We start from the raw sequence: 47,132 nt of genomic DNA, 5'->3' as shown, positions 1-47,132 counted from the left end.
GCGTCACTCAGCCAGAAGAGATCAGACATGTCACCGCTCCGTTTTCGGTGCCGTGAATCACGCTGCCCATCTGAAATCAATGGGTCCAGAGCCTAGTTTCCGGAAGTGATGTTGAAAAAAATCGGAAAAACCAAATCCGGACAGTGGTTTATTCGGTCTGAGTGTAGGGCCTGTTTCCGATTTTTCGGAGTGTCTTCCTACTCCACGGTGACGGATTTCGCGAGGTTGCGCGGCTGATCGACATCGGTGCCCTTGGCGATGGCGGTGTGATAGGCCAGCAATTGCGCCGGCAGCGCGTAAAGGATCGGTGCCAGCACCGGATCGACGTCGGGCAGGGTTATGGTGCGCCATGTCTCCGTGCCGGCCCGCTCGACACCTTTCGCGTCCGAGATGAGCAGGATCTGCCCGCCGCGTGCCATGACTTCCTGCATGTTCGACACGGTCTTGTCGAAAAGCGCGTCGCAGGGCGCCATGACGATCACCGGAAGGTTTTCGTCGATTAGCGCGATCGGGCCGTGCTTGAGTTCGCCCGAGGCGTAGCCCTCGGCGTGGATATAGCTGATTTCCTTGAGTTTCAGCGCCCCTTCGAGGGCCAGCGGATACATCAGCCCGCGCCCCAGGAACAGCGCGCTTTGCGCCGTCGACAGGTCGCGCGCGGCGGCTCGGATGTCTCGGTCGATCTCCATCGCGGTGTTGAAGGTGGCCGGCAGGCTGCGCAGGCGCGACAACATGTCGGCGAGGCCCTCGTCATCGATGCGGCCGCGGGCATGGGCCGCCTTGAGCGCGAGCAGCAGCAGCACCGTCAATTGACAGGTGAAGGCCTTGGTCGAGGCCACGCCGATTTCCGCGCCAGCGAGGATCGGCAGGGCAAGGTCGCTTTCGCGCGCGATCGAACTTTCGGGCACGTTGACGACCGACAGCACCTGGCCCGCGCGGTCGTTGCAATAGCGCAGGGCCGCGAGCGTGTCCGCCGTCTCGCCCGACTGGCTGACGAACAGCGCGGCGGTCCCCTTGTTGACGGGCGGGTGGCGGTAGCGGAACTCGGACGCGATGTCGACATCCACCGGCAGCCCCGCCAATTGCTCGAACCAGTATTTCGCGGTGAGGCAGGCATAGAACGCGGTGCCGCAGGCGACCATGCTCAGGCGCTCTATCCGGGTGAAATCCGGCGTACCGCCGGGCAGCACGATGTCGCGGCCGTCCTCGCTGAGGTAATGCGTCAGGGCCGAGCCGATCACCAGCGGCTGTTCGGCGATCTCCTTGGCCATGAAGTGCCGGTGCCCGGCCTTGTCGACGCGGGCGTGATGGCTTTCGATGGTCTTGATGGGCCGCATCACTGTATTGCCGTTCGGATCGGTCACGGTCACGCCCTGCCGCGTGACCACCGCCATGTCGCCCTCTTCGAGATATGTGATGCGGTCGGTCATCGACCCCAAAGCTATCGCGTCCGAGCCGACGAACATCTCGCCCTTGCCATGGCCGATGGCCAGCGGGCTGCCCTTGCGCGCGGCGATCAGCAGATCGGGCGCGCCGTCGAACAGAAAGCACAACGCGTAGGCCCCTTCGAGCCGCGCGATGGTGGCGCGCGCCGCGTCCTCGGGCGTCATGCCCTGCGCCATGTAGTGATGCGCCATCAGCGCGACCGTTTCGGTATCGGTATCGGTTTCGTGCCCGAACCCTTCCCGCGCAAGCTCCGCCCGCAAGTCGCGGTAATTCTCGATGATGCCGTTATGCACGACGGCCACGGGACCGGCCTTGTGCGGGTGCGCGTTGCCTTCCGTCGGCGCGCCATGGGTGGCCCATCTGGTGTGCCCGATCCCGGCCTTGCCCGCCAGCGGCTGATGCACCAGCGCGTCCGACAGGTTGACCAGCTTGCCCACGGCGCGGCGGCGGTCGAGCCGGCCGTCGTTCAGCGTGGCGATCCCGGCGCTGTCATAGCCGCGATATTCCAGCCGTCGCAGCGCGTCGACCAGCATCGGTGCCGCCTCGTGATCGCTGAGGACCCCAATGATTCCGCACATTATCCGCGTTCCTTGTCCCTTTGGGCCTTCCTGGCCCGCAACAGATCCAATAATTTCCGCGCAAAGCCCGGTTTTTCCACCTGCCGGGCGCGTCCCACGGCCAATGCGCCCGGGGCCACGTCCCGCGTGATCACCGAACCCGATCCGGTCATCGCGTCGTCACCCACCGAGACCGGGGCGACGAGCATCGTGTCAGACCCGATGAACACCCGGTCGCCGATCCGGGTTTCGTGCTTCATCACGCCATCGTAATTGCAGGTGATGGTGCCCGCGCCGATATTACTGTCGCGGCCGATCTCGGCATCGCCGACATAGCTGAGATGGTTGATCTTCGTCCCCTCGCCGATCTGCGCCTGTTTCACCTCGACGAAGTTGCCGATGCGGGTGTCCTCGGCGAGTTCGGTGCCGGGGCGCAGCCGGGCATAGGGCCCGACGACCGCGCCGCGCGCCACGTGACAGCCTTCGAGATGCGAGAATGCCCGGATCCGTGCGCCCGTCTCGATGGTGACGCCGGGGCCGAAGATCACGTTCTGCTCGATCAGGCAGTCGCGCCCCAGATAGGTGTCATGGGCGAAATGGACGGTGTCGGGGGCGACCAGCGTGACGCCGTTCTCGGTCGCCTCGGCGCGCCGACGCGCCTGGAACGCGGCTTCGGCGACGCTCAGCTCGGTTCGGCTGTTGATGCCCATCGTCTCGGACTCGTCGCAGGTCACCGCGGTGGCCGACAGGCCCTGTTCGCGGGCCAGCCCGACGATATCGGTGAGGTAGTATTCGCCCGCCGCGTTGTCGTTGCCCACCTGTTCGATGAGGTCGAAAAGACGCGGCGCGGGCGCCATCACCACGCCGCTGTTGCACAGGTTGATCGCCGCCTCATGCGGGGTGGCGTCCTTGAATTCGACGATCCGTTCGAGCGCGCCGTCCGCGACCACCAGCCGCCCGTAGCGCCCGGGATCGGCGGCCTCGAATCCAAGCACCACGACGTCATGCGCGCGCCGCGCCTCTGCCATCCGTTCCAGCGTCTCGGGGCGGATGAAGGGCGTGTCGCCGTAAAGCACCAGCGCGTCGCCGTCATATCCCGCAAGCTCCGACCGGGCCTTCGCGACGGCATGGGCGGTGCCCATCTGTTCCTCTTGCAGCACGATGCGCACCGTCTCGTCATGCGCGCGGGCCGCCTTGGCCACCGCATCGGCCTCGTGCCCCGCGACGATCACGGTATGGTCGGGGTCGAGCGTCCGCCCTGCCGCCATGGCATGGACCAGCATCGGGGCGCCGCCGATCTCGTGCAGGACCTTCGGCAGGTCGGACTTCATCCGCGTCCCCTTGCCGGCCGCCAGTATGATCAGTGCTATCGACATCGGGGATCCCTTGCGCCATGCGGACGTGTCCATCTTCTACCGGCCTGCCACGCGCGTGCAAGGGGGCTGGCCCGTGAACCGCCTCGCCGCACCTGCATCTGCCCAAGCTACCGCCATAGGCGGATCAGCGATAGGTGCGCGCCTCCATCGGGGTGTTCTCGATGCACCGCGCCAACCGATCGAGCAGCGATTGCTCTGCCCGGTTGAGAACGGCGCGCGGGTTCCAGACCACGTGCACGTCCACCGCCGCGGTCTGATCGTAGGGCGGCAATTGCCAGAGCAGCCCGTCGCGGATGTCCCGCTTGGCTACGTGCAGCGGCAGCGGCCCGATGCCGAGGCCGGCGACGATCATACGGCGCACCTCCTCGAGATGGCTGGAGGTGGCAATGATCCGGTCGCCCAGTTCGGCCTGCGCGCGCATCAGCGTCACCGGTTTCAGCGCGTCCTGAAGCCGGTCGGTGTCGAAGCTGACCGCGCTTTGCCCGGCAAGATCGGCGCGGGTCAGGTCGGGGCGGCCGAAAAGCGGATGCGGCGGGCCGCAGAACAGCCCGAAATACTCGCGGTAAAGCCGCAGGTATTCCAGCTTTGGGTTGCGCTGATGCACGAGGCAGATCGCCAGCGACGCGGCGCGCGCCGAGACGGTCTCGATCGCCTGCGCCGAGGAATGCACCTCTATCGACAGGGTGGCGCGGGGGTTCTCGGCGTGAAATTCCGCCAGCACCTGATCGAAAAGCGGGCAGACGACATGGCTGGCCAGGGCGAGGCGCACATGCCCCGTGACCTCGTCGGTCATGTTGCGCATCAGCGTCGACAGCCGCAGGATGGACCCTTGGATGTCGACCGCCTCGCGGTAGAGCACCTCGCCGGCCTCGGTCAGTTCGTAGCGTCCCGGAGAGCGGTTTATCAACCGCTTGCCCACCCGATCCTCCAGCCTTTTCAGAGCGGTAGAGACCGAAGGCTGCGTCAGGCGCAGCCTTTGTGCGGCATCGGTGACGGAGCGTGACTGCGCCATGGTGACGAATGTGCGCAAGAGGTTCCAATCCATCTCTCGCATGATCCGGTCGGGGCTGTCGTGGCCTTCCATAGACGACATCTATTGTCACAATTCCTGTTATCTATTTGATAAATGCTTGCCCGCTTTGCACGCTGCGATCAAGCCCGATGCACCAAGGGCAAGAGAAAGAGAGATCGATGTCGGTCGAAGCCCGCGAGGCCAGACAGCCTTGGATATTGCTATCGCCCGCCCTCGCGGCGGTGCTGTTGCTGCTGATCATCCCGCTGATCTTCGTCGTGGTCTATTCGTTCTGGCTGCGCTCGGCCACGGGCACGGACCAGGTCGGGTTCTACCTCGCCAACTGGCAAAAGGCGCTGAGCGACCCGTTCTACCGCGACATCCTTCTGAACACGCTGAAAATCGCGGCGATAACGACGGTCATCTGCGGCCTGATGGGCTATCCGGCGGCGTATTTCATCGCCCGGTCGAAGGGCAACAAGCTGATCCTGCTTCTGTTGCTGATGCTGCCCTTCTGGATCAGCTACATCATCCGCACGATGAGCTGGATCAACATCCTCGGGACCTCGGGCGCGCTCAACACGCTTCTGATCTGGCTGGGGATCCTCGATGCGCCGATCCAGATGCTCTACAACGAGGCCACGGTGATCCTCGGGCTGGTGCATTTCCTGCTGCCCTTCATGGTGCTCAACGTCTATGTCAGCCTCGAGGGGATCGACACCAACCTCGAAGACGCCGCCACCTCCCTCGGCGCGACGAAATGGCAGGCCTTCACCCAAGTCACGCTGCCGCTGTCGCTGCCGGGCCTCGCCGCCGGGGGGCTTCTGTGCTTCGTGCTGGGGGCGGGCACCTATATCACGCCGATCGTCCTTGGCGGCCCGACGGATGCGATGTTCGCGAACCTCGTCTACGAGGCGATCATCACGCAGCTCAACTGGCCGCTGGGGTCGGCACTGTCGCTGCTGCTGCTGATCGTGCTGGGGATCCTGGTGGCGATCTACAACCGCTATCTCGGCCTGTCGCAACTGGCCAAGGGGCTCGGGTGATGGGCTGGCAGGCGATCCGCATCTGGACGGTGCTGGTTTACGGGTTCATGTTCCTGCCGGTGGCGGTGGTGGTTCTTTTGTCGTTCAACGCCAACCAGTTCGGCAGCTTTCCGATGACCGGGGTGTCACTGCGCTGGTTCGGCGAGTTGTGGAACAACGACGCGGTGATGCGCGCCTTCCAGACCTCGCTGGTGCTGGGGCTGATGACGGCGGTGATCTCGACCACCCTCGGCATCCTCGCGAGCCTTGCGCTGGTGCGCTACAAGGTGCCGGGGCGCAACACCATAACCACCCTGCTGATCGCGCCCATACTGGTGCCCGAGGTGGTGCTGGCCGTGGCGCTGCTTTTGTTTCTCAACTGGCTGGGTCTCGGCAAGAGCTTTGCGTTGCTGCTGGCCGGGCACGTGATCTTCACGCTGCCCTTCGTGATCCTCGTGGTGCAGGCGCGGCTGGTGTCGATCAAGCGCGACGTGGAAGAGGCCGCGCTCAGCCTCGGGGCCTCGCCGGTGCAGACGTTCTTTGCCGTCACTCTGCCGCTGATGCTGCCGGCGGTCGCCGCGGGCGCGCTTTTCGCCTTCACCATCAGCTTCGACGACATCACCGGCACGCTGTTCTGGAAGCCCGGCGGGGTGGAAACGGTGCCGACGCAGATCTTCTCGATGCTGCGCAATTCGATCAGCCCGGAAATCAACGCGCTCGGCACGGTGATGATCGTGCTGACCGTGGGCCTGCCGCTGCTTGGTGCCGCGGTGGCCCGGAAACTCGCCATGAAAGGCGGCACCTGAGAACCGCCCCAACCCTCGACAAGGAGACATGACAGATGGATAACGGCAAAAGATACCAACGACTTCTGGAGCGCTACCAGAGCGGCGATCTTGACCGGCGCAACTTTCTCGGGCTGCTGGGGGCGGCCGGACTGGCCTACGGGGTGCAGACGCCCTTCGCCAAGTTCGCCCGCGCGCAGGACGTGCAGCAGGTCCGCTTCGACGGCTGGGGCGGCGTCGTGTCCGAGGCGTTCCGCGAACACGCGTTTGAGCCCTATACCGAGCAGACCGGCATCGAGGTGGTCGACGGCACCTTCTCGGGCGGCGACGAATATCTGGCACAGGTCCGCTCCAGCCAGCCGGGCGCGTATAATGTCGCGCATCTGTCGGGCGTCTTCGACTATGCCCGCTACGTGAATTTCGATCTGACGGTCGAGCTGAACCTCGACAACATCCCCAACATGTCGCTGGTCATGGACACCCTGACCGACGCCTATCGACGGGTGACGCCCGATTACCTGTCGGCGGTGCCCTACGATTACGGCACGACCGGTCTGGCCTACAATCGCAAGTACATCTCGGACGAGGAGATGAAGGAGAAAGGCGCGTCGATCCTGATCGACGAGGCCTACAAGGACAAGATCGGCGGCTGGTCCGACTGGCGCACCCGCATCTGGTACGGAGCGCTGCAGACCGGGCAGGACCCAAACAACATCGAGGACATGGAGGCCGTCTGGGACGCGATCCGCAGCCATCGCGACCTGGCGCTGAAATACTGGGCCTCGGGGGCCGAGTTGATGAGCCTTCTGGCCGAGGAGGAGATCCATGTCACCGAAGGCTGGTCGGGCCGCATCGCCGCCCTGCAGCAGGAGGGCCACGATATCGGCTATTACGACGCGCCCGGCAGTTTCGCGTGGCAGGAATGCCTGTTCGTCATCAAGGGCAGCCCGGTCGAGGCCTGCGAGGAGCTTCTGAACTTCATGCTGGCGCCCGAAACCTCGATCGCCGTGGCCGAGGGGCAGAACTACCCGCCGGCGCTCGACCCGACGAAGGTCGATCTGGGCGACGAGATCCCCGAGCTGCCCGCCTTCGACCCCACCGGCAAGCTGGATGCGCTGACCTTCGCCGATCCCAATTACTGGAACGGTAACGAGGCCGAGTGGTCGGAAACCTTCAGCCGCGTGCAGCGCGGGTACTGATCCGCGTCCCGTCCCGGCGCGCGCCGGGGCGGGGTCTTTTCCCCCGCCAGGAGACCGCCGATGAGCGCCGTCACCCTCAAAGACATCGTCAAGCGGTTCGGCACCCTGACTGCGGTGCACCGCACGACGCTGGAGATCCCCGAGGGCACCTTTCTCACGCTTCTGGGTCCGTCGGGCTGTGGCAAGACCACCAACCTGCGGATGATCGCCGGGCTTCTCGACCCGACCGAGGGCGAGATCCTGATCGGCGGACGCCGCGTCAACGATGTGCCGATCCACAAGCGCAACCTTGGGCTGGTCTTTCAGAACTACGCGCTTTTCCCGCACAAGACGGTGGCCGAGAACGTGGCCTTCGGCCTGAAATACCGCGACATTCCGAAATCTGAGATCCCCGGAAAGGTACAAGCCGCGCTCGATTTGGTACAGCTTCCGCAGATGGGCGACCGCTACCCCAAGGAACTTTCGGGCGGTCAGCAGCAGCGCATCGCACTGGCCCGCGCCATCGTCATCGAGCCGGACGTGCTGCTGCTGGACGAGCCGCTTTCGGCGCTCGACGCCAACCTGCGGGAAGACATGCGGGTGGAGTTGAAGCGCATCCAGGAACGCATCGGCGTGACCACCATCTTCGTCACCCACGACCAGTCCGAGGCGCTTGCGATGTCGGATCTGATCGTGGTGATGTCCGAAGGCCGGGTCGAACAGGTCGGCGCCCCCGAGGAGGTCTATAATACCCCCGCGTCGGAATTCGTGGCGAATTTCCTGGGCGCGTCCAACATCCTGAACGCCGCCTGCACCGACTACGCCGAGGCCGTGATGCTGGAAGAGCCGACCTTCGGGCGTCTGCAAGTGCCCGCCGCCAAGGCCCCGAACCTCAAGGGCACCGGCAAGGCGAAACTTGTCCTGCGCGCCGAAAAGCTGATCCTGTCGCGGGACCCCGCCCCCGAGGGCGTGATCTCGGTCCCCGCCAAGGTCGAGACCGTGGACTACCAGGGCCAGGCGGTGCGGTACTTCGTGCGCGCCGGCGAGACGCAGTTGCAGGCCATCAACATGATCGACGAGCGCCCGTTCGAGCAGGGAAGCGAGGTGCATCTGCACCTGCGCCCACAGGATTGCGCGGCACTGCCGGGATAGGACCATGACCAGACCCCCCTCGCATCTTTTCTACCAGGGCCGCGACCGCAAGCCCGTCCTCGACCAGGCGCGCGGCGTCTACATGTGGGACGTGGACGGGCGGCGCTATCTCGACGGATCGAGCGGCGCGATGGTCTGCAATATCGGCCATTCCAACGAGAACGTCCTCGAGGCGATGCGCCGGCAGATGGAGAGATCCACCTTCGGCTACCGCCTGCATTTCGAGACCGAGGCGTCGGAAAAACTGGCTGCCAAGACAGCCACGCTTTGCCCCGAGGGGTTGAACCGCGTGTTCTTCGTGTCGGGCGGGTCCGAGGCGGTGGAATCGGCGATGAAGCTGGCCCGCCAATATGCGTTGGCGCAGGGCGAGGGCAGTCGCTGGAAGATCATCAGCCGCGCGCCGTCCTATCACGGATGCACCCTCGGGGCCTTGGCCATCACGTCCTACGCGCCGCTGACCGAGCCCTTCGCGCCGATGATGCAGGCCATGCCCAAGGTGCCAGCCCCGCGCGCCTATCTCGACGGGCTGGACCCCGAGGACGAGGCGACGGGCCATCACTACGCCGACATGCTCGAGGCGCAGATCCTCGCCGAGGGCCCCGACAGCGTGCTCGCCTTCATCGTCGAGCCGGTCGGCGGCGCGTCGACCGGCGCGCTGGTGCCGCCCCGGGGCTACATGGAACGCGTGCAGGAAATCTGCCGCAGATACGGCGTGCTGCTGATCCTCGACGAGGTGATGACCGGGGCGGGTCGGACGGGAAAATTCCTCGCCTCCGAGCATTGGGATCTGGAGCCGGACATCCTTGTGCTGTCCAAGGGCTTTGCCGCCGGCTACGTGCCGCTTGGCGCGATGGTGGCGCACGGGCGGCTGGTCGAGGCGGTGCTGGACGCGGGCGGGTTCGCACATGGCTTTACCTATGCCGGCAACCCGCTGGCCTGCGCCGCCGGTCTTGCCGTCATCGACGAGATCGAGCGGCAGGACCTGGTGGGCAATGCCGCGCGCATCGGGCCGCTGCTGCAAGAGCGTCTGCACGGCCTCCTGCAGCGCCACGCCATCATCGGCGACGTGCGCGGAATGGGCCTTTTGACGGCGTTCGAGTTCATGGCGGATCGCGAGACCAAGGCGCCGCTGCCGGCGCGGCTGAACGCGCATCAACGCTTCGTCGAGATCGCCTACGACAAGGGCCTGATCGTCTATTCACGGCGCACCCGCGACGGGGTCGAGGGCGATCACGTGATCGTCGCCCCGCCGCTGATCGTGACCGAGCGGCACCTTGACGAGATCACCGACATGCTGGACGCCTCGCTGACCGAGTTCATCGCCGAAATCCGCCCCGCACTCAACGGGGCGGTGTAATGCGCGAGATCCTCATTACCTGCGCGCTCACCGGCTCTATCCACACGCCGTCGATGTCGCCGCATCTGCCGGTCACCGCCGACGAAATCGCCTGCGCCGGCATGGAGGCGGCCGAGGCGGGTGCGGCGATCCTTCACCTGCATGCCCGCGATCCCGAAACCGGCCGGCCTTCGGCGGACCCTGCGCATTTCCGCGCCTTCCTGCCACGGCTGAAAGAGGGCTGCGACGCGGTGCTGAACCTGTCCACCGGCGGCAGCGCGGTGATGAGCCTCGATGACCGCCTCGCGGCCGCGAAAGAGGCCGCGCCCGAGATGGCGTCCCTGAACATGGGCACGATGAATTTCGCGCTCTACCCGATGGCCGCGCGCATCACCGAGTGGCGGCACGACTGGGAAAAGCCGTTTCTTGAAGGCTCCGACGATCTGGTCTTCAAGAACACCCCCCGCGACATCGCCCGCATCCTGACCGAGCTGGGCCAGCAGCGCGGCGCCCGGTTCGAGTTCGAGTGCTACGATCTGAGCCACCTCACCATGCTGCGCCATTTCGCCGACCGGGCGCTGGTCAAGCCGCCCTATTTCATCCAGTTCGTCTTTGGCGTATTGGGCGGCATGGGGCCGGACCCCGAGAATCTGACGCACATGCTGCGCATCGCCGACAAGCTGTTCGGCACGGATTACATGTTCTCGGTACTGGCCGCGGGCCGCCACCAGATGCCGATGGCGGCGCAGGCAGCGGCCATGGGCGGGCATGTGCGCGTCGGGCTCGAAGACAGCCTGACGATCTCGCGCGGCACCCTCGCGCGGTCCAACGCCGAGCAGGTCGCCAAGGTCCGCACCATCGTCGAGGCCCTGGGTCGCGAGGTCGCCGGCCCGGATCGCGCCCGCGCGATGCTGGGGTTGAAAGGGGCGGAGGCGACGGCGATCTGAGACCGCATCGCCCAAGGCAGGAGGAAGTGATGAAAGCCGTGTTCGACAGCCGCCAATGGCACCACGAGCCGCAATATTTCATGGCCAACGGCGTGGTCAAACCAAGCCCGGAACAGGCCGAACGCATCGCGCGCCTGACCGACGGGGCCAAGGAAGCGGGCTGTGACCTCATTGCGCCGCAGGACGCGGGTCTCGGGCCGATTGCCGCCGTGCACACCCCGGAATACGTGACCTTCCTGCGCAACATCTACACACGCTGGCAGCGCATCGATGGCGGCGGCGAGGAAGTGATCCCCAACATCCACCCCGCCAATCGCAGCGACGGCTACCCCAAATCCGCGGTCGGGCAGGCCGGCTATCATCAGGCCGACACCGCCTGTCCCATCGGCGCACATACCTGGGAGGCGGCCTATTGGGGCGCGCAAAGTGCCGTCACCGCGGCCGACCTGGTGGCCGGCGGCGACCGCGCCGCCTATGCGCTGTGCCGTCCGCCGGGGCATCACGCGTTCGCCGATCTCGCGGGCGGGTTCTGCTTTCTAAACAACGCCGCCATCGCGGCGCAGCGGTTGCAAGGGCTGTGCCTGCGGGTGGCGATCCTCGACGTGGACGTGCATCATGGCAACGGCACGCAGGGCATCTTCTACGACCGCGCCGACGTGCTGACGGTTTCTGTGCATGCCGATCCAGCCCGGTTCTACCCGTTCTTCTGGGGTCATGCCGACGAGCGCGGCACGGGGCGGGGGATCGGGTGCAACCTGAACCTGCCGCTGCCGCGCGGCACCGGTGACGACACCTATTTGCGCACTCTTGACCGCGGGCTCGAGCGGATCGAGGCGTTCGGGGCCGACACGCTGGTGGTCGCGCTTGGCCTCGATGCCTACGAGGGCGATCCCTTCCAGGGTCTCGCCATCACCACGCCGGGGTTTTCGCGCATCGGAGCGGCGATCGCGGGCCTCGGGCTGCCGACGCTGTTCGTGCAGGAGGGCGGGTACCTGTGCCAGGAACTGGGCCAGAACCTGACCGCCGTGCTGACCGGCTTTGAAGAGGCGGCGACGTGACCGATATCCTCGTGATCGGGGGCGGCATCGCCGGGATCAGCGCCGCGGCGGAATGCGCCCGTGCGGGGGCGGACGTGACCGTGCTCGAGACCGAACGCCAGATCGGCTACCACGCGACCGGCCGTTCGGCCGCGATCTTCATCCGCAATTACGGCAATGCCACGCTGCGGGCCTTGAACGCCGTGGCCGAGCCGATCTTCAAGTCCCCCGGCGAGATCAGCGACGCCCCGATTCTCAGCCCCCGTGGCGAGCTGATGATCGCCTCCGAGGCAGAATTGCCGGTGCTCGACGCCTATCTCGACGGGGCTGTGGGGGTCGAGCGGCTGACCGGGCGTGAGGCCGCCGAGATCGTGCCGATCTTGAGGCCGGATAGCATCGCGGGCGCGCTGATCGAACGCGATGCGCGCGGCATCGACGTCGAACGGATGTTGCAGGGCTATGCGCGGCTGCTGCGCGCTAGGGGCGGTCGGATCGTGACCGGCGCCGGCGCCACCGCGATTGCGCGCGAAGCGGGGCAATGGCGGGTCGAGACGGCGCAGGGCACCCACGCCGCGCCCATTCTTGTCAACGCCACCGGCGCCTGGGCCGACGAGGTGGCGTCGCTTGCGGGCCTGCCGCGCATCGGCTTGCAGCCCTGCCGCCGGTCCGCCGCGATCATCCCTGCGCCCGCGGGGAACGACATCGAGCATTGGCCGATCTTCGGCTCCATCGCCGAGACGTGGTATGCCAAGCCAGAGGCGGGCAAGCTGATGGTCTCGCCCGCCGACGAGGATCCCGTGGATCCGCATGATGCCTGGCCCGAGGACATGGTGCTGGCCGAAGGCCTTGACCGGTTCGAGCAGGCGGTCACGATGCAGGTCACGCGGGTCGAGCATAGCTGGGCCGGCCTGCGCACATTCGCGCCCGACCGCACGCCCGTCGCCGGATTCGATCCCCGCGCCGAGGGGTTCTTCTGGTTGGCCGGACAGGGCGGGTACGGTGTGCAGACCGCGCCGGCGCTGTCGCGGGTTGCCGCCGCACTGATCACCGGCGGCACCGTGCCGATAGACGCCGCCACGCGCGCGGCGCTTGCCCCCGACCGATTTTCCTGACCCAACCGAAAGGCCGTCCCATGCCCGAGATCGCCCGCCAGAAGACCGGCCCACGCATGAGCCAGATCGTCACCCATGACGGCACCGTCTACCTCGCCGGTCAGGTCGGCACGCCCGGCGACGGCGTGGCGGACCAGACGCGCGCCTGCCTCGAAAAGGTCGAGGCGCTGCTCGCCGAGGCCGGAACGGACAGCAGCCGTATCCTGCAATGCGTGATCTGGCTGGCCGACATGGCCGATTTCGCCGAGATGAACGCGGTCTGGGACGACTGGGTGCCCGAGGGTCACGCCCCGGCGCGGGCCTGCGGCGAGGCGAAGCTGGCAACGCCCGAATACAAGGTCGAACTGATCGTGACCGCCGCCTTACCTTAAGCGTTCCAGCCGGCCTCAGTCGGACTGAAGCACGGCGAGGCACTGGCGCGGCAGGTCTTCCATCGTCAACTCGCGCCGCGGTTTGGGCGGTGGCGCGTCCGGATCGGGCGGCGGCGGGTTCAGTATATTGCGCACCCATTGCTGCGCCTCGGCGCAGCCATCGCCGGGCGGGGGTGCCGCCTGCGGTTCGCAGCCCGCCGCCCCGTCGGGGCAATTCAGCCGCACGTGGAAGTGGTAGTGATGCCCCCACCACGGCCGGACCTTGCGCAACCATGCGCGGTCGCCGGTCTCGTCGTTACACATCCGTACCTTGGCGCCGGGAAAGATGAAGATCCGCGCGGTGCGCGGGTCTTGGGCCGCGGCCTCGACGATCTCGTGATGCGCGCGGGTCCAGTTGCCGTTGGTATAGGCCCCGCCTGCACGCCGCATCGATATCGAGGAGATGTTCTCACGCGCCGCGCGGCTGAGCGTCAGATCATCCGCGGGCCGCAGCCAGATATCGGCATCCATCCCGCTTTGATGGCTGCGGTGTCCCGTCAGCATCGGCCCGCCGCGCGGCTGGCTGATATCGCCGACATATAGCCCGTTCCAGCCCGGTTGCGTGGCGGCGACCCGCGACAGCCTTTGCACGAAATCGATGGTCTCGGGATGGCCCCAGTTGCGGTTCCGGCTGAGGCGCATGGCCTGCCATGTCGGCCCGGTCTCGGGCAGGGCCGTACCGCCGGCGAGGCACCCCTTGGCATAGCCGCCATGCACGTCCGCTCGCTGCAGCGAAGCCTGCTGCTTTGCCCCGAAAATCTGCTTGGCCTGGACGCCCTGCATCTCGGCGGGGATGTCACGGCTCGACAGGGTGCCGGGCGGCTCGGCGGTCTGGGGATCGGGGGCGCTCTGGCAGGCCGCGAGGCCGAGCAACAGCGCGCCGGTGGTCAGGATACGGCCCATGTTTCTTGATCCCCTTCTGGTTGCACCCAGTGTAGCAGCACCAGACCGATCACGAAAAGCAAAATCACCGGCGACACGCCAAGTCGTGCGCTGCCGGTCAGCGCGGTCACCAACCCGATAAGCCCCGGGGCCAGAAACGCGGTGGCCCGACCCGACAGGCCGTAAAGGCCGAAATTCTCGGTCGGGGCCGCGGGATCGGTGTGGCGTGCCATCATCGTGCGGCTCGCGGCCTGAAGCGTGCCGCCAAGCCCGCCGATCAGCACGCCGCAGCCGAAGAACACCACGTCCGGCACCATCGAGCCCTCGGGCAAGGGCACGCCGAAGATCTGGCTGCGATCCATGCCGACCACCGTCACGCAGACCGCGATCAGCCCCCAGATCGCGGCTAGGATCACCGGCTTTGGCCCGAGCCGCTTGTCGACCTTGCCGCCCACCCAGGAAAACACCGCCGCCGAAATCGCGCCAACGATGCCGAAGATGCCGACGGAGGTGATCGACCAGTTGAGCACGAGGATCGCATAGGTGCCGCCGAACCCGTAGAGGCCGTTGAGTGCGTCACGGTAGAACATCGACGAGCCGAGATAGGTGCTGAGGCTCAGCCGGTGGCGCAGGCCCTTGATCGTGCGGGTCAGAAGCCCGAGCGCGTCCCGGATGCCGCGCCCCTGCCGGGCGGGGCAGGTGTCGCGCACCCATGCGAAATAGGGGATCATGAAGACCGCGAACCAAAGCGCGGTGAACGGGCCGACGAAGCGCGTGCCCTCGCGCGCTTCCGGGTCGAGGCCGAAGGCCGGGTCGAGCCCCAGCAGGGTCTTGCCGCTGGACTGTTCGACGAAAAACACCAGCATGATGACCAGCGACAGCACCCCGCCCGCATAGCCGAAGGCGAAGCCCGAGCCCGAGAGATCGCCGATCTCCTGCGGAGAGCCGAGCGACGGCAGTTGCGAATTGATGAAGATCAGCGCGTATTCCGCGCCGATGAAGCCGATCCCGAAGGCGACAAGCCCAAACCACAGGTTGGACCCATCCGGCAGCATCCACCAGATCGCCCCGGCCCCGGCCACGTACATCAGGGAAAACAGCACGATCCACGGCAGGCGCTTGCCGGTGGTATCCGCGATGGCACCGATGATCGGTGCGCCGAAGCCGATGATCAGCCCGGTCACCGTCAGGCACCATGACCACATGGTTTGGGCGCGGGCATCGGCGGCGTCCTCGCCCAGGCCGGTGGTCATGAAGTAGTCCGACGCGACCGAGGCGAAGTAGGGCCCGAAGACGAAGGTGATCAGAAGGGTATGATAGGGCTGGCTGGCCCAGTCGAAGAAGAACCAGCCCCAAATGCGTTTGCGCGGTGAAATGCCGGTCATGCCTGCCCCTTAGGTCCTCGGGCCGATATGACCGCGCCATGTCCGGGCGCGCAACCTATTCCTGCATATCCTGCATCGGGGGCCAGGGGCGGCTGGCCTCGGCAGCGATCCAGGCGCCCACCCAGTCGGGCTGCGCGGGGCGGTCGGTCCTTGCGTCGAATTCCGCGATGACGGTCTCGGGCGGGATGATCCCCGTCTTGCCGGTGACGGCGGTGCGATAGAGGATGTGATTGGCGCAATGTCCGTCCTGCGACCACATTGATTGCTCGATATAGACGAACTTGTCGTCCCACCAGACCATGCGCGAGCGCATCTCGATCCGCTCGAACACGCGGATCCGTCGGCGATAGCGCACGCTGGCACCCGCGATGGTCAGTCCCCAGCGTTTGCGCTTGAGCACGGCGATCAGCCCGGCGCGGCCCGCCAGCGGGATCCGCCCGAGGTCGTAAAGCGTCAGCGTGCGCCCGTTATTGAGCTCGCGCCACAGGTCGATATCCCATGGCAGGCAATAGTGATGCGACACATGTGTGCCTGTCACCGGCAGGGGCGGCGACTTGCGGTGTTTGTGCATCTGCCAGATCAGGCGCAGAAAGGGATACATGGGTGCGCTCCTCGTCGCTGCGCCTTGGCACTGGCGGGCCGGACGGTCAACCGCGACCGCGCGTCAGACTTGCGCTTTCACGCAGGCTCGCTTAGGGCGTGGGCGCGCGAGATCAAAGGACCGTCGAAAGGACAAACGCCCATGCAATCGCTTTACCAGATCCTGATGCTGCTGCTCGATATCGTCTGGTTCTTCATCATCGCGCATGTGATCATGTCCTGGCTCATCAATTTCCAGGTTCTCAACCTGCGCCAGCAATTCGTCGCGCAGATCTGGTACGCCCTCAACCGTTTGCTGGAGCCGATCTATGCGCCGATCCGCAGCGTCCTTCCCAACATGTCGGGCATCGACCTGTCGCCGCTGGTGGCGCTGGTGGGCGTCTACGCGCTGCGCATCATCCTGATCAACAACGCGGCGGTGTTTTACTGAACACGGCTATTGCCCCCCGAATTCTGGTGTGAAAGAGTGCCAGTGATAGCACATATGGTATAAACACACAGGTCCGCCCATGTCGAGCGCCGCAACGCTTCTGCGCGATGTCTTCGGTTTCGACGCGTTTCGCCCCGGGCAGGAAGAGATCGTGCACACCGTCGCCACCGGCTGCAACACGCTGGCGATCATGCCGACGGGGGGCGGCAAGTCGCTGTGCTTCCAGCTGCCGGCGCTGATCCGCGACGGCGTGACGGTGGTGATATCGCCGCTCATCGCGCTGATGCGCGACCAGGTGCGCGCGCTGAGGGCCGCCGGGGTCGAGGCCGGCGCGCTGACCTCGGGCAATACCGACGAGGAGACCGCGGAGGTCTGGCAAAAGCTCGAGGCCGGACAACTGCGCCTGCTCTATATCGCGCCCGAACGACTGGCGGCGGGATCGGCCATCGGCATGCTGCGTCGGATCGGCGTGGGGCTGATCGCCGTGGACGAGGCGCATTGTGTCAGCCAGTGGGGGCACGATTTCCGGCCCGACTACCTGCGGATCGGAGAGCTACGGCGCGCATTGGGCGTGCCGCTGGCCGCCTTCACCGCCACCGCCGACGCCGAGACCCGCGACGAGATCGTCGCGAAACTGTTCGACGGCCAGCCGCCGCAGATCTTCCTGCACGGATTCGACCGGCCCAACATACACTTGTCGTTTCAGCCCAAGGACGGGCCGCGCCGCCAGATCATGGACTTCGCCGACGCCCGCAAGGGGCAGTCGGGCATCGTCTATTGCGGCACCCGCGCGCGGACCGAAAGCCTCGCGCAGGCGCTTGGCGAGGCGGGGCACGCCGCCTGTGCCTATCACGGCGGGATGGAGGCCGACCGGCGCCGCCATGTAGAACAGCGCTTCAACACCGAGGACGGGCTGATCGTCGTGGCGACGGTGGCCTTCGGGATGGGCGTGGACAAGCCGGACATCCGGTGGGTCGCGCATGCCGATCTACCGAAATCCATCGAGGCGTATTACCAGGAGATCGGGCGCGCCGGCCGCGACGGGGCCCCGGCCGAGACGCTGACGCTGTTCGGCCCCGACGATATCCGCCTGCGCCGGTCGCAGATCGACGAGGGGCTCGCGCCCGCCGAGCGGCGGATGGCCGATCACGGGCGGCTCAACGCCCTTCTGGGGCTGGCCGAGGCGCTGAGCTGTCGCCGGGTGGCGCTGCTGCGCTATTTCGGCGAAGAGGCGGCGCCTTGCGGGCATTGCGACCTTTGCGAGACCCCGCCCGAGACATTCGACGGCACCGCGGCGGTGCGCAAGGCGTTGTCGGCGATCCTGCGCACCGAGGAACGCTTCGGCGCCGGGCACCTGATTGACATCCTGATCGGCAACGCCACCGAGAAGGTCACCGCGCGCCGGCACGACCGTCTGCCCACCTTCGGCGTGGGGCGCGACATCGACAAGCGCGGTTGGCAGGCGGTGTTTCGCCAGATGATGGGGCATGACCTCGTGCGCCCGGATCCCGAGCGGCACGGCGCGCTGGTGATGACCGAGGCCGCGCGCCCGATCCTGCGCGCCGAAGAGGAGATCACCCTGCGCCGCGAGACAGCGCCCCGCGCGCCGCGCCCGGCGGTCAAGGCGCTCGTGTCGGACGAGGATGCGCCGCTTCTGTCGGCACTCAAGGCCAAGCGCCGGGCGCTGGCCGAGGCCGCGGGCGTGCCCGCCTATATCGTCTTCAACGACCGGACGCTCATCGAGATGGCCGAGACGCGGCCTGCGGGTCTCGACCAGATGGCGCGGATCGGCGGGGTGGGGGCGACGAAACTTGAACGCTACGGCGCCGAGTTCCTGTCGGTGATCAACGGCGCGGTCGAGGAGGTGCACCCCACCCGCCGCAAGCTGGCCGGCCAGGCCTCTGGCGAAGTCTATGACCAACTGATTGAAGTGCAGGCGCGGCTGGCGCGTGGCCCCGACGGCATCGACAAACCGCTGAGCTGTTCGGCCTCGGCCCTTGCCAAGGTGGCGCGGCACAGGCCGCGCGACAGCCAGGAGCTTGCCCGCCTCATCGGCGAGAAATATGCAGAGCGCTTTGGCCCGGCCTTTCTGGACGTCCTGCGCATGGCGGATTAAATCCCAGCGAATAGTCATTGCAAAGGAATGTCCGCATGCTGGTTGTCGTCTCGCCCGCAAAGAAGCTCGACATGACCCCCGTCCCCGGGATCACCCCGACGCGGCCCGCCTTCCACGCGCAGGCCGAGGAACTGGCATCGGTGGCGCGCGGGCTGAGCGTTGGCGATTTGCAGGACCTGATGAAGATCAGCGAGCCGCTGGCCCGGCTCAACGCCGACCGGTTTGCCGATTTCGGCACGATGGAGGCCAAGCCCGCCGCGCTCGCCTTTGCGGGCGACACGTACCAGGGGCTGGAAGCCAACAGTCTCGACTCGGATGAAATGTCCTGGGCGCAGGATCATTTCCGTATCCTGTCCGGGCTTTACGGCCTGCTGCGCCCGCTCGATGCGATCGAGCCTTACCGGCTGGAGATGGGCAGCCGTCTGAAAACCGAGCATGGCAAGACGCTTTACGCGTATTGGGGCGACACGATTGCCAAGGCGCTCAGCGCGCAGGCGGCCGAGATCGGCGCCGACACGCTGGTCAATTGCGCCAGCCAGGAATATTTCGGCGCCGTGGACCAAGACGCGTTGAACTTGCGGGTGATCACGCCCGTCTTCATGGAAGAAAAGGCCGGCACGCCGAAGGTCGTCAGCTTTTACGCCAAGAAAGCGCGCGGGGCGATGGCCCGCTTCGTGATCCAGAACCGGCTGACACATCCAGAAACGCTGAAGGAGTTCGACATGGGCGGGTATCGCTACAACGATGAGATGTCGGAGCGCGACAAACCGGTCTTCCTGCGCGCCTACCCGGCCTGAGCCCCGTCCATGTCGGCGACGGGCGGACGCGTGCAGGCGGGGCGGGCCTCGGTGATATGTGCTGTGATCGCCTCCTTGCGCAGCGGTTTCGTCAGGTAGTGGTCGAGACCGGCGGCGAGGATCTCGGCATCGTCGCCCTGCATGGCATGCGCCGTCATGGCGACGATCGGCACATGCGCTCCGGTTGCCGCCTCGATCTCTCGAATGGCGGTGGCGGCCTGTTTTCCGTCCATTTCGGGCATGGAGATGTCCATGAAGATCACATCGGGATCGAAGCTTTGGAAAAGCTCGACGGCTTCGCGGCCATTCTCGGCGAATTTCAGGTCGATATCCAGCGTCTTGACCATCTTGGAAAAGACCAGCCGGTTGGTCTTGTTGTCCTCGGCGGCCAGCACCCGCATCACCCGCGCCTGGGCGGGCGGCGCGCTGTCCTCGGCCCGTGGTGCGATGGAACACAGCGCGTCGATCAGGGCGCGGCGTGGTGCGGGCTTGTGCAGGACGGCGTGCAGGTAGGCGCGGCCCGGGTCCTGCTCGGCATGGCCGGTGTTGCGGCTGAAGAGGATCACGGGCGTCGCGTGACCGGCCTCACGCAGCGCCGCGGCCAGCTCGATCCCGTCCATTTCGGCCATGTTGTGCTCGGCAAGGATCGCGTCAATGCCGGCATCGACGAGGTGGAGCGCCTCTGCCGCGCTGCCGCACCCGGTGGTGTCCACACGCAGCGCCGATAGCTGGCGCGAGAGGATGCTGCGGCTGGCCTCCTGCGGATCGACGATCAGAACGCGGCGCAGCCCGGCGGGCAGCCACGGTTCCCGCGCCGCGCCGTCCTCCGACACCGGCAGGGTCATCGAGAAGCCGAAGGTCGATCCCTTGCCCGGCACCGACTCGACCCAGATGTCGCCCTGCATCATGCGCACCAGCTTTTCCGAGATCGCGAGACCCAGCCCGGTGCCCTCGAACTTGCGGTTGCGTTCGTCATCCACCTGATTGAACTCGCCGAAGATATGCTCGATCTTGTCGTCGGAGATGCCGATGCCGGTATCCTCGATACAGACATGCACGGTCGCGGTCGCGGTCTCGGGATGGGGCACGCCGGTGACGCGCACGAGGACATGCCCGGCCTCGGTGAATTTCAGCGCATTGCCCAGAAGGTTGGTCATGATCTGCCGGATGCGGCCCGGGTCGCCGATCAGCCCTGTGGGCAGGAAAAGGTCGTAATCCACCAGGATATCCAGCCCCTTGTCGCGCGCGGTGGCCTGCATCAGCGTCACCAGTTCGTGGATGCTGTGCTCGAGATCGAAAGGCGCGGCTTGCAGGACCAGCTTGTCGGCCTCGATCTTGGAATAATCGAGCACGTCGTTGATGATCTCCAGCAGCGCCTCGCCGGAATGCTTGATGGTCGAGGTGTAAAGCCGCTGTTCCTCTGTCAGGTCGCCGTCGAGCAACAGGTCCGCCATGCCGACGACGCCGTTCATCGGCGTGCGGATCTCGTGGCTCATGTTGGCGAGAAAGGTGGATTTCGCGCGATTGGCCATCTCGGCGCGGCGGCGGGCCTCTTTCAGGTCCTTCTCGTAGCGGATCGAGGCGGTGATGTTCTGCACGAGGCTGACGATGTCGCCGCCATGGCCGCGGCGATCGGTCAGCTTGATGTACTGGTCGTTCCACAGGCGCAGCACCTCCGGTTCCGGGTTGTCCTGCTGCCACCGGTCGATCATCCGCTCGCGCCATTCATGCGGCGCGAGGTCGCCGATATTGACGATGCCCTCCTCGGTCAGGATCTGCAGGATCTCGATATAGCTGACACCGGGCGTGACCGTCTCGACCCCGTCGAACACCGCCAGCCACGCGTCGTTCGCGGCGATCATCCGGCTTTCGGAATCGAAGAAGGCGAACCCGTCCTGGATCGTCTGGATCGAATGCCAGAGCCGCCGCTCGGCGATCTCGACCTTTTCATTGGCGACGCTGAGATCCGATTTGACGCGCATGTTCTCGTCGCGCACCGTCTGCACCTCGGCGCGGGTGTCGTGGATCTCGTTCGACAGCGCCCGCGCATGGTTGCCCAGCTTGCGGTTGGCGGCCTGTAATTCCGCCTTTTTCTGTTCCAGCAGCCGTTCGGCGGCCAACCTGGCGCGCCGTTCCTCCGCCAGCTTGTTGGCAAGCGTCATGCCCATCCTCCGACGTGCCGGACCGTGTGCGCCCCACAATCCGGCATCGTCGTGAAAAGGCCGTTAACGCGGGCCGAAAACCCGCGTCAGAGCGCCTCGAGCGCGATGGCGATGCCCTGGCCGCCGCCGATGCACATGGTCACGAGGGCGCGTTTGCCCCCTGTCCGCTCCAGCTCGTAAAGCGCCTTGACGGTCAGGATCGCGCCGGTGGCGCCGACCGGATGGCCGAGCGCGATGGCGCCGCCATTGGGGTTGACGCGGCCGGCATCGAGCCCCAGCCCCTTGTTGACCGCGAGCGCCTGCGCAGCGAACGCCTCGTTGGATTCCACCACGTCGAAATCCGAGGGGCTCAGCCCGGTCTTCTCCATCAGGGTCTGGACCGCGGGGATCGGGCCGATCCCCATCACCTCGGGGCGCACGCCGGAATGCGCGTAGCCGAGGATCCGCGCGCGGGGTTTCAGCCCCGCAGCCTCGGCCGCGTCGCCCCGCGCCAGCACCAGCGCCGCCGCGCCGTCGTTGATTCCGCTTGCATTTCCGGCAGTTACGCTGCCGTCCTTCTGGAAGGCGGGGCGCAGGCCGGCGAGGCCTTCGGCGGTCGTGGGCTTGGGGTGTTCGTCGGTGTCGAAGGCCACCATGTCGCGCTTCACGCGGACCTCGACGGGCACGATCTGCGACTTGAACCGCCCTTCCTCGATCGCCACGGCGGCGCGGCGCTGGCTTTCGAGCGCGAAGGCGTCCTGGTCGGTGCGGCTGATATCGTGTTCCTTGGCGACATTGTCGGCGGTCACGCCCATATGCCCCGATCCGAACGGACAGGTCAGCGTGCCCACCATCATGTCGAGCGTCTTGATGTCGCCCATCTTGGCGCCCCAGCGTTGATCGGGGATGATGAAGGGCGAGCGGCTCATGTTCTCGACACCGCCGGCGAGACCGAAATCGGCATCCCCCAGCATTAGGGATTGCACAATTGAAACAATGGCTTGCGCGCCCGATCCGCAGAGGCGGTTGACGTTCATCGCAGGCGCCGTGTCGGGGATGCCGGCCTCGATGGCCGAGACCCGGCTGACATACATGTCGCGCGGTTCGGTGTTGATGACATGGCCGTAGACCACATGCCCGATCTGCCCGCCCTCGACGCCCGAGCGTTTCATCGCCTCTTTCGCCACGGTCGCGCCAAGCTGGGTGGGCGGTGTTCCGGCAAGCTTGCCGCCGAAGGTGCCGATGGCGGTGCGGCAACCGTCGAGTATCACGATATCGGTCATGGGGTCCTCCTGTGAATCCTGTCGGGTCGAGCCTAGCGACTCGGCCCCGCGCTTGGCAACGATCATCGGCGGCCCTGCGTACGGGGTGTACGTTTTTCACCCCTGACGTGTACGCAAATCCGCGGCTTGCCACGGCGGCCCCGGGGTGGTTCCGTCGATCAGCCCCCAGACGCCCCTGTCGCGCGAGTGTAGTGCCATGACCATCCGGACCGATGCCGATATCCGAAGATTGCGTGAACAGGGCGACCTGACCAGCGCCGAGGAGACCCTGATCCAGACTTGCCGGGCAGGAAAGCTGACTTTTCTGGAGGATGGCGAGGTGCCCGATGGCCCGAGCGACACCCGCACCGTCCGCGCCGACCTGCTGCGCTATCTGATCACCGGAGGGTGCAGCGAGTGCCCGACGCAGGATGTGGGTGTTGATCTGTTCGGGGCCTATGTGACCGGCAGCCTTGATCTGAATTTCGCCACAGCCAAGGGCAGGACCGGGCTTTACGCCTGCCGGTTCGAGAACCGGATCGACGCGTGGCAAACGCGGTTCGAGTTACTGAACTTCAATCGCAGCCATCTGCCGGCGCTGACCGCGCAGGGCGCGAGAGTGACGGGTCATGTTTTTCTGCGAAAGGTCCAGGCCGACGGTGAAGTGAGCCTGTCCGGGGCCGTGATTGGCGGGCAGTTGGCCTGCGCGGGTGCGCGGTTTTCGAACGCGAAAGAGATTGCGCTCGAAATGCAGCGCGCGCAGGTGACGGGTGATGTTTTTCTGTGCGAGGTCGAGGCCGAGGGGGAGGTGAGTCTTGCCGGTACCAAGATTGGCGGGCAGTTGGTTTGCGAGGTCGCGCGGTTTTCGAATGCGAAAGGGCGTGCGATTAACGCGCAGAAAATGGAGGTAAAGGGAGGTTTTCTTTGGCGTGAGGTCACTTCCGTCAAGGGGATTGTGGATCTGAGTTCGGCGCGGGTGGCGGATCTGGTGGATGACGCGTCAAGCTGGGAGTTGGTGGATAGACTTCATCTCAATGGGTTACGCTATGAGCATATTCACGAGCCTCTGACCGCTACGATGCGACTTAAATGGTTAGCCAAGGATGCCGCAACGAAGGGTGAGTTTCGCCCGCAACCCTATGAGCAACTGGCGCAGGTCATGCAAAGCATGGGGCATACAAGCGATGCGCGGCGGGTGCGGTTGGAAAAGGAAATTCTGCTTGCGCGAGACTGGCGAAGACGCGCGATCGAGGAGCATGCGGATTTGCGCGCGCGGCGCGATGGGACGCCGAAACCGCCGGACCATCACGAGATACAAAACCGCCTGACGCGCATCTGGCTGGATCTGCGGATCATACCTCTCTGGCACGGTGCTTTGCGCTATATGGTCGGGTATGGCCATGCGCCGCAACGCGTCCTTGCATGGGCAGCGGTCACAATAGGCGTGATGTGGTCATTCTATCTCTGGGTCTGGAATTTCGGGGGAATGGTTCCGAATTCGGCTATTGTCCTGACCTCGCCGCAATGGGCGTCGGCACTGGCGGAAAACCCCGATTTTCCCGCATTGGCATGGATCGCGTCGGAGACTGGGCAGCATTACGAGACCTTCAGCGCTTTCGCCTACGCGGCGGACGTGTTCATTCCTTTGGTCGATTTGGGACAAGAAGCTGCGTGGACCGCGACCACGGCGACGGCGTGGGGCAGTCTGGCATGGGTGCTGTCGTGGTTTCTCAAGCTGTTCGGCTGGATCGTCACCGCCGTGGGCGCCGCTGCGATCACCGGGATCATCCGTCGGGAGTGAGAGATCGTCCGGTCGCACTGGACGATGACGAGGGGCGGGGGCGTGAAGTTCGGGGGCAGACTCAGGGGCAGAGGGGGGTGCGGCCGGCCTTGGACAAAAGCCAGCCATTGGTGCCCTCGAACACCGCGGGCCAGAGCGGGTGGCCGTAGCCGGCGCCTGCGTCGAGGTCGACGCGGTTGCCGAAATATTGCGGGAAGTCGAGCGCCGTGTGCCCGTGCACCACGAGCCATGGATGTGCGCCCTCGTAGTCGAGAAAGCCGTCGCGGATCCATTGGAGGTCCTCGGGCGTCTGGTCGTCGAGCGGCACGCCGGGGCGGATGCCGGCATGCACGAACAGCAGCGCCCCCACCTCGTGCCAGAGCGGCAGACCGGCGAGCCAGTCGCGATGCGCCTGTGGCACGGCGGCCTGCGCCGCGCGCCAGGCGGCGGCGTCGCGCGTCTCGGTCACGCCGTAGGAGGCCAGCGTTGCCGCCCCGCCCAGCCGGGGATCGAGCCACGACAGGCCGGACTTGATCTGCCGGAATTGCAGGCTGCCCGTGTCGAGGAAATCGAGAAACATCTGGTCGTGATTGCCGCGCAGGACGGTCCAGGGGTGGCCCTCTGCCTGGCCCTGCATGACACGCTCTATCACCGCGCGGCTGTCGGGGCCGCGATCCACGAGGTCGCCGAGAAAGACGATGCGGGCGTCGGGCCCGCCGTCGCGCGCCACCAGCGCGAGGGCCTGTTCGAGCTGGGCGGCCTGTCCGTGGATGTCGGGGATGGCGTAGATCGGGTCTGTCATGGGGCGGGTAAACCGTGGTGCGGGGGGAANTCGGGGATGGCGTAGATCGGGTCTGTCATGGGGCGGGTAAACCGTGGTGCGGGGGGAATGTCCAGAGGGGGGGGCGACAGGTGCGCCGAGGGGCGAGGCACCGTTCCCGCTGTTGCCCCGGCGCGGTACGCGGCGCGACGCGCCGCAGCGCCATCGCATGTCCGCCCCCCGGACAGGCGATTTTTCGACGTTGGCGGATCGATTGGGGCTATTGCGGGGTGGCGGGGATAAAGCGCGCTGTAAGCCCGTTGGCTCGCCTGCCCGCGGACATGCGATGGCGCGGTTAGGGCACGGGCCGTCTTACCTCTCGGCCTTCTTTTCCCATCGGCCCGACTCCTCGGACCAGTATTGCGCCGGGCAGCCGGCGCTGGTCAGCGCCTTCCACTGGCCGCGGGCCCGGTCCAGCGCCGTGGCGTCGTTGCCGTCGAAAAGGATGCAGACGCGGTTCATCTGCGTCACCTCCAACGCCGCGACCTCGGCGCCGTCGACGGCCATCACGCAGGTGGCGCCGTTGGGCAGGGCGGCGTCGGTGGTCAGCAGCACCGGCTGGTCGGTGTCATGCGGCCCGCCGGCGAGGCCGTGCGGCAGGAACGCGTCCTCGGGGCCCAGCCAGAGCTGCCGGTCGAGCCAGTCGAGGCGGTCGGGATCGGTGCCGCGCACCGCGACCCGCCAGCCCGCGCCGAGGGCCTTTTGCAACAGTTGCGGCAGCGTCACCTCGAGCGGGCGGCGGGTCAGGTGGTAGAAATAGGCGGCGCCCATGCCGTCACCCTTCGAGCATGTCCGCCACCAGACGGTTCAGCGTCATCACCCCCCAGCCCGAGGCGCCCTTGGGCGCATAGGTGGTTTCCGACTTGACGCTGGCGACGCCGGCGATGTCGAGATGCACCCATGGCATGTCGTCCTGGATGAAGCGGTGCAGGAATTCCGCCGCGGTGATGGTGCCCGCCGGGCGCCCGCCGGAGTTTTTCACGTCGGCGATGTCGCTTTTCATCATGTCGGCATAGGCCTTGCCCAGGGGCATCCGCCACAGCCCCTCGCCCTCGGCGTTCGCGGCCTTCAGCACCGCGTCGCAGAGCGTGTCGTCGGTGCTGAGCGCCGCGGCGTTCTCGTGCCCGAGCGCGACGATGGCGGCCCCGGTGAGGGTGGCGAGATCGATCACGCCGCGCGGCTTGTAGGTTTCCTGCGCGTACCAGAGGACATCGGCCAGAACCATGCGGCCCTCGGCATCGGTGTTGATCACCTCGATCGTGTCGCCCTTCATCGAGGTGACCACGTCGCCGGGCCGGGTCGCGCGGTCCGAGACCATGTTTTCCACCAGCCCGACAAGGCCCACCACGTTGGCCTTGGCCTGACGCCTTGCCAGCGTGCGCATGACACCGGCGACCACGCCCGCGCCGGCCATGTCCATGGTCATGTCTTCCATCCCCTGCGCGGGCTTGATGCTGATCCCGCCGGTGTCGAAGATCACGCCCTTGCCCACCAGCGCCAGCGGCGCGTCGCCGGCCTTGCCGCCCTGCCATTCCATCACCGCGAGCTTGGACGGGGTGGCGCTGCCGAGGCCCACGGAAAGCAGCGCGCCCATGCCGAGCTTTTCCATGTCCGACTCTTCGAGGATGGTGATCTTGAGGCCGAGATCCTTCATCGCCTCGATGCGGCTGGCGAATTCGGTGGTGGTCAGGTGATTGGCCGGCTCGCTGACCAGATCGCGGGTGAAGAACACGCCCTCGGCGACCATGAGGGCGGGGGCGGCGTCCGCCTCGACCTCGTCGGGCTTGGCGACCATGGCGGTGACGGCGCCCTTGGCCTTGGCCTCGGCCGTCTTGTGCACGCTGAACTCGTAGGCGCGCAGCACCGCGCCCAGCACCACCTCGACCGGGCGCTTGAGGCTGCCGCCGAGGATCAGCAGACCGGCCTCGCCGATCTTGCGGCCAAGCGCCACGCCGGCGCGGCGCGACTCGTCGACCGTGGCGCTGCGCGGCAGCACCACGATGTCGAGCGCGCGGGCGGTCATGCCCGCCGGCCAGTCGAGGGTCAGCACGTCGCCGGGCGATTTGCCGTCGAGCGTGTCGGCCTCGATCAGCCGCGCGAGCGCGCCCTTGGTCAGGCGGTTCACGCGCCGGCCGGCCGGATCGAGCTTGCCCTCGGGGGTGACGAAGACCGCGACGCGACCCTCGGCGCCGGCGATCGCGTCGAGATCGGTTTCGGTGAAGGCGGCGGAAACGGGCGTGGTCATCAAAGCGGTCCTCTTCATGTCGCTGCTGCGCATGACCTAGCGCGACCGGCCGCCGAACACCAGTTAGCAGTTTTCCCGCCCCGCCAATTCGTTTAGCCTCGCCTTCGACAGTGCCGTCAGGGAGGGTGAACGTGACCAGATTCGACAGATACATGCTGTCGCAATTGCTGGTGCTGTTCGGTTTCTTCGCGCTCGTGCTGGTTTCCATCGTCTGGATCAACAAGGCGGTGAGCATTTTCGACAAGCTGATCGGCGATGGCCAGCCGCCCTGGGTTTTCCTGGAATTCACCGCGCTGACCCTGCCGGCGGTGATCGGCGTGGTGCTGCCGATCGCGGCCTTCGCGGCGGCGGTCTACGTCATCCACCGGCTGTCGTCGGACAGCGAGCTGACGGTGATGCAGGCGATGGGCTATTCGCCGCTGCGGTTGCTGCGCCCGGTGCTGGTCTTCGGGCTGTTGGTGGCGCTGATGATGTCGGTGCTGGCGCATCTGCTGATCCCCAGCAGCATGGGCCAGCTGCGCCTGCGCGAGGACGAGGTGTCGCGCAACATCTCGGCGCAACTGCTGAGCGACGGCACCTTCCTGCATCCCGCGCCGGCGATCACCTTCTACATCCGCGAGATCACGCCCGAGGGTGAATTGCGCGACGTGTTCCTGTCGGACCGGCGCAAGCCCGACCGCGTCACCACCTATACCTCGTCGCGCGCCTACCTGGTGTCCGAGCCGGCGGGCACGCGGCTGGTGATGGTGGCCGGGCTGGCGCAGACCGTCGAGCGGGACGGGAACCGCCTGTTCACCACGCATTTCGACGATTTCTCGCATGATATCAGTAGCCTGATCAGCCGCGGTGCGGCCAGCCTCGACCGCGTCGCCTTTGCCTCCACCCTCGACATGCTGACCGCGCCGGGCGCCGTGGCCGCGCGGACGGGGGCGACTCACGGCGAGGTGATGACCGAGTTGCACGGCCGCGTCACCGCCGCGCTGATGTGCGTGATCGCCGCATTGGTGGGGTTCGCGACGCTGCTGGTCGGCGGGTTCAGCCGGTTCGGTGTCTGGCGCCAGATCGGGCTGGCCTTCGGGTTCCTGCTGGGCATCAAGATCGTCGAGAGCGCGGTGGTCGCGCCGGTGCTGGTCGAGGGCGCGCTGTGGCCGCTTTTGTACCTGCCGCCGCTGATCGGCGCGGTGCTGACGGGCGTGCTGCTGACGCTGGCGGTGCATCCGTGGCTTCTGCGCTGGCGGCCGTGGCGCGGGGCAGGTGACGCCCCCGGGGCGGAGGCGCGGGCATGACGCTGCATCTCTATCTCGCGCGGCGCTTCTTCATGAGCTTTCTTGGCGTGGCGCTGTCGATCGCCGTGCTGCTGATGATGATCCAGCTGGTCGACAAGCTGGGCGATTTCCCCGATCGCCCCTTCGGCGACGTGCTGGGCGTGGTGCTGCTGGAGATGCCGTGGGAGATCTACGACATCCTGCCGCTTTTCGTGATCCTCGCCGCTGTCGGGCTGTTCGTGCGACTGTCGCGCTCGTCCGAGCTTGTGGTGGTCCGCGCTGCCGGACGGTCGGCGCTGCGCGGGCTGCTGGGGCCGGTCTGCGTGGCGCTGCTGATCGGCATCCTCGGCGTGGCGGTGGGCAATCCCTTCGTCGCCGCGACCTCGAAGCGGGTGCATGACCTCAAGCTGCTTTACAGCGGGGCCGAGAGCGCGGCGCTGGCAATCTCGTCGGAGGGGTTGTGGCTGCGCCAGGGCGGGCCCGAGGGCCAGACGGTGATCTTCGCGCAGAGCGCCAGTTCGGACCTGGGCACGCTTTACGATCCGACCTTTCTCGATTTCGCCCCCGACGGCACGCCGCTGCGCCGCATCAAGGCCGGCGCGGCAAGGCTGGACGACGGCGCGTGGGAGATGCGCGACGTCAAGGTCTGGGATCTGGCCGGCGACGCCAATCCCGAGGCCGGGGCCGAGCGGCGGAACACGCTTTCCATTCCGTCCGACCTGACGCGGCAGCGCATCGTCGACGGGTTCGGGCGGCCGCGATACATCCCCGTCTGGGACCTGCCGGATTTCATTGCCGATCTGGAGGAGTCGGGTTTTTCCGCCCGCCGTTACGCGATGTGGTTCCAGGGCGAGCTGGCGCGCCCGGTCTTCTTCGCGGCGCTGGTGCTGATGTCGGCGGCCTTCACCATAAGGCACGCGCGCGCGGCCAACATGGGGCTGATGGTGCTGATCGCGGTGATCGTCGGCTTCGGCCTGCATTACCTGCGCAACTTCGCGCAGATCCTCGGCGAAAGCGGGCAGATCCCGGTTGCGCTGGCCGCCTGGGCGCCGCCGGTCGCCGCGCTGTTCATGGCGCTGGGCCTGATCCTGCACCTGGAGGATGGATGAGGCGCGCGCTGGCCGTCGCGCTGGCCGTGCTGGCGCTGCTGGCGGGGCCGGCGCGCGCGCAGGAGGGGCGCGATCCGGCGATGCTGGTGGCCGACGAGGTGCGGCTGACCGCCGGTGACCGGCTGGTCGCCGAGGGCAATGTCGAGGCGATGTACAGGGGCCGACGGCTGACCGCGCGCCGCATCGTCTACGACCGCGGCACCGACCGGCTGACCATCACCGGCCCGCTGAGCCTGACGGAGCCGGATACCGGCGGCGGCACGGTGCTGGTCGCCGACAGTGCCGAGCTGGACCGCGATCTGCGCAACGGCATCCTGCGCGGCGCGCGGATCGTGATGGCGCAGCAATTGCAGCTGGCCGCGCGGCAGATGCGGCGCACCGATGCGCGCTACAACGAGCTGTACAAGGCCTCCGTCACCTCGTGCCGGATCTGCGAGGACGGGAGCCCGCCGCTGTGGCAGATCCGCGCCGAGCGGCTGATCCACGACCAGGAGGCGCGCCAGCTTTATTTCGAGAACGCGCAGTTGCGGGTGCTGGACGTGCCGGTCTTCTACCTGCCGCGCCTGCGCCTGCGCCTGCCCGACCCGTCGGTCGAGCGCGCGACCGGGTTCCTGACGCCGTCGGTGGTCAATTCCAGCCTGCTGGGCACCGGCGTCGAGGCGCCCTATTTCATCGCGCTGGGCGATCACCGCGACCTGACGCTGGCGCCGTTCTGGGCGACGAATTCGCGGCGGCTGGGCTTTCGCTACCGGCAGGCGTTCCGGCGCGGCGAGATCGAGTTCAACGGCGCCGTGGCCGATGACGATTTCAGCCCCGACTCGAAACGCGGCTATCTGTTCGGCGAGGGGCGCTTCGATCTGCCGCGCGACTTCGTCCTCGGCTTCAATATCGAGCTTGCCAGCGACGACACCTTCCTTCTTGATCACGGCTTTTCGGACAAGGACCGGCTGAGCAGCGGCATCGGGATCGCGCGCGCCCGGCGCGACGAGTTCATCGGCGCCGAGATCCGGCATTACCGGTCGCTGCGCGAGGATGAAAGCAACCTGACGCTGCCCTCGATCGCCGGCGACGCCAGTTACGAGCGGCGGATCTTTCCGCGGCGCTTCGGCGGCGAGCTGCGATTCTCGGCCGATCTGCACAGCCATTTCCGCCGCTCGGACCTGACCACCGACGGGCCCGACCTCGACCGTTTCGCTGACGGGCGCGACGTCACGCGCCTGACCTCGGCGGTGGAATGGCGGCGCGACTGGGTGCTGGGGCCGGGCGTGCTGGCGGCGATCCGCACAGGGCTGAGCCTCGATCATTTCGAGATCCGCCAGATCGGCGATACCGCCGGGTCGCAGGCCACCGAGCTTACGCCGACGGTGGCCGCACAGCTGCGCTGGCCGCTTGTCCGCGCCGGGCGCGAGGGCGTGACCCACGTGATCGAGCCGGTGGCGCAGATCGCCTGGTCGGGCGGCGAGAACCCGGACGTGCCGCTGGATGAAAGCACCGATGTCGAGTTCGACGAGGGCAACCTGTTCAACGTGTCGCGGTTCAGCGCGCCCGACCGGCGCGAGCGCGGCTATGCCGCCGCCTACGGGGTCAGCTACACGCGCGTCGACCCCGAGGGGTGGGAGGGGCGGCTGGCGCTGGGCCAGGTGCTGCGCGAGGAACGCCTGCTGGATTTCGACGGCACGCCCAGCTTCACCGACTCGTCGGGGCTGCGCGACCGCATCTCGGACCTGCTGGTCGCCGGGCAGTACCGCAATGCCAGCGGCGTGACGGTGACCGCGCGCGGCCTCTTCGACGACATGTTCGAGGTGACCAAGGCCGAGGCCCGCGCAAGCTGGCGCAACGCGCGCACCGATATCGGCGCCACCTACATCTGGCTGTCGGACGATCCGCGCGAAAGCCGCTCCGCGACGGTGTCGGAATGGGCGATCGACGGCCGCTACCGCTTTGCCCGGCACTGGACGGCGCGCGGCGAGTGGCGCTATGACATCGCCGAGGACAGCCACATCCGCGCCGGGGCCGGTCTGACCTATACCAACGAATGCGTGGACATCACGGTTTCCGTCTCGCGCCGCTTTACCTCTTCGACTATCCTTGAACCCGAGACCAACATAAGCTTTACCGTGGGGCTGCGGGGTTTCTCGGCCGCGACGCGCGATCAAAGCTTCACACGGACTTGCAGGAACTGACCACCATGACCCCTATGCGTCGCCTTCCGGCCCTTGTCGTCTCTCTTGCGCTGCTGCTCGGGCTGGCGGTCGCGGCGCCCTTTAGCGGGGCCGCGGCGCAGAACCTCTTCACGCCGGTGATCTTCGTCAACGACGAGGCGATCACCCGCTACGAGTTGCAGCAGCGCGCGCGGATGCTGTCGCTGTTCCGCGCGCCCGGCGATCCAGCGACGCTGGCGCGCGAGCAGCTGATCGAGGAACGCATCAAGATGGACGCCGCCGAGGCCGCCGGGGTCAGCCTGCCCGACGAGGCGATCGAGGGCGGCATGGCGGAATTCGCCGGCCGCGCCAACATGGGCGCCGACGAGTTCATCGCCGCACTCACGCAGGCGGGGGTGTCCGAGGAAACGTTCCGCGCCTTCGTGCGCGCCGGGATCACCTGGCGCGAGTTCACCCGCGCGCGGTTCGCGCCGCGTGTGTCCGTCAGCGACGCAGATCTGGAGCGCGCGACGCAGGCGCTGACCGGCGGGTCGTCGGTGCGGGTGCTGCTGTCCGAGATTATCCTGCCGATCCAGAATGCCGAGCAGGCCGCAGCACAGCGCACGCTGGCCAGCCAGATCGCCGAGGCCGACAGCGAGGCCGCCTTCGCCGCTTTCGCGCGCCGCCATTCCGCCGCTCAGACCGCGCAGGGCGGCGGGCGCATGAACTGGAGGCAGGCCTCGGACCTGCCGCAGGGGTTGCGCCAGATCGTGCTGGCGCTGGCGCCGGGCGAGGTGTCGGACCCGCTGCCCATCGACGGTGCGCTGGCGATCTTCTACATGCGCGACATCGAGGAGACCTCGGTCACCCGGCCGGAATATTCCGCCATCGAGTACGCGCGCTACTACATCCCCGGCGGGCGCAGCGACGCCGCGCTGCGGCGCGCCGCGGAGGTGCGCGCGCGCGTCGATACCTGCGACGATCTTTACGGCGTGGCCCAGGGCCAGCCGCCCGAGGTGCTTGACCGCGTGTCGCAGGCCCCCGAGGAGATCCCCGCCGATATCGCCGCCGAGCTGGCAACGCTCGACCCCGGCGAGAGCAGCGCGCGGATCACCCGCAACGAGGGCGAGGTGCTGGTGTTCCTGATGCTGTGCGGCCGGTCGCCGAAGCTCGACGGCGAGCAGCCGACGGTCGAGGATCTGTCGAACTTCATCCGCAACCAGCGTATCCAGTCCTTCGCCGATGGCTACCTCGAGCAGTTGCGCGCCGAGGCGCGGATCGTCGAGCGGTGACGCGTGCGGTCGCGCTGACCTGTGGCGAGCCGGCGGGCATCGGCCCCGAGATCGCCGTCGCGGCGTGGCGCACGCTGGGCCGCGACCTGCCGTTTTTCCTGATCGGCGACCCGGCGCATCTGCCCGGGGGGGCGTCGCACGTGGTCATCGATGACCCGTCCGAGGCCGGGACGGCCTGCGCGCAAGCTCTGCCGGTGCTGCGCCACGATTTCGACGGCCCGCGCATCCCCGGCACGCCCGACCCGCGCCATGCGCAGGGCGTGATCGACGTGATCGCGCGGGGCGTGGACCTCGTGCAGTCGGGGCGGGCGCTGGCGCTGTGCACCGCGCCCATCCACAAGCAGGCGCTGCAGGAGGGGGCGGGCTTCGCGTATCCCGGCCATACCGAGTATCTCGCGCATCTGGCCGGTGTCGACCGCGTGGTGATGATGCTCGCCTCGGACCGCTTGCGCGTGGTGCCGGCGACCATCCATATCCCGTTATGCGACGTGCCGGGTGCGCTGACCGGCGACCTGCTGGAGGCCGTGATCCGCATCACCCATGCCGCGCTGATCCGCGATTTCGCGGTGGCGTCGCCGCGTCTGGCCATTGCGGGCCTGAACCCGCATGCCGGCGAGGGCGGGCGCATGGGAGCCGAGGAGGCCCGCGTGATCGCGCCGGTGCTGGACCGCTTGCGGGCCGAGGGGATGGATCTGCGCGGGCCGCTATCGGCCGACACGATGTTTCATGCCGCGGCGCGCGCGCGCTACGACGCCGCCATCGCGATGTATCACGACCAGGCGCTGATCCCGATCAAGACGCTGGATTTCGACCGCGGCGTGAACGTCACGCTGGGCCTGCCGTTCATCCGCACCTCGCCCGATCACGGCACGGCGTTCGACATCGCAGGGCAGGGTATCGCCAACCCGACCTCGCTGATCGAGGCGTTGCGCATGGCGGATCGCATGGGGCAGGCGCGCCGCGCATGAGCACGCTGGACGCGCTGCCGTCGCTCGCCCGCGTGATCGCCGCGCATGGCCTGACGGCGCGCAAGTCGATGGGCCAGAATTTCCTGCTGGATCTGAACCTGACCTCCAAGATCGCCCGACAGGCCGGGGATCTGAGCGCCTGCGACGTGCTGGAGATCGGGCCCGGCCCCGGCGGGCTGACGCGCGGATTGTTGCGCGAGGGCGCGCGCCGGGTGCTGGCCATCGAGAAGGATGCGCGCTGTCTGGCGCCGCTTTCGGAGGTGGCCGAGGTGGCGGAGGGCCGCTTGCAGGTGATCCATGGCGATGCTCTGGACGTGGATCCGCTGGCGCATCTGACGCCGCCCATCCGGGTGGTGGCGAACCTGCCCTACAATGTGGGCACCGAGTTGCTGGTGCGCTGGCTGACGCCGCGCGACTGGCCGCCCTTCTGGGTGTCGCTGACGCTGATGTTCCAGCGCGAGGTGGCCGAGCGGATCGTGGCGACGCCGGGATCGAAGGCGTACGGGCGGCTGGCGCTGCTGGTGCAATGGCGCGCCGAGCCCCGGATCGTGCTGAACCTGCCGCCCGAGGCCTTCACCCCGCCGCCCAAGGTATCGAGCGCCGTGGTGCATCTGACGGCCCTTGCCGCGCCGCGCTATCCCGCCGATCCGAAGATACTGGAGCGGGTGGTGGCAAAGGCCTTCAACCAGCGGCGCAAGATGCTGCGCGCGGCGCTCAAGGGCGCGGCCCCGGATATCGAGGACAGATTGCGCGCGGCCGGCATCGCGCCGACCGACCGCGCAGAGACGGTCGATCTGGAGCACTTCTGCGCGCTGGCGCGTCTGATGCCGGGCGGGGCGGAGGGCTGAGCGAAGAAAGCCGCGCCAGCGCATGTCCGCGGGCAGGCGATCCCACGGGCGTTCAGCGCGCTTCATCCCTGCAACCCCGCAAAAGCCCTGATCGACTCGCCAGCGTCACCAAATCGCCTGTCCGTCACGCCAGAGGCGTGCCGAGGTAGTCTGGCGCACCTTTGGTGCGACGGGGCGGACATGCGATGGCGCTGCGGCGCGTTGCGCCGCGTATCGCGCCGGGGGCAAATATCACGAGGCCGTCGCCTCGCGCGCCAGCACCGTTGCCAGATCGCCGTAGCCGGTGAAGCGGTACTCGTAGTCCAGCCCCAGCCGGGCGGCGCAGTCGCGGGCCTTGGCCTCGAGTGCCGGATCGCGGGTCTGGGCCTGGTAGACCAGCTTGGTGTAGTTGCCGAAGATCATGTCGCGCAGTTCGGGATGCCGGTCGAGGCCCATGGGCCGCCAGACGAAGGCATCGAATTGCCGCACGAGGAAATCGGTGAGGTAGAAGGCCGTGATCTCGTCGTCATGCGCCGCAAACCGTTCCACCCCCTCGAAGAACGCGTAGCAATGCGGGCCGGCGACCATCTCGACGCCGAGATCGGCGCATCTGGCCTGCAAGCGCCCGCCGGTGCCGCAATCGGCATAGACCACGAAGACGCGGGAATAGTCCGCGCGACGCTCGGTCACCGCCTTTTCCACTTCGGGCGTGATTCGGTCGGGATTGAGGTGCAGCTTGGCCGGCAGGCAGTGCAGGTCCATGTGATCCCAGCCGTTGAGGCGTTTCAGCGCGAGGATCTCGTGGGCGAGCGCGCCGCAGGCGATCAGCAGGATGCGGCCCTCGCCGCGCGCGGCCAGACCGCTTTCGGTCAGCGTGGCGGGGTCAGGCAGGGGAGCCTCGTTTTCGTTCACGGCGTCTGACCTTTTCGTGTCATGATGCTGCATGGCCTTGTGATCCGGTTCGCTCCGGGTAGCCTGTGGGCCGCCGCAGCAGAGGATAGTCGCGCATGACCCTGTCGTCCAAGCTTTCCGCCGCCCGCGCCGGCCTGTTCCGCAGCCTCGGGCTGATGTTCATCGCCGGCTTTGGCGCCACCGTGGCGTTCGATGCGTGGGGGCAGATCGTCAGCCCCGCGCTGGGCTTTGCCAACCTTTCGCCGCACGGGTTGGCGAAAAGCCTGCTGGGGGCGTATGGCCTGCCGAACAGCGATTTCGCCGGGTATTTCGTGCATTTTTACCTGGTCGGGCTGATTGGCTACCCGCTGGGCTGGCTTTTCGTGTTCCGCCCCGTCTGGGGCCGCGTCGTGCGGCGCGGGGGCTGGCTCTTGGGTGCGGCCGCCTACGGGTTCGGGCTGTGGATCCTCGCGATCGGCGGCATCACCGCGCTGGCGGGGCTGCCGTTCTTCCTGAATTTCACCGGCATCACCTGGGTCGCGCTGGTCGGGCATGTGCTTTACGGCGTGGTACTGGTGGCCGTGATGCGGGCGTTCGGCGGGCGCTGAGAGCGCCCGCGCGCGCTGTGTCAGACCGCCGCCAGCGAGTTGTGCTTGCGGTCCATAAACGTCTTGGCGGTTTCCACCGCGACGGCGGCGTCGCGACAATAGGCGTCGGCGCCGATGGCGCGGCCGAATTCCTCGTTGAGCGGGGCGCCGCCTACCAGCACGATGTAGTCGTCGCGCTTGCCCTCGGCGATCATCGTGTCGATCACCACCTTCATGTAGGGCATCGTGGTGGTCAGCAGGGCCGACATGCCGAGGATGTCGGGCTGTTCGGCTTCGAGCGCGGCGAGGTAGTTCTCGACCGGGTTGTTGATGCCGATATCGACGACCTCGAACCCTGCGCCCTCCATCATCATCGACACCAGGTTCTTGCCGATGTCGTGGATGTCGCCCTTGACCGTGCCGATCACCATCTTGCCGACGCGCGGCGCGCCGGTCTCGGCGAGAAGCGGCTTGAGGATGAACATGCCGCCCTTCATCGCGTTGGCCGCCAGCAGCACCTCGGGCACAAAAAGGATGCCGTCGCGGAAATCCTTGCCGACGATGGTCATGCCGCCGACCAGCGCCTCGGTCAGGATGCGGTAGGGCTGCCAGCCGCGTTCCAGCAGGATATTGACGCTTTCCTCGATCTCGTCGCGAAGGCCGTCATAGAGGTCGTCGAACATCTGCTGGACAAGCTCTTCGTCGTCCAGGTCCGCGAGGATGAGGTCGTCTTCTTGGTCCGGCATCTGGGATCACCTTGCCTGAAATACGTCACCGGCGCACATGCGCCGTTCCCGAGATGTCGCGTATCGCGGCGGGCGTCACTTTGCGAATTGCGACGCGCACTCGGCCGCGACCGACCTGTCGGTACGGATTCGTACGCATGTGGCAGAAATGTCGGCGTGGGTGGCGCGCCTAGCGCGACAGCGCGTCGAGGACGCGCGCCCAGCTGCGGATGCCCTTGTGAAAGCTTTCCACGTCGTATTTCTCGTTCGGGGAATGGATCGCGTCGTCGTCCTGCGCGAAGCCGATCAGCATCGCGTCCATCCCGAGGATCTGCTTGAAATAACCCGCGATCGGGATCGAGCCGCCCATGCCGGCGAACACCGCCTCGCGGTTCCATTCCTCGGTCAGCGCCTGCCTTGCGGCCTCGAATTCGGGGCGGTCGGTGTTCATCACCGCCGCCGGCGAGCCGTCGAGATCCTGGTTCCAGGTCACGGTCGCGTCGGGCGACAGCCGGTCCTCGACATGGCGGCGGATCCTTTTGCGCAGGGCGTCGGGATCCATGTCGCCCACCAGCCGGCAGGTCAGCTTGCAATGCGCCTCGGCCGGGATCACGGTCTTGGTGCCGGCGCCCTGGTAGCCGCCCCAGAGGCCGTTGATTTCCAGCGTCGGGCGGGCCCATTGCTGCGCCAGCGTGGAATAGCCCGCCTCGCCATGCGGCTGCGTCATGCCCACCGAGGTCAGATACGCGTCCTCGTCGAAGCCGCAGTTCTCCCATTGCCTGAGCTGCTCGGCGGGGACCTCGTGGACGCCGTCGTAGAAGCCCTCGACCGCGACGCGGCCCTCGTCGTCGTGGAACGAGGCGATGATGCGCGCGATCTCGCGCAGCGGGTTGAGCGCGGGGCCGCCATAGCTGCCCGAATGCAGGTCGATGCGGGGCCCGTGCAGCGTGAACTCGTCCTTCAGCATGCCGCGCAGTTGCGAGGCGATCGACGGCACGCCCGGCGCCACCATCGAGGTGTCGCAGATCAGCGCGATATCGGCGTCGAGTTCCTCGGCATTGTCGCGCATGAACGGGATCAGCGAGGGCGAGCCGGATTCCTCTTCGCCTTCGAAGAAGAAGGTGATGCGGCAGGGCAGGTGGCCGTGGACCTCGACATAAGCGCGACAGGCCTCGACGAAGGTCATCAGCTGCCCCTTGTCGTCCGAAGCGCCGCGCGCGCGGATCACCCGGCCGGTGTCGGTGTCCTGGATCTCTGGCGCGAAGGGATCGGTGTCCCAAAGATCCAGCGGATCGACGGGCTGCACGTCGTAATGGCCGTAGAAGAGCAGGTGCGGGGCGTCGGCGCCGCCCGGCCCCTCGACATGGCCCACGACCATCGGATGGCCGGGCGTGGCGCGTTTTTCCGCCGTCACGCCAAGGCTGCGCAGATCCGCGACGAGCCAATCCGCCGCAGCCTCGCACTGTTGCTTGTAGGCCGGATCGGTCGAGATCGAGGGGATCCGCAGCAGCTCCGTCAGGCGGTCGAGGGCTGCGGGCAGCGACGCGTCGATTCGGGCGAGTACGGGGTCAAGGGACATGGCAAGCCTTCGCGGTTGGCGATACGGTTCGCGCGTGAGGGTATCAGGACGGCGGGCACTGTCCAGCGCCTTGATGCCGCGCGGTATTGACCGAGGTCAAGGTGGCGCGGGGTGGCAATTTGTACCTGTTGTCTGGACAGCATGCGCCATATATGCATGCTGAAAACGGAATAAGTGGCGTGATGCGCCGGAACGGCCCTCGAATGCGGGTAAAAACCGTCACCGAGGGGGAACTGAAGAAGGACCTGCCAGTGGATTACGCGGCCAAGCTGGATCAAGCGATCGACCGTCTGCACGAGGAAGGGCGCTACCGCACCTTCATCGATATCGAGCGGCGTCAGGGACATTTCCCGCATGCCGTCTGGCGCAAGCCCGACGGGAACGAGGCGCCGATCACGGTCTGGTGCGGCAACGACTACCTCGGGATGGGGCAGCACCCGGTGGTGCTGGAGGCGATGCACGAGGCGATCGATGCGGCCGGTGCGGGATCGGGCGGCACGCGCAACATCTCGGGCACCACCGTCTACCACAAGCGGCTGGAGGCCGAGCTGGCGGATCTGCATGGCAAGGAGGCGGCGCTGCTGTTCACCTCGGCCTATATCGCCAATGACGCGACGCTCAGCACGCTGCCGCGGCTGTTTCCCGGGCTGATCATCTATTCGGACGCACTGAACCATTCCAGCATGATCGAGGGCGTGCGCCGCAATGGCGGGGCCAAGCGGATCTTTCGGCACAACGACGTGGCGCATCTGCGCGAGCTGATGGAAGCCGACGATCCGGACGTGCCCAAGCTGATCGCGTTCGAGAGCGTCTATTCGATGGATGGCGATTTCGGGCCGATCGAGGCGATCTGCGATCTCGCCGACGAGTTCGGCGCGCTGACCTATATCGACGAGGTGCACGCGGTCGGCATGTACGGGCCGCGCGGCGCCGGTGTGGCCGAGCGTGACCGCCTGATGCACCGGCTGGACATCATCAACGGCACGCTGGCCAAGGCGTATGGCGTGATGGGCGGCTACATCGCGGCGTCGACGCGGATGTGCGACGCGATCCGCTCCTATGCGCCGGGCTTCATCTTCACCACCTCGCTGCCGCCGGCGGTCGCGGCGGGGGCGGCGGCATCGGTCGCGCATCTCAAGCACGACCACGCCCTGCGCGAGCAGCACCAGACGCAGGCGAAGATCCTCAAGACCCGGCTGAAGGGCATGGGCCTGCCGCTGATCGATCATGGCAGCCATATCGTGCCGGTGATCGTCGGCGACCCGGTGCATACCAAGGTGATCAGCGACATGCTGCTGGAAGGCTACGGGATCTACGTGCAGCCGATCAACTATCCGACCGTGCCGCGCGGCACCGAGCGGCTGCGCTTCACCCCGTCGCCGGTGCACGGGCCGCGCGAGATGGACGGCCTTGTGCGGGCGATGGACGAGTTGTGGTCGCACTGTGCGCTGAACCGTGCCGAGCTGGCCGGTTAACCATTCTGCTCGTGCATTGCCATTTCGGTTGTGTTAATCCTTCCTCAATAACATGGGGTGAGACTTGACCACGGTCGAGCGGAATCACCGGATACGCAAGAGGCACAGAGCGCATGGTTGGGCGGCGATTTTCCCGCGATGTGGAGGGCGACGACCCCGATATTCGCGGCTTTGACGCGTTCGATCTGCGTCTTGGCGATCTCATGCGCGGCGAGCGCGCGACCTTGGGGAAATCACTGCTGGATGTCGAGCGGGAACTGAGGATCCGCGCGAATTACGTCGCCGCGATCGAGAATGCCGATCCGTCTGTCTTCGACACGCCGGGCTTCATCCCCGGCTACGTGCGATCCTATGCGCGGTATCTCGGGATGGATCCCGACACCGCCTTCGCCACGTTCTGCACGGAATCGGGCTTTTCCATCGCGCATGGCATGTCGGCCGAGGCCTCGTCGATCCGCAAGCCCGAGACCGCCAAGCCGCGCAAGGGGTCCGGAAAGGGCGTGGCGCGCGATCCGCTGATTTCGCCCAACACGCCGTTCCTGCCCGCCAACGAAGGATTCATGGCGCGGATAGAGCCGGGCGCGATCGGGTCGGGCCTGGTGCTGGTCGCGCTGATCGCCGCCATCGGCTATGGCGGCTGGAGCGTTCTGAAACAGGTCCAGCAGGTGCAGTTGTCGCCGGTCGAGAACACGCCGCTGGTGCTTGCCGATCTCGATCCGCTGAGCGGCGCTGCCCCGCGCGAGGAGGCCGACCCGGACGAGGGGGACGCGGTCGGCGTGTTCCGGCCGCCGCGCGAGGAACGGATGAGCCGGCTTTACCGGCCCAAGGCGCTGGACGTGCCGGTGATGGTCGCGCGCGACGGCCCGATCTCGACCCTCGACCCGCGCGAGGTGGGCACGCTGTCGCCCGCCAATGCCGTGAGGGAGAGCGACCGCAGCATCGAGATGGCGCTGCGAGAGGCGCACCGCCCGGATGCGGCCTTCGGCGCGGGCGTCATGTCGAGAACGGCGGCGGAAACCGACGCGCCCGAGACTCCGCAGGTCCTGGCCGACGCACCCGAAACGCTGCAGGTGGTCGCTGTGCGCCCCGCCTGGGTGCGGGTGCGCGACGCCTCGGGCACGGTGGTCTTCGAGGGCATCATGAATGCCGGCGACACCTATGACGTGCCCGCCACCGAGGAACCGCCGAGCATCCGCATCGGCGCGTCGGGGGCGGTCTATTTCGCCGTCGACGGCCAGCATTACGGCCCCGCGGGCGCGCGCGGCGCGGTGACCTCGAACCTTGCGCTCGCCGCCGGGCCGCTGACCGAGCGTTACGCGGTCGCCGATATCGAGGCCGATGGCGATCTCATGCAATATGTCGCCGAGCTGGAGACCCCGCGGAACTGACCGGCCTCGCGGTGATTGCCCCGATGGCATCCGCGTATTACCTTGACGGTGACAATCCACCTCGGACCGGATGGGACAAACGCGATGTCGCTCAATCATATTCGCCCGTGGCGCAACATCGAGCGCCGCAAGAGCCGCCAGATCATGGTCGGCAACGTGCCGGTGGGCGGCGATGCGCCGATCTCGGTGCAGACCATGACCAACACGCTGACCACCGATGTCGCGGGAACCATAGCCCAGATTCAGGCCGCGGCCGAGGCCGGCGCGGATATCGTGCGCGTCTCGGTGCCCGACGAGCCATCCTCGCGGGCCCTGAAACAGATTGTCGCCGAAAGTCCGGTGCCGATCGTCGCCGACATCCATTTCCACTACAAGCGCGGCATCGAGGCCGCCGAGGCGGGCGCCGCCTGTCTGCGCATCAACCCCGGCAATATCGGTGATGAGCGCCGCGTGCGCGAGGTGATCGCGGCGGCGCGCGATCACGGCTGCTCGATGCGGATCGGGGTCAATGCTGGCAGTCTCGAGCGGCACCTGCTGGAAAAATACGCCGAGCCCTGCCCCGCCGCGATGGTGGAATCGGGGCTGGAGCATATCCGCATCCTCGAGGATAACGACTTTTTCGACTTCAAGATCAGCGTGAAGGCCTCGGACGTGTTCATGGCCGCCGCCGCCTATCAGCAACTGGCCGACGCCACCGACGCGCCGCTGCATCTGGGCATCACCGAGGCCGGTGGCCTGACTTCGGGCACGATCAAGAGCGCGATCGGCCTTGGCAACCTTCTGTGGGCCGGCATTGGCGACACCATCCGTGTCAGCCTGAGCGCCGACCCGGTCGAGGAGGTCAAGGTTGGCTTCGAGATCCTGAAAAGCCTCGGCCTGCGGCATCGCGGGGTCAACATCATCTCGTGCCCGTCCTGCGCGCGGCAGGGTTTCGACGTGATCAAGACCGTCGAGATCCTCGAAGAGCGACTGGACCACATCAAGACCCCGATGAGCCTGTCGATCATCGGCTGCGTGGTGAACGGCCCGGGCGAGGCGCTGATGACCGATGTCGGCTTTACCGGCGGCGGCGCGGGCAATGGCATGGTGTACCTTGCCGGCGCGCAAAGCCACCGCATGGACAATGACCGGATGATCGACCACATCGTCGAGCAGGTCGAGAAACGCGCCGCCGAGATCGAGGCCGGAGAGGTCACGCAGGCGGCGGAATAGCCGCCGCCGCGCGCCGGAAGGTTAAGAAAACGTAACCACACCAGTCGCTTGGCGGACGGCGCGATTTGACTCAGCGTACGGTCTCGCGTATAGGTTGTGACATGCTGGACGAGATGGGCACGCGGCCCCGGGGGTGACCCCGGTGGCCGCTTTTTCATGTCGGCACGGCGGAGGGCCCCTCGATAGAAAAGAGAATCGCATGAGGCACGAGCACGCATGGTTCTGATCACCCCGGATGAAAGGCCCACGGGCCTGACGACCTCCATCAACGCGCTGGAACGCCAGCTGGCGGATATGCGCGGCGAGTTGGAGGATCTCTATCTCAAGATCAAGGCCGGGGACCTGGACGAGCTGAAGAACGCAATTAAGGCCACCGCCGAGATCCGGCAATGGCTGAAGATCGCAATAGAAGCGGAGGCGCAACTTGACAAACGCAGACAACAAGAGCGTGGCATTGCCCACGGATATGCCATCGATTTCGACCATGCCCGGTCTGAGATCGGGTGCCGCATGGATCGTCTCAGAAGGGCAAGCTGTGCAGGACGCCTTCCTCGATGCCCTAAGTGACGGGGAATTGCTGGCGCTGCCCTATGTCTTCGATTTCTGGGCGCTGGATCACCAGCTGCCGCCCGACGGCGACTGGCGCACCTGGATCGTGATGGGTGGACGCGGCGCGGGCAAGACGCGCGCCGGGGCCGAATGGGTGCGCGCGCAGATCGAGGGGTCGCGCCCCCTCGACGAGGGGCGCTGCACGCGGCTGGCGCTGGTGGGCGAGACCATCGACCAGGTGCGCGACGTGATGATCTTCGGCGAAAGCGGGATCATGGCGTGTTCGCCGCCCGACCGGCGCCCCGAATGGCAGGCCACGCGCAAGCGGCTGGTCTGGCCCAACGGCGCCACCGCGCAGGCGTTTTCCGCGCATGACCCCGAGGGGCTGCGCGGGCCGCAATTCGACGGCGCCTGGGTGGACGAGCTGGCCAAGTGGAAGAAGGCGCGCGAGACGTGGGACATGCTGCAATTCGGCTTGCGGCTGGGCGACGACCCGCGGGTCTGCGTGACCACCACGCCGCGCAACGTCGGCGTGCTGAAGGACGTGCTGGCCGCCGACAGCACGGTGGTCACCAGCGCGCCGACCGAGGCCAACGCCGCGTTTCTCGCCGAGAGTTTCCTCGACGAGGTGCGCGCGCGCTACGCCGGCACGCGGCTGGGCCGGCAGGAACTGGACGGCGTTCTGGTGGATGCCGCCGAGGACGCGCTCTGGACGCCTGCGATGCTGAACGCGTGCCGGCTGGACGCGGTGCCCGATCTCGACCGTGTGGTGGTGGCCGTCGATCCGCCGGTCACCGGCCATGCCGGGTCGGACCAGTGCGGGATCGTGGTGGTGGGCGCGGTCACGCAAGGGCCTGTACAGGACTGGCGCGCCTATGTTCTGGCCGATGCCAGCGTCAGCGCCGCGAGCCCGGCGTCCTGGGCCAAGGCGGCGATCCGCGCGATGGAGCAGTGGGGCGCCGAGCGGCTGGTCGCCGAGGTCAACCAGGGTGGCGACATGGTGGAACAGGTGATCCGCCAGATCGATCCTCTGGTGCCGTTCAAGGCGGTGCATGCGGGCCGCGCCAAGGGCGCGCGGGCCGAGCCGGTGGCGGCGCTTTACGAGCAGGGGCGCGTGCATCATGCGCGCGGCCTGTCCGAACTGGAGGACCAGATGTGCGCGATGACCGCGCGCGGCTTCGAGGGGCGTGGCAGCCCCGACCGTGTCGATGCCCTTGTCTGGGCGCTGACCGACCTGATCGTCGTGCCCTCGGCCAAGTGGCGGCGCCCGAGCGTGCGAGCGGTGTGAGGCGGTGACGGGATGCGCCGGCGTGGCGCATCCCGAAGCGTATCAGGCGAGATGCGTCTCGACGACCGAGGACCTCTCCAGCGTGCGGTGGACGGGGCATTTGTCGGCGATCTCCAGCAGCCTTTGCCGCTGGTCGTCGTCGAGATCGCCGGTCAGGCGGACGCTGCGGGTGAATTTGTCGGCCTTGGCCTCGGCCCGGCTGGCGGCGTCCTGCGCGTGCACCTTGTCATGGGTGACATCGACGCTGACATGCTCCAGCGGCCAGCCCTTGCGCCGCGCGTACATCCGGATCGTCATCGAGGTGCAGGCGCCCAGACCGGCGGCGAGGAACCCGTAGGGCGACATGCCGCGATCGGTGCCGCCATAGGCCGCGGGCTCGTCGGCCAGCACGTGGTGGCCCGGCCCCGCGTTGACGTCCTGCAGGAAGCCGTCCGCGTCGGCCTCTGACACGCGGACCACGCCTTCGGGGGCGCCCGGCGGCGGGGCAGGGGCCGCGAGGTCGAGATAGCGTGTCGCCCAGGCGGCGATGACCTGCGCCGCGTATTCGGCATCGTCCGGGTCGGTGATCAGGTGGTCGGCCTCGTCGAGGGTGACGAAGCTTTTCGGGTGTTTGGCGGCCTTGAATATTGCGGCCGCGTTGTCGATGCCCACGACCGCGTCGCGCGGGGCGTGCATCACCAGAAGCGCGCGACCCAGATGCTCGATCTTGTCTTCCAGCGCCTCGGCGCGGACATCCTCGACGAAGCCGCGCCCGATCCGGATGGGGCGTCCGCCGAGCGTGACCTCGGCCGCACCGTCTGCCTCGATCCGGTCCATCGCGCCGGCGAAATTGTGCAGGACATGGCCGGGATCGAAGGGGGCTGCGAGGGTCGCCACCGCCCGGACGCTGTCGATGCCGCCCGCCGCCGCCAGCACCGCAGCCCCGCCGAGGCTGTGCCCGATCAGCAGCCCGGGGGCCATGCCGCGCGCCGCGAGCGCCTCTGCGGCCAGCTCCAGGTCGCGGATATTGGTTGTGAACGAGGTGTTCTCGAACTCGCCTTCCGAATGACCGAGCCCGGTGAAATCGAAGCGCAGCACGGCGAATCCCGCGCCCGCCAGCCGTGCCGAGATGCGCCTTGCTGCGGGGATATCCTTGGAACAGGTGAAACAATGCGCGAAAAGCGCTGTAGCGAGATGCGGCCCGTCGGGCAGGTCGAGCCGGGCTGTCAGCGTGTCGCCGGAATGGCCGGTGAAGGTCAGGCGTTCGGTCGGCATGGCGGATCCTTGCGATTGGTCGGGACATGCGCAAGGTAGCCAGACCGACGCCGCCCGACCAGACCCGACGCGCCCGCGTCACGCGAAGGTGAGGTCTTGCCGGGACGCCGGGGGATGTCCCGCGCGGCGCGTCGATCTGCGCCGTCGCCGCTATCGTGTACCGGGACATGGCCCAATCGCGCCGGACCCCGATCCACCGGATGCCGGGGATGGACCTCGCGGGGCGTTGGGGGTGACGCGACGGGCACAGGGCCCTTGCGCGGGCCGGTCGGCTTGGCTAGGAGCAGGCCACGGGTGATTAGCTCAGTTGGTAGAGCGCTTCGTTTACACCGAAGATGTCGGGAGTTCGAGTCTCTCATCACCCACCATCCGGTTTCTTCGTGACTTTTCAACACCTTATGCCTTGAGTTAAGAGGTGCTGAGGTATGTGCTACACATACTGTGACTATAATGTGTCCTTGGCCTCAGTGTGTGTGTTCTTCCTCGGCTGGTCCAGTTTCCAGATACGAATGAACAGCCCATAGGCCGCTGCCGTCATCAGCACGTAGAGGATGAAGGTGCCTGTAGCTGCGTAAGCTTCGATTTGAATGTCATTCGTGAGCATGAACCAAAGCCCACCAAGCCCTCTCAGACCCACCAGTAGCGGGATGATCGTCAGTCGGCGTTGTTGCACAACTTTGACTGTTGACGATTCACATCGTGAATCCATGCGGTTACACGGGCTGTATGAGCAAGCCATCCCCCGCCCGCTACC

At 67.0% G+C, this 47,132-nt stretch carries 41 protein-coding genes and 1 tRNA gene; 26 read left to right on the top strand and 16 right to left on the bottom strand.

Features of this window, described 5'->3' with window-relative positions:
- Positions 1-197 precede the first annotated feature (197 nt).
- The 3 genes from glmS to V8324_RS14470 form a co-directional block, all read right to left on the bottom strand.
- Positions 198-2,021 (bottom strand): glutamine--fructose-6-phosphate transaminase (isomerizing), encoded by a 1,824-nt coding sequence (gene glmS / locus V8324_RS14480; RefSeq protein WP_336420639.1) that lies wholly within the window; start codon positions 2,019-2,021, stop codon positions 198-200.
- Positions 2,021-3,376 carry a bifunctional UDP-N-acetylglucosamine diphosphorylase/glucosamine-1-phosphate N-acetyltransferase GlmU gene (gene glmU / locus V8324_RS14475; protein WP_336420638.1) on the bottom strand — a complete coding sequence of 452 codons (1,356 nt, stop codon included), beginning with the start codon at positions 3,374-3,376 and terminating at the stop codon, positions 2,021-2,023. Before glmU ends, glmS begins: the two co-directional genes overlap by 1 nt.
- A 124-nt stretch (positions 3,377-3,500) precedes the next feature.
- Complete coding sequence (locus tag V8324_RS14470; protein WP_442970544.1) at positions 3,501-4,469, bottom strand: LysR family transcriptional regulator; 969 nt, start codon at positions 4,467-4,469, stop codon at positions 3,501-3,503.
- Positions 4,470-4,567: 98 nt separating this feature from the next.
- On the opposite strand from V8324_RS14470, the gene V8324_RS14465 reads away from it, so the two are divergent.
- Genes V8324_RS14465 through V8324_RS14425 form a run of 9 tightly spaced genes read left to right on the top strand, consistent with a single transcriptional unit; the run spans position 4,568 to position 13,331 of the window.
- Entirely contained in the window at positions 4,568-5,434 is an 867-nt protein-coding gene (locus V8324_RS14465) for an ABC transporter permease (RefSeq protein ID WP_336420637.1), read from the top strand.
- Complete coding sequence (locus tag V8324_RS14460; protein WP_336420636.1) at positions 5,434-6,219, top strand: ABC transporter permease; 786 nt, start codon at positions 5,434-5,436, stop codon at positions 6,217-6,219. Before V8324_RS14465 ends, V8324_RS14460 begins: the two co-directional genes overlap by 1 nt.
- Before the next feature lie 35 nt (positions 6,220-6,254).
- Positions 6,255-7,397, top strand: a complete 1,143-nt coding sequence (locus V8324_RS14455; protein ID WP_336420635.1) for an extracellular solute-binding protein — start codon at positions 6,255-6,257, stop codon at positions 7,395-7,397.
- Positions 7,398-7,457: 60 nt separating this feature from the next.
- The gene (locus V8324_RS14450; protein ID WP_336420634.1) at positions 7,458-8,528 is read left to right on the top strand and encodes an ABC transporter ATP-binding protein; all 1,071 of its coding nucleotides are present in this window, start codon (positions 7,458-7,460) and stop codon (positions 8,526-8,528) included.
- Positions 8,529-8,532: 4 nt separating this feature from the next.
- Positions 8,533-9,885, top strand: a complete 1,353-nt coding sequence (locus V8324_RS14445; protein ID WP_336420633.1) for an aminotransferase family protein — start codon at positions 8,533-8,535, stop codon at positions 9,883-9,885.
- The gene (locus tag V8324_RS14440; RefSeq protein ID WP_336420632.1) at positions 9,885-10,811 is read left to right on the top strand and encodes a 3-keto-5-aminohexanoate cleavage protein; all 927 of its coding nucleotides are present in this window, start codon (positions 9,885-9,887) and stop codon (positions 10,809-10,811) included. Before V8324_RS14445 ends, V8324_RS14440 begins: the two co-directional genes overlap by 1 nt.
- 29 nt (positions 10,812-10,840) lie before the next feature.
- Positions 10,841-11,869, top strand: coding sequence for a histone deacetylase family protein (locus V8324_RS14435; protein WP_336420631.1), 1,029 nt, complete (start codon positions 10,841-10,843; stop codon positions 11,867-11,869).
- A complete protein-coding gene (locus tag V8324_RS14430) occupies positions 11,866-12,960 on the top strand; it encodes an NAD(P)/FAD-dependent oxidoreductase (RefSeq protein WP_336420630.1) in 1,095 nt (364 codons plus the stop codon). Before V8324_RS14435 ends, V8324_RS14430 begins: the two co-directional genes overlap by 4 nt.
- A 20-nt stretch (positions 12,961-12,980) precedes the next feature.
- Positions 12,981-13,331 carry a RidA family protein gene (locus tag V8324_RS14425; RefSeq protein WP_336420629.1) on the top strand — a complete coding sequence of 117 codons (351 nt, stop codon included), beginning with the start codon at positions 12,981-12,983 and terminating at the stop codon, positions 13,329-13,331.
- A gap of 15 nt (positions 13,332-13,346) precedes the next feature.
- On the opposite strand, the gene mepA is transcribed toward V8324_RS14425, so the two are convergent.
- The 3 genes from mepA to V8324_RS14410 are packed head-to-tail and all read right to left on the bottom strand — an operon-like array spanning position 13,347 to position 16,238.
- Positions 13,347-14,273 carry a penicillin-insensitive murein endopeptidase gene (gene mepA, locus V8324_RS14420; protein WP_336420628.1) on the bottom strand — a complete coding sequence of 309 codons (927 nt, stop codon included), beginning with the start codon at positions 14,271-14,273 and terminating at the stop codon, positions 13,347-13,349.
- A complete protein-coding gene (locus V8324_RS14415; RefSeq protein WP_336420627.1) occupies positions 14,258-15,637 on the bottom strand; it encodes an MFS transporter in 1,380 nt (459 codons plus the stop codon). Before V8324_RS14415 ends, mepA begins: the two co-directional genes overlap by 16 nt.
- Before the next feature lie 55 nt (positions 15,638-15,692).
- The gene (locus V8324_RS14410; RefSeq protein ID WP_336420626.1) at positions 15,693-16,238 is read right to left on the bottom strand and encodes an acyl-CoA thioesterase; all 546 of its coding nucleotides are present in this window, start codon (positions 16,236-16,238) and stop codon (positions 15,693-15,695) included.
- Positions 16,239-16,379: 141 nt separating this feature from the next.
- Between V8324_RS14410 and V8324_RS14405 the strand changes: the two genes are divergently transcribed.
- From V8324_RS14405 to yaaA, 3 genes are all read left to right on the top strand, one after another.
- On the top strand, positions 16,380-16,667 hold the full coding sequence (locus V8324_RS14405; protein ID WP_336420625.1) for a YggT family protein: 288 nt from the start codon (positions 16,380-16,382) through the stop codon (positions 16,665-16,667).
- Between the two features lie 79 nt (positions 16,668-16,746).
- Positions 16,747-18,783, top strand: a complete 2,037-nt coding sequence (gene recQ / locus V8324_RS14400; protein ID WP_336420624.1) for a DNA helicase RecQ — start codon at positions 16,747-16,749, stop codon at positions 18,781-18,783.
- 35 nt (positions 18,784-18,818) lie between these two features.
- On the top strand, positions 18,819-19,580 hold the full coding sequence (gene yaaA, locus V8324_RS14395; protein ID WP_336420623.1) for a peroxide stress protein YaaA: 762 nt from the start codon (positions 18,819-18,821) through the stop codon (positions 19,578-19,580).
- Here yaaA and V8324_RS14390 read toward each other — a convergent pair.
- Positions 19,568-21,742: a response regulator gene (locus V8324_RS14390; protein ID WP_336420622.1), complete on the bottom strand. Its 2,175-nt coding sequence runs from the start codon at positions 21,740-21,742 to the stop codon at positions 19,568-19,570. The two genes, yaaA and V8324_RS14390, sit on opposite strands and share 13 nt — an antisense overlap.
- A gap of 86 nt (positions 21,743-21,828) precedes the next feature.
- Positions 21,829-23,004, bottom strand: a complete 1,176-nt coding sequence (locus tag V8324_RS14385) for an acetyl-CoA C-acyltransferase family protein (RefSeq protein WP_336420621.1) — start codon at positions 23,002-23,004, stop codon at positions 21,829-21,831.
- A 196-nt stretch (positions 23,005-23,200) separates the two neighbouring features.
- Between V8324_RS14385 and V8324_RS14380 the strand changes: the two genes are divergently transcribed.
- The gene (locus V8324_RS14380) at positions 23,201-24,784 is read left to right on the top strand and encodes a hypothetical protein (protein ID WP_336420620.1); all 1,584 of its coding nucleotides are present in this window, start codon (positions 23,201-23,203) and stop codon (positions 24,782-24,784) included.
- Positions 24,785-24,845: 61 nt separating this feature from the next.
- Here the strand turns inward: V8324_RS14380 and V8324_RS14375 are convergent, their stop codons facing one another.
- The 3 genes from V8324_RS14375 to V8324_RS14365 form a co-directional block, all read right to left on the bottom strand.
- Positions 24,846-25,565 carry a metallophosphoesterase family protein gene (locus V8324_RS14375; protein ID WP_336420619.1) on the bottom strand — a complete coding sequence of 240 codons (720 nt, stop codon included), beginning with the start codon at positions 25,563-25,565 and terminating at the stop codon, positions 24,846-24,848.
- A 330-nt stretch (positions 25,566-25,895) separates the two neighbouring features.
- Entirely contained in the window at positions 25,896-26,354 is a 459-nt protein-coding gene (locus V8324_RS14370; RefSeq protein ID WP_336420618.1) for a DNA polymerase III subunit chi, read from the bottom strand.
- 4 nt (positions 26,355-26,358) lie between these two features.
- A complete protein-coding gene (locus V8324_RS14365) occupies positions 26,359-27,828 on the bottom strand; it encodes a leucyl aminopeptidase (protein ID WP_336420617.1) in 1,470 nt (489 codons plus the stop codon).
- A gap of 152 nt (positions 27,829-27,980) precedes the next feature.
- Between V8324_RS14365 and lptF the strand changes: the two genes are divergently transcribed.
- Genes lptF through rsmA form a run of 6 tightly spaced genes read left to right on the top strand, consistent with a single transcriptional unit; the run spans position 27,981 to position 35,451 of the window.
- A complete protein-coding gene (lptF, locus tag V8324_RS14360) occupies positions 27,981-29,114 on the top strand; it encodes an LPS export ABC transporter permease LptF (protein ID WP_442970545.1) in 1,134 nt (377 codons plus the stop codon).
- Positions 29,111-30,202: an LPS export ABC transporter permease LptG gene (gene lptG, locus V8324_RS14355; protein WP_336420615.1), complete on the top strand. Its 1,092-nt coding sequence runs from the start codon at positions 29,111-29,113 to the stop codon at positions 30,200-30,202. The genes lptF and lptG overlap by 4 nt, the downstream gene beginning before the upstream one ends.
- Positions 30,199-32,385 carry an LPS-assembly protein LptD gene (locus tag V8324_RS14350; protein ID WP_336420614.1) on the top strand — a complete coding sequence of 729 codons (2,187 nt, stop codon included), beginning with the start codon at positions 30,199-30,201 and terminating at the stop codon, positions 32,383-32,385. Before lptG ends, V8324_RS14350 begins: the two co-directional genes overlap by 4 nt.
- Positions 32,386-32,390: 5 nt before the next feature.
- A complete protein-coding gene (locus tag V8324_RS14345; protein ID WP_336420613.1) occupies positions 32,391-33,635 on the top strand; it encodes a peptidylprolyl isomerase in 1,245 nt (414 codons plus the stop codon).
- On the top strand, positions 33,632-34,603 hold the full coding sequence (pdxA, locus tag V8324_RS14340; RefSeq protein WP_336420612.1) for a 4-hydroxythreonine-4-phosphate dehydrogenase PdxA: 972 nt from the start codon (positions 33,632-33,634) through the stop codon (positions 34,601-34,603). Before V8324_RS14345 ends, pdxA begins: the two co-directional genes overlap by 4 nt.
- Positions 34,600-35,451: a 16S rRNA (adenine(1518)-N(6)/adenine(1519)-N(6))-dimethyltransferase RsmA gene (gene rsmA / locus V8324_RS14335; RefSeq protein WP_336420611.1), complete on the top strand. Its 852-nt coding sequence runs from the start codon at positions 34,600-34,602 to the stop codon at positions 35,449-35,451. Before pdxA ends, rsmA begins: the two co-directional genes overlap by 4 nt.
- Positions 35,452-35,682: 231 nt before the next feature.
- Here the strand turns inward: rsmA and V8324_RS14330 are convergent, their stop codons facing one another.
- Positions 35,683-36,342, bottom strand: coding sequence for a DUF1638 domain-containing protein (locus V8324_RS14330; protein ID WP_336420610.1), 660 nt, complete (start codon positions 36,340-36,342; stop codon positions 35,683-35,685).
- 95 nt (positions 36,343-36,437) lie between these two features.
- On the opposite strand from V8324_RS14330, the gene V8324_RS14325 reads away from it, so the two are divergent.
- On the top strand, positions 36,438-36,929 hold the full coding sequence (locus V8324_RS14325) for a hypothetical protein (RefSeq protein ID WP_336420609.1): 492 nt from the start codon (positions 36,438-36,440) through the stop codon (positions 36,927-36,929).
- Between the two features lie 20 nt (positions 36,930-36,949).
- Here V8324_RS14325 and V8324_RS14320 read toward each other — a convergent pair whose 3' ends face one another.
- Together V8324_RS14320 and V8324_RS14315 are read right to left on the bottom strand one after the other, a co-directional pair.
- Positions 36,950-37,654: a corrinoid protein gene (locus V8324_RS14320; protein WP_336420608.1), complete on the bottom strand. Its 705-nt coding sequence runs from the start codon at positions 37,652-37,654 to the stop codon at positions 36,950-36,952.
- Positions 37,655-37,823: 169 nt separating this feature from the next.
- On the bottom strand, positions 37,824-39,212 hold the full coding sequence (locus V8324_RS14315) for a dipeptidase (protein ID WP_336420607.1): 1,389 nt from the start codon (positions 39,210-39,212) through the stop codon (positions 37,824-37,826).
- Positions 39,213-39,463: 251 nt separating this feature from the next.
- On the opposite strand from V8324_RS14315, the gene hemA reads away from it, so the two are divergent.
- The 5 genes from hemA to V8324_RS14290 all read left to right on the top strand — a co-directional run bounded on the left by hemA (position 39,464) and on the right by V8324_RS14290 (position 45,124).
- Positions 39,464-40,687: a 5-aminolevulinate synthase gene (gene hemA, locus V8324_RS14310; RefSeq protein WP_336420640.1), complete on the top strand. Its 1,224-nt coding sequence runs from the start codon at positions 39,464-39,466 to the stop codon at positions 40,685-40,687.
- A gap of 113 nt (positions 40,688-40,800) precedes the next feature.
- Positions 40,801-42,075 (top strand): helix-turn-helix domain-containing protein, encoded by a 1,275-nt coding sequence (locus tag V8324_RS14305; RefSeq protein WP_336420606.1) that lies wholly within the window; start codon positions 40,801-40,803, stop codon positions 42,073-42,075.
- Positions 42,076-42,159: 84 nt separating this feature from the next.
- Positions 42,160-43,287: a flavodoxin-dependent (E)-4-hydroxy-3-methylbut-2-enyl-diphosphate synthase gene (gene ispG / locus V8324_RS14300; RefSeq protein ID WP_336420605.1), complete on the top strand. Its 1,128-nt coding sequence runs from the start codon at positions 42,160-42,162 to the stop codon at positions 43,285-43,287.
- Positions 43,288-43,503: 216 nt separating this feature from the next.
- The gene (locus V8324_RS14295) at positions 43,504-43,854 is read left to right on the top strand and encodes a hypothetical protein (RefSeq protein ID WP_336420604.1); all 351 of its coding nucleotides are present in this window, start codon (positions 43,504-43,506) and stop codon (positions 43,852-43,854) included.
- The gene (locus V8324_RS14290; protein ID WP_336420603.1) at positions 43,754-45,124 is read left to right on the top strand and encodes a DNA-packaging protein; all 1,371 of its coding nucleotides are present in this window, start codon (positions 43,754-43,756) and stop codon (positions 45,122-45,124) included. Before V8324_RS14295 ends, V8324_RS14290 begins: the two co-directional genes overlap by 101 nt.
- 42 nt (positions 45,125-45,166) lie before the next feature.
- Here V8324_RS14290 and V8324_RS14285 read toward each other — a convergent pair whose 3' ends face one another.
- Complete coding sequence (locus tag V8324_RS14285) at positions 45,167-46,378, bottom strand: bifunctional alpha/beta hydrolase/OsmC family protein (RefSeq protein WP_336420602.1); 1,212 nt, start codon at positions 46,376-46,378, stop codon at positions 45,167-45,169.
- A gap of 292 nt (positions 46,379-46,670) precedes the next feature.
- On the opposite strand from V8324_RS14285, the gene V8324_RS14280 reads away from it, so the two are divergent.
- A tRNA-Val gene (locus tag V8324_RS14280) sits at positions 46,671-46,746 on the top strand.
- 77 nt (positions 46,747-46,823) lie between these two features.
- On the opposite strand, the gene V8324_RS14275 is transcribed toward V8324_RS14280, so the two are convergent.
- On the bottom strand, positions 46,824-47,132 hold a 309-nt coding region (locus tag V8324_RS14275; protein ID WP_336420601.1), incomplete at its 5' end, for a hypothetical protein.

Origin of the sequence: Roseovarius sp. D22-M7, assembly GCF_037083785.1 — a bacterium.
Taxonomy (GTDB): Bacteria; Pseudomonadota; Alphaproteobacteria; order Rhodobacterales; family Rhodobacteraceae; genus Roseovarius.
Note: the sequence above shows the minus strand (reverse complement) of the source record. Positions and strands in the feature narration are given on the sequence as shown.

Bases quoted from the DNA above. Each gene is read 5' to 3' on its own strand.
- V8324_RS14305 (WP_336420606.1), top strand. From the start codon at position 40,801: ATGGTTGGGCGGCGATTTTCCCGCGATGTGGAGGGCGACGACCCCGAT.
- V8324_RS14290 (WP_336420603.1), top strand. From the start codon at position 43,754: ATGCCATCGATTTCGACCATGCCCGGTCTGAGATCGGGTGCCGCATGG.
- V8324_RS14365 (WP_336420617.1), bottom strand. From the start codon at position 27,828: ATGACCACGCCCGTTTCCGCCGCCTTCACCGAAACCGATCTCGACGCG.
- V8324_RS14350 (WP_336420614.1), top strand. From the start codon at position 30,199: ATGAGGCGCGCGCTGGCCGTCGCGCTGGCCGTGCTGGCGCTGCTGGCG.
- lptF (WP_442970545.1), top strand. From the start codon at position 27,981: ATGCTGTCGCAATTGCTGGTGCTGTTCGGTTTCTTCGCGCTCGTGCTG.
- yaaA (WP_336420623.1), top strand. From the start codon at position 18,819: ATGCTGGTTGTCGTCTCGCCCGCAAAGAAGCTCGACATGACCCCCGTC.
- glmU (WP_336420638.1), bottom strand. From the start codon at position 3,376: ATGTCGATAGCACTGATCATACTGGCGGCCGGCAAGGGGACGCGGATG.
- V8324_RS14315 (WP_336420607.1), bottom strand. From the start codon at position 39,212: ATGTCCCTTGACCCCGTACTCGCCCGAATCGACGCGTCGCTGCCCGCA.
- V8324_RS14425 (WP_336420629.1), top strand. From the start codon at position 12,981: ATGCCCGAGATCGCCCGCCAGAAGACCGGCCCACGCATGAGCCAGATC.
- V8324_RS14380 (WP_336420620.1), top strand. From the start codon at position 23,201: ATGACCATCCGGACCGATGCCGATATCCGAAGATTGCGTGAACAGGGC.
- mepA (WP_336420628.1), bottom strand. From the start codon at position 14,273: ATGGGCCGTATCCTGACCACCGGCGCGCTGTTGCTCGGCCTCGCGGCC.
- V8324_RS14405 (WP_336420625.1), top strand. From the start codon at position 16,380: ATGCAATCGCTTTACCAGATCCTGATGCTGCTGCTCGATATCGTCTGG.
- V8324_RS14415 (WP_336420627.1), bottom strand. From the start codon at position 15,637: ATGACCGGCATTTCACCGCGCAAACGCATTTGGGGCTGGTTCTTCTTC.
- V8324_RS14455 (WP_336420635.1), top strand. From the start codon at position 6,255: ATGGATAACGGCAAAAGATACCAACGACTTCTGGAGCGCTACCAGAGC.
- V8324_RS14435 (WP_336420631.1), top strand. From the start codon at position 10,841: ATGAAAGCCGTGTTCGACAGCCGCCAATGGCACCACGAGCCGCAATAT.
- V8324_RS14285 (WP_336420602.1), bottom strand. From the start codon at position 46,378: ATGCCGACCGAACGCCTGACCTTCACCGGCCATTCCGGCGACACGCTG.
- V8324_RS14295 (WP_336420604.1), top strand. From the start codon at position 43,504: ATGGTTCTGATCACCCCGGATGAAAGGCCCACGGGCCTGACGACCTCC.
- V8324_RS14465 (WP_336420637.1), top strand. From the start codon at position 4,568: ATGTCGGTCGAAGCCCGCGAGGCCAGACAGCCTTGGATATTGCTATCG.
- V8324_RS14390 (WP_336420622.1), bottom strand. From the start codon at position 21,742: ATGACGCTTGCCAACAAGCTGGCGGAGGAACGGCGCGCCAGGTTGGCC.
- V8324_RS14460 (WP_336420636.1), top strand. From the start codon at position 5,434: ATGGGCTGGCAGGCGATCCGCATCTGGACGGTGCTGGTTTACGGGTTC.
- V8324_RS14325 (WP_336420609.1), top strand. From the start codon at position 36,438: ATGACCCTGTCGTCCAAGCTTTCCGCCGCCCGCGCCGGCCTGTTCCGC.
- V8324_RS14370 (WP_336420618.1), bottom strand. From the start codon at position 26,354: ATGGGCGCCGCCTATTTCTACCACCTGACCCGCCGCCCGCTCGAGGTG.
- ispG (WP_336420605.1), top strand. From the start codon at position 42,160: ATGTCGCTCAATCATATTCGCCCGTGGCGCAACATCGAGCGCCGCAAG.
- V8324_RS14470 (WP_442970544.1), bottom strand. From the start codon at position 4,469: ATGTCGTCTATGGAAGGCCACGACAGCCCCGACCGGATCATGCGAGAG.
- lptG (WP_336420615.1), top strand. From the start codon at position 29,111: ATGACGCTGCATCTCTATCTCGCGCGGCGCTTCTTCATGAGCTTTCTT.
- V8324_RS14410 (WP_336420626.1), bottom strand. From the start codon at position 16,238: ATGTATCCCTTTCTGCGCCTGATCTGGCAGATGCACAAACACCGCAAG.
- V8324_RS14450 (WP_336420634.1), top strand. From the start codon at position 7,458: ATGAGCGCCGTCACCCTCAAAGACATCGTCAAGCGGTTCGGCACCCTG.
- V8324_RS14385 (WP_336420621.1), bottom strand. From the start codon at position 23,004: ATGACCGATATCGTGATACTCGACGGTTGCCGCACCGCCATCGGCACC.
- V8324_RS14320 (WP_336420608.1), bottom strand. From the start codon at position 37,654: ATGCCGGACCAAGAAGACGACCTCATCCTCGCGGACCTGGACGACGAA.
- V8324_RS14440 (WP_336420632.1), top strand. From the start codon at position 9,885: ATGCGCGAGATCCTCATTACCTGCGCGCTCACCGGCTCTATCCACACG.
- recQ (WP_336420624.1), top strand. From the start codon at position 16,747: ATGTCGAGCGCCGCAACGCTTCTGCGCGATGTCTTCGGTTTCGACGCG.
- V8324_RS14445 (WP_336420633.1), top strand. From the start codon at position 8,533: ATGACCAGACCCCCCTCGCATCTTTTCTACCAGGGCCGCGACCGCAAG.
- V8324_RS14375 (WP_336420619.1), bottom strand. From the start codon at position 25,565: ATGACAGACCCGATCTACGCCATCCCCGACATCCACGGACAGGCCGCC.
- V8324_RS14345 (WP_336420613.1), top strand. From the start codon at position 32,391: ATGACCCCTATGCGTCGCCTTCCGGCCCTTGTCGTCTCTCTTGCGCTG.
- rsmA (WP_336420611.1), top strand. From the start codon at position 34,600: ATGAGCACGCTGGACGCGCTGCCGTCGCTCGCCCGCGTGATCGCCGCG.
- glmS (WP_336420639.1), bottom strand. From the start codon at position 2,021: ATGTGCGGAATCATTGGGGTCCTCAGCGATCACGAGGCGGCACCGATG.